Raw genomic sequence first — 40,545 nt, 5'->3', positions numbered from 1 at the left:
ATGCTCTCCCAGCTGAGCTAATCACCCAAACTCGAAAGACTTAAGAAAAGCCAATCGGGATGCGCATTATACAAAAAACAAAGCGCTTTACCAGATCACCCTTTCAGCGGATGATCCAGCTAATCCTCACAACCAACACTTATTTATCACTGAAGAAAAACAGCATAATAAATGGCGGACCGGACGGGACTCGAACCCGCGACCTCCGGCGTGACAGGCCGGCATTCTAACCAACTGAACTACCGGTCCGCATATTCGCAATTTCACGTATTTGCTTAACAAGCCTGTAAAATCGCTAAAATTGGTGGGTGATGACGGGATCGAACCGCCGACCCTCTGCTTGTAAGGCAGATGCTCTCCCAGCTGAGCTAATCACCCTTGTCGTTTCAGCAGAGCCGCTTATTTGCGTGATCTGCCGTGTGAAGACGGCGCGCATTATAAGCAGCATTCTGCATGATGTGCAATAGGAATACCCCTGTTATTTCCGCAACTTATATAGGGTATGCATGTCAGACGGTGCTTTGCCGCTGTCGTCTGACTTAGAGAAACGGTGGTGCTTGGAACGCGACCCTGCCAAACTGGGCAACAACAATGTCATAGCATTCACGAAACACTTTCTGCAGGAGCACCTTTATGTGGTTTAAAAACCTGGTTCTTTACCGTTTCAGCCAAGACACCGACATCACTGCAGAGCTGCTGGAAGAAGGACTGAGTCATCAGCCTTTCCGCCCCTGCGGTAAAACTGAGTTGTCCTCCTACGGCTGGATATCCCCCGTACCTGGTGGCGATACACTGGTTCATCAGAGCGGCAGTTTCCTGAGTCTGTCAGCAAAAAAGGAAGAGCGCATTCTTCCCGCCAGTGTTGTCAAAGATGCCGTGAATCAAAAGGTAGAACACATTGAAGCTGAGCAGGGCCGAAAAGTTTTCAAAAAGGAAAAAGACCAGATTAAAGACGAAACCACCCTCGATCTGCTGCCTCGGGCATTTACCCGCTCCAACATCACCCGTGCTTATATAGATACACGGGGTGGATGGCTGATTGTGGATGCCAGCAGCTTCCGCAAAGCCGAAGAACTCACCAGCACTCTGCGCAGCTCTCTGGGCTCCCTGCCCGTTGTACCACCCGCCCTGAAACAGTCCCCCGCAGCTACTATGACCCAATGGCTGGAACAGCACGCCGCCACCCTGCCCAGTTCCATGACACTGGGAGACGAGTGCGAACTGAAAGACCTGGGAGAAGATGGCGGAACCATTCGCTGCAAGCACCATGATGTGCTGGCGGATGAAATAATTAACCACCTGAACACCGGCATGCAGGTGAGCAAGCTCGCTATCCACTGGAATGAAGCACTGTCCTGTATCGTAGGTGACGACTTCCTGATTCGTCGAGTGAAGTTCACCGACACCCTGCAGGAACAATCAGAAGCTCTGAATGCTGAAGATGAGGCCAGCCGCTACGATGCGGACTTTACCCTGATGGCAGGCACTCTGGGTGAATTTCTAAAAGAGCTGATCACGGTGATGGGGGGGGAAGAAGAGAAAGAAGCCGCTGGTTGGGAAACCAAAGCCACAGTGACCGTTGAAGAAGGCGTCGAGGAAGACGCGCCCTTTTAATTATTTCCATTACTGAGCCCTCCCCCGAATAAACAAGAGGGAGGACGTTACACCTCCAGCACTACAAAAGCCTGCGCATAATCAGTCTCATCGGAGAGACTGATATGCACGCGGGTGATACCCTTCTGTTTTTGCAGTTCAAGAGCCGGCCCTTTCAAAGCAAGTACCGGAGCACCGGACTCCAGATTACTCACTTCCAGATCCTGGAATGAGACTTTCCCAATACCCGTTCCCAAAGCCTTGGAGGCAGCCTCTTTTGCAGCAAAGCGGCTGGCGAGGTAGAGCGCAGATCGATTTCTGCGCTCAAAGATCAGATATTCGCTCTCTGTCAGAATGCGGCGGGCAAAACGCTCACCGGAGCGAGCCAGCGCCTTTTCGATTCTGGCAACAGAGGTAATATCTGTTCCGATACCCGCAATCACTGGGCAACCTGCTGATTACGGGCGGCATCCAGCATCAGAGTGCGCATTTCACGGACAGCCTCTGGCAGGCCAGTAAACATCGCACGCCCCATAATGGCATGACCAATATTCAACTCGCGGATGCCGGGAATGGCAGCAACAGGCTCTACGTTCTGGTAGTTCAGGCCATGACCGGCATTCACAATCAGACCTTCCTCAATACCCAGCGCTACGCCGTCACGGATACGCTGCAGTTCGGCGTTGCGCTCTTCATCGCTTTCCGCATCCGCATAACCACCGGTGTGCAGCTCAACAAAAGGTGCACCACAGCGAGCGGAGGCTTTGATCTGCTCCGGGTCCGCATCAATAAACAGGGACACTTTCACACCCACAGCCGCCATTCGCTCGCAGGCCGCACGGATGCGGCCTTCCTGACCAGCTACATCCAGCCCACCTTCCGTAGTCAACTCTTCTCGTTTCTCTGGTACCAGGCAAACGTGAGAAGGCTTCACCTCTTCGGCGATAGCGAGCATTTCCTCAGTCACCGCCATTTCCAGATTCATGCGGGTTTGCAGCAGATCTTTCAGGCGATACACATCGTGATCCTGAATATGGCGGCGATCTTCGCGCAGGTGCAGAGTAATACCGTCGGCGCCCGCCTCTTCTGCATCAAGTGCAGCTTTTACAGGGTCGGGATAGTTGGTGCCTCGTGCCTGGCGCAGGGTGGCAATGTGATCAATATTTACGCCGAGGAGGATTCTGTTAATGGGGATCATGGTTTACTCGTCTTTAATTCGTACTACAGACACACAAAATATCGTATTAACCCCCACCGTACACGCAAAGCATCGGTAAGGCGCAAGCTATTTAAACTGCCGAAACAGCTCACGGCTCTGTAACGGCTTCTCCCCCAGCAAGGGTTGGATTGCCATTCGCATCAAACGTTTCAATTCCGGCAAGGATTCTTCGGAAACCTGCCCATCCGCCAGCTCAAGCAGTGTTTTTCCAGAAAAGCAGTTAAATACCGGGCCAGCCGGAGGTTTTCCCAACGGCCAGAAACCATTTTCAGGATCATAACGGTAGCTGGCATCAGGACTCATAACGCCACCAGAGCCTGCCGCAAAACCCAGTGGCAAACCATAACCCAGACAATCCAGAAGCTGCTTTTCAAACAGACGCAGAACAGATTCAAGGGAGGTATCGCTGGCAAGATGCTCCAGAAGCCACTGATATAGCTCAGGAACGCCATCCACGGGCTGCCATGGCTGCAGCAGCCGCTGGAGCAACTCGTTGGCATAGAGGCCGCTGAACAGCCTCTGGCCGGTCAGTGCATGCACCCGCTGCTGTTCAAGGGCTTTCAAGTTTTTTAATTCGGTTTTTCCAGACCACCCCACAAGCAGTTCCGCAAAAGGCTGCAGAAGTTGCCCTCGGCGGGGTTTGCCACGTTTGCTGGCCGAACCTCTGGCACCGTTGGCAACCACAGAGACTTTGCCATGATCCCAGGTGAGCAGGTCTACCAGCAGGCTGGTTTCTTTAAAAGGGCGGGTATGCAGAACCCAGACAGGTTGAAGATCAACGGAACGCGCCAGCACGTTTCACTCCCTGTGTGAGTTCTGCCATAGATAGGACCAATCAGGCGAGGTCGTTGTAGCCAAGGCTGGCCAGTGCACGCTCGTCGTCAGACCAGCCGCTGCGCACCTTAACCCACAGGTTCAGCATCACCTTGCTGTCGAACAGCTTTTCCATGTCCAGGCGAGCATCCCGGCCAATAGTCTTGAGGCGGGAGCCTTTATCACCGATCACGATTTTCTTCTGCCCTTGACGTTCGACCAACAGCAGGGCTCCGATATGGAGAACACCTTCTACATCCTTGAACTCTTCGATCTCAACGGTGATCTGGTATGGCAGCTCATCACCCAGCTGACGCATCACCTTCTCACGCACCAGCTCAGCGGCGAGGAAGCGGGAGCTGCGGTCAGTGATCTGGTCATCGCCAAAGAAGTGCACACTTTCAGGCAGGAAGCCGTGAACCAGACGCTCCAGACGATCTACGTTATGACCGTTCTTGGCAGCCATTGGTACAATGTGGGCGAAGTCCATCTTACGAGACAGGCTATCCAGCCAGGGGATCAAGTCTTCCTTCTCGTTCAGACGATCAACCTTGTTGACCACCAGAATCACCGGTGCACGGGCGTTCTTGATCTTCTCAAGAACCATTTCGTCTTCTTCTGTCCAACGCAGGCGATCAACCAGAAAAACAATGACATCCACATCAGCCAGAGACGATGTAGCAGCTCGGTTCATGTAGCGGTTAATAGCTTTTTCTGCACCCAGGTGCATACCTGGGGTATCCACATAAATTGCCTGCACATCCCCTTCGGTTTTGATGCCGTGGATCTGGTGGCGGGTGGTTTGCGGCTTACGAGAGGTAATGCTCAGCTTCTGGCCGAGAATACGGTTCAGCAGAGTGGACTTTCCAACATTAGGGCGACCGATGATGGCCACATAACCACAACGTCCCTGAGAAACTGCCTGTTCAATCATGCTTCCACCTCTACACCCAGAGAGATCAGTGCTTTCAGGGCTGATTGCTGTTCCGCAATACGACGACTGCTTCCTTTACCTTCACTATCGGCAAGGCCTTCGACATGGCAGCACACCCTGAAGGTTTGCGCATGGGCCTTGCCTTCAATGCTGAGAAGCTCGTAGTCGGGCAGCTTTTGCTGACGGGACTGAAGGTGTTCCTGCAGACGTGTTTTTGGATCCTTATTGTGCTGATCCGTAACTGAGAGAGTACTCAGACGAGAGGCGTACCAAGTCTGAACCCGTTCACGGCAGGCATCCATACCAGAATCCAGGTAAATGGCTCCCAGCAGCGCCTCAACAACATCAGCAAGAATGGATTCACGACGGAAACCGCCGCTCTTCAGTTCACCGGAACCGAGTAAAAGAAAATCGCCCAAGCCAAACTCACGGGCCAGTTCGGCCAGTGTCTGACCACGCACCATGCGTGCACGCAGACGACTTAGCTGCCCTTCGCGAGCCTCAGGAAAACGCTGAAACAGGTCTTCAGCAATCAGAAAGTTAACGATGGAGTCTCCAAGGAACTCCAGACGCTCATTATTACGGCCGCCATAGCTGCGGTGAGTTAACGCCAGAACAGCAAGCTCGGGGTCTTTGAAACTATAACCGAGTTTACGTTCCAGCTTGTCTAACGAAGATTTCACTGCTGTTTGATTTTCCAGCTGTTCTCAAAAGTGATGACAATGTCAATGTTGGATATAAGATCAACACGACGTTCGTAGTTTACATCGGCCACAAGAAAGTCTCCTTTCTTGCGCACCTTTATGGCATCCTCGGGAATATCCCGAATACCATTGATAAGAAACCCTTTATTGATCCAGCCTCGGACATCCCTTACACGGGCATCATGAATATCTGACCGATCATCCAGTGAGCTAATAATGGACTTAACGGAATAGTTCTCCAGATAAGCGGGCAAAATTTTGTAAAGCACCATTATTGTGAACACCCCTGCCAGTGTATAGCACAGGAACCCGAAAGCCGAAGCGCCACACTGTGACTGTTTTCCTTTCATAAAACCCTCGTTGTCAGCTGTTTACCTGAACATACAATGATTCCTGCAGAGATGTCACTGGATCAAGACGTACCCAAACCATTGGTCCGGGTACTTAGGGTCAGTTTATTGTACAGGGCCATTGTTACGGAAGTTCGGAATATCCGTCCAGCTGGGCCAGTGCATCCAGATATACACCGCTTTGCCTACAACATTTTCGTCGGGTACAAAGCCCCAGAAGCGGCTGTCGTTACTGCGATCCCGGTTGTCTCCCATCACGAAGTATTTTCCTTCAGGAACAACCCACTCACCTTCTGCACGGCGATTGGGAATCATCATATCTTTGCGGATTTCATGGGTAACACCGCCAATGGTTTCATCATAAATACGATAAACCGGACGACCGCCAAAGCGAGGGTCATAATCGTCCAGGCGTTCTGCTACAAAGCTCTCAGGTACTCGTTCGCCATTCACAGTAAGAGTTTTATTCATGTAGCGAATGGTGTCACCGGGCAAACCAATCACACGCTTAATGAAATTGATATTCGGATTTGCAGGCTCCTTGAATACCATCACATCGCCGCGCTGCGGATCATTTACAGAGAAGATTTTGGTGCCCACAACCGGCAAACGCAGACCATAGGAATGCTTGTTCACCAGGATAAAGTCACCCACCTCCAGGGTTGGCAACATAGAGCCCGATGGGATCTGGAAGGGCTCGTAGAGAAAAGAGCGCAAAACCAGAACCAATAACAGAACAGGAAATACAGATTTGGATGATTCCACCCAGACCGGCTCCCGTTTCAGATCATCGATAGTGGACGTATCCGGTTCGTCCACGCGGCTGCGGTACTGAGACACCGCCAGCCGACGGCGTGGAGCCAGCACCAGCCGATCGGCTAAAGCCACCAGACCAGTGGCAAAAACCAGCACCACCAGGATCAAAGGAAAGTTTAAATCCATCACGTTTCGTTATGCCCTTTTTCTCATACTGACCTGTATTTTCAACAATAACGATACAGGCCAGCAGGATCAGTGTTATTTATCCACTTTCAAAACGGCAAGGAAGGCATCCTGTGGAATCTCCACACGGCCAACCTGCTTCATACGCTTCTTACCAGCTTTCTGCTTTTCCAGCAGTTTACGTTTACGGGAAACGTCACCACCGTAGCATTTCGCGGTTACATTCTTACGCAGCGCCTTGACCGTGGTTCTGGCAACAACCTGACCACCCAGAGCGGCCTGAATCGCTACGTCGAACATTTGGCGAGGAATGATTTCCTTCATCTTTGCAGTCAGGTCTCTACCACGACTGTGGGAGTTGTCCTTGTGAAGGATGAGCGCCAGAGCATCTACCTTCTCACCGTTGATCAGGATATCCATACGCACCATACGTGCGGCTTCGAAGCGATCAAAACTATAGTCCAAAGATGCAAAACCGCGGCTTACAGATTTCAGGCGATCGAAGAAATCCAGTACCACTTCGCTCATAGGCAAGTCGTAAGTCAGGGATACCTGACCACCGGTGAACTGCATATCCTTCTGAATGCCGCGCTTGTCCACACACAGGGTGATCACGTTACCCAGATAATCCTGTGGTACCAGAATATTCGCCCGCACAATAGGCTCACGAATTTCATCAATACCAGCAGGGTCCGGCAAACGTGACGGGTTATCAACCTCAACCAGATCACCATTTTTCATCAGCACCTGATAAATAACTGTTGGCGCAGTGGTGATCAGATCCAGATCATATTCTCGCTCCAGACGTTCCTGAATAATCTCCATGTGGAGCATGCCCAGGAAGCCACAACGGAAGCCGAAGCCCAGTGCATCACTGGATTCTGGCTCGTAGAACAGAGAGGCATCATTCAGGCTGAGTTTTTCCAGCGCTTCGCGGAAGTTCTCAAAGTCATCTGAGCTGACAGGGAACAGACCGGCGTATACCTGAGGTTTCACAGTCTGGAAACCGGGCAGCGCATCCACATCCTGAGTTTTGGCATGAGTCAGGGTGTCGCCCACCGGTGCACCGTGAATGTCCTTGATGCCAGCGACGACATAACCGACTTCACCCGCCTGCAAAATGCCTGTGGATTCACGCTTAGGTGTGAAGATACCGATATCATCCACCTGATGAACTTCCCTGGTGGACTTCACAAACATCTTGTCACCCTTCTTCAGTACGCCGTTCATTACGCGTACCAGAGAGACAATGCCGAGGTAGTTATCAAACCAGGAGTCGATAATCAGCGCCTGCAGTTCGCCATCGCGATTACCTTCTGGCGCAGGAACAGTGTTGATCAAACGCTCCAGGACATCTTTCACACCCAGACCACTTTTGGCAGAGCACTGAACAGCATCCATGGCATCAATACCAATGATCTCTTCAATCTCCTGAGCAACACGGTCTGGTTCTGCCTGAGGCAGGTCCATCTTGTTCAGAACCGGCATAACTTCCAGGCCCTGTTCAATGGCGGTATAGCAGTTGGCTACGGACTGAGCTTCTACGCCCTGAGCCGCGTCAACCACCAGCAGCGCGCCTTCGCAGGCAGCCAGAGAGCGGGAGACTTCATAGGAAAAGTCCACGTGTCCTGGGGTGTCGATAAAATTCAGCTGATAGGTTTCACCATCATTGGCTTTGTATTCCAGAGTCACACTCTGGGCTTTGATGGTGATACCACGCTCACGCTCAAGCTCCATGGAGTCCAGAACCTGAGCCTGCATTTCACGATCACTGAGACCACCACAATCTTGAATAAAGCGGTCTGCCAGGGTCGATTTACCATGATCGATGTGGGCAATAATGGAAAAGTTACGAATATTTTTCAGGTCACTCACCGTCAGTCACTCAGCGCTTGCTCCATTCGGGCAAGGCAATCTCCGGTTTATTTTCGGGGCGCCAGAGCATAGATAACGGCTCTCCCCTTAACAGACCAACCCGCAGCAAAGCTGCGGGTTGGGTAATGTAAACAGTAATATGATCTGAAGTTTACCGTATTTGCCGGAATGCCGCTATCGGGAGCGCTCGTGACCAGCGCCCCATTGATAGTGTTACTCAGACAAACGGAAGGTAATGAAGCCCGGCACTCCCCTGCGCACCAGGCGCATGGAAATGGTTTTATTCACCGGCAGTTCACGGGTGATGTTCTGATAAGCCTCAGCAGTCACGATTTCCTCATGATTGATATGGGTAATCACATCACCGGCACGCAGACCGTAAGCGCGACCTACTCCATTGCCTACCTCTGTTACCACAACTCCTTTTACAGAGTCTTCCAGACCAAGGCGGGAGCGAACACTGTCGTCCAGATTACTCACAGAGACACCCAGGCGGTTATCCATGCGCACAGCACCTGTGGATGTACGACCTTTCTCATCAGGCAGCTCACCCACTGTGACACTGATAGTCTTTTCCTTGCCACGTCGCATCAGCACGACATCAACCTTTTCACCTACAGGAGCGCGGCCAACGGCAATAGGCAGATCACTGGAGAACTTGATTTCACGTCCATTGAAACGAGTGATAATGTCTCCCGCTTCCAAGCCGGCTTTAGCAGCAGGGCCGTCTTTCAGCACCTGACTCAGCAGAGCACCGTGGGGACGTTTCAGGCCAAAGGACTCTGCCAGATTGCGGTCAATGTCTTGAATCATCACGCCCAGCCAGCCACGACTTACCTGTCCGTTTTTCTTCAGCTGATTGGCAACATCCATCGCGTCATCAATGGGGATCGCAAAAGATAGCCCCATAAAGCCACCAGAACGGGTATAAATCTGTGAGTTAATGCCAATGACCTCACCGTCCATATTCAACAGCGGACCACCGGAATTACCAGGGTTAATAGGCACATCGGTCTGAATGAAGGGTACGTAGCTTTCTGTTGGCAGGCTGCGGTTCAAAGCACTGATAATCCCCTTGGTCACGGAATAGTCAAAGCCGAACGGAGAACCAATGGCAAACACCCACTGGCCAGGTTTGAGTATGTCAGAATCACCGACTTTGACCGCAGGAAGATTCTTTCCTTCCACTTTAAGCAGAGCAAGGTCGGACTTTTTATCCGCACCCACCAGCTTGGCTTTGTATTCGCTGCGGTCGTTCAGACGCACAATAATCTCATCAGCGCCATCTACTACATGATTATTGGTCAGCACATAACCGTCTTTGGAGATGATAAAGCCAGAACCCAGAGACTGTGGCTGAGCTTCACTGCGAGATGGTGGACCACCATTTCCACCACGGTCATCCGGAATCTGAAAACCAAAGTAGCGGCGCAGGATTTCCGGCAGTTCGTCACCGTAAGGGCCGTACATCTGCCCGCGCTCACGGCGGGGTTTGGTCATGGTACTGATATTTACAACAGCCGGAGAGGCCTTCTCCGCCAGTGTCGAGAAATCAGGAAGAGAACTTGCCGCGGCTGGTTTTGCTGCCAGCAACAACATACCAAACAATGCCAGAGCTATAGGGAACAATAATGTTCTGGCTTGTTTTTGCATCAGGTGAAATCCATTTTGAGTCATGAATGTCATTTCCCGTAAGTAAAACGCTATGAGGATTTTTAGAAATTAAGGGTTATGTCTTTCAGCGCTGCGAATCAGGGGTTTTCCGAAGCAGCCAACGGCACATGCCAACGCAATACCTGCGGCTGATATTGCCCTTCGGTTTTTTCGCGAGCTGTCCACCAACGCACGAGACCAAACCCCGACAACAGACCTGTCAGACTGAGCACTATGACGAGAGGTTCTGCCAATTCCAGACCGGCACCAATAACAGCACCAGACAGAAGCAGCAAGAGAGGAAAAAGGTAAACAAGAAGTGAAGCGGAGACTACAGCCTCTTCCGGCAGCGCGATGGTCACTTCATCACCCTCAGCAACCGGATAGCGGTTACTGGCCCGGATATAGGCATGATTGCGGAAAGGTTTGAGACGATTGAGAATTCCCTCACCACAGCTGTTTTTTGCCTGACAGCTGCCGCAGGTGCTTTTTCGAAGAGTTTCTACCCAGACAAAGCCATCATCAACTTTGACTATACGACCACGTTCTTCAATCATGATGTAAAATCTACCAACCCACTCGGTCTTTTATTATTCAGCCGTGCCTTGAGGTTTGACTGATACAGCCACGCGCTCAGCAGTCCCCAGGGGCACTTCACCAATAACTGTGACATTATAATAGGTTTCCCCTCGGCGAAAGATACGGGAAACAGCGGACGTCGCGCCTATCTGCTCAGACGCAGGCCCCAGCACTTTGGATTCATCTTCTTCTACAAAAACAGAGAAAGCAGACAAACCATCACTGTAAAGTACGCTATCCACTTTTTTCTTAGAGACAGGACTGTCAATACGGTTGAACCCCGCAACTTCAAAGCCAGATGGAATCCAGCCTGCATCCCAGACTGTGGGAGCGTCGTCCGCAGGACGCCTGGCATTAGCCGGTGCCTCTTTCTTCACCCAGTTAACGGCACGGGAAGGTGCCAGTTTACCCTTGGGCAACTCTTTCACCAACTCAAAATCAGCATACTGCAGGCGCTCAAGAACAATACCTTTTTCGCCCATCATCTCTGAACGCAGCATAAAGCCGGTTTCCTGGTCCAGCCAGAGGGCGTAAGCGTAACGGTGATGATCCCGCGGCTGAACATCGATGCGCAAAGCTTTTCGCCCAGCCACCCTATCCTCGCCACCAAACAGCAAACGATAAGAGCCGCGAAGATCATTCTGGAAGTTAGCAATACGCTCCACAAGGCCACTCATGCCTTCGGAGTAAAAGCGGTTAATGGCACCGTCAGCACGGATAAAGGCGACCTGATCCCCTTTACGGATTATCTCCTGATAAGGACCATCCTGATAGATTAATCGCTCGTGTTGCACTTTATCAATCGGGCTATGGGCAACCTGAAAGGTCATCAGACCAGCAGCATTCTCATAAATAAAAATACCCTGATAGGTAAGCCTGTCAGGGGCAGATACCATTTTCATTAACCAGTCAGCGGGAGTGGCCAGTGCAGGAACAGTGCGAGTAACGGTCGCCTCATTCTTGGAGTCCGCATGGCTTACCGGAGAAACAAAGAGAAGACTGACACTGAGAGCCGCTACAGCCACCATTACGAAAAGGGGTGAGCATCCAGTCCAGCCGAGTTGTCCTTTACCCATACTCTTACCCATAAACGTCTCTATTCAGCCCATTCACAGTTTATGTGATGGTAATTGCAATTCTTTAAACGCCCGAGAGCTTCTTATTCAGAAGCTCTCGGGGTGATTTCAAAGCTGGCAGCTCGCACGAAAGGCATGATACCACGCCCTTCACTGCCTGTTGTCTGCTCAGCATGCTCCAGCATATAGGCCCGGAACCGGCTCTGGGCGATACGATCTGCGTATACCCGCGCCTGATTCATTTGCTCTGGCGTCATACCGGGCTGGCTGGTACCAAAGCCGGCCTGCAGGCCACGGGCACCAAACATATCAGCCGATGGCAGATTACCGGAAGGTACATTGTGAGCCACCTGCACAGAGTCCTGCACTGTTGCTGGTGCCGTAATCGCTGCCAGCTGGGCAGAACCTGCATCAGCATCATTACGATTGGCCACATTCCAGGTTTGAACCCCTACCACGGTTGCCGCAGCAACGGAGGCTGCCACAGCCAAACGCCCAAGGTTGGCAAACCACCCATGGCGCTGATTATTCGCCGGAGAAGGCATTGCCGGAGCCGCTTCCACTTCTGGAGTTGGTTCATCCGCAATCGCTGCACTGATAGAAGCAGACAGATCTATGCCGGAAAATTGATTCGTTTCGTTGCGAATAGTTTCGCCGATACGCTGATAGCCTAAAGCCGCGTCCTTGAGGTCCCGATCCTCGCCAAGCTGCTCGAGCACACGGTGCATTTCGAGTTCATTGGCTTCACCATCCATCAGCGCGGAGAGAGATTCACGCAGATGCTGTTGGGTCTTTTTGCTGGTATCACTCATAGGACACCTCACTGGTTATTGTCAGTTTCACTCATCCCCCAGCAGCCCCTAAAAAAGGCCAGACAAAATCGTTAGGCGGTGCGGTTGAGCAGAGGTTTAATGACCCTGTCTATCGCTTCCCGCGCCCGGAATATTCGAGAACGCACTGTTCCAACCGGGCAATCCATAACCTGAGCAATCTCTTCATAGCTCAGGCCTTCAAATTCCCTCAGGGTGACTGCCGTTCTTAATTCATCCGGCAGGGTTTTGATCACCCCGAAAATGGCTTTTTCTACCTGATTTTTCTGAAGGTTGTTCTCGGGTGTTTCGAGATCCTTCAGGGGGTATGTATTGTCGTAAGACTCTGCGTCGTAAACATCTACATCCGTATCCGGGGGTCTTCTGCCCTTGGACACCAGGTGATTTTTCGCCGTATTGATTGCGATTCTGTACAGCCATGTATAGAACGCGCTATCGCCACGAAACTGCCCCATAGCCCGGTAAGCCTTGATGAAAGCTTCCTGAGTCACGTCCTGAACTTCTTGAAAGTCGTGGACGTAACTGCCTACAAGACCAAGTATCTTGTGCTGGTATTTAATAACAAGAAGGTCGAATGCACGTTTGTCCCCCTTGCGAACCCGTTCAACCAGCTGCTGATCGGTTTCAGGTGCATCTGCCATATGCTGCTGCCCTCAACGTTTTTGGCCAGTTATCAAGCCTAAGCCAAAAACTATTCTCCCCGATCTAACACAGTAGACAGTAGAGCTAACAAAAAGTTCCATGGTTTGATTCATTTTTTTCAAATTTGTGAAATTCCGGTGGCAGGCATCTGGTTTCTGTGCGCCTGTGGTGAAGCTATCCCGACAAAATGTCATGCATAAAATACAAAATTACGATGATTTACTAACCGTAGTCATTTCTTCTTATACATCTCTGCCTTAAGATTCACTCTAGCAAAAACATTATGCATCCCTGCACAACTTTTCGATAGCACATCTATCTATGCCACCACACACGATGCGACCTCATTCCAAGCCGTCCAACCGGCAGCAGGAACTTCATTACGACGCCCTGATTATTGGCAGCGGCGCAGCGGGATTAACATTGGCCCTGCATCTGGCAGAAAACGCCAGAGTTGCCGTTATCAGTAAACGTACCATGGAAACCGGCGCCACCTGGCGAGCACAGGGTGGTGTTGCCGCAGTACTTACTGGTCAGGACTCTGTTGATCAACATGTGAGCGACACATTAAATGCTGGCGCCGGTTTATGTCAGGAGCCAGCCGTTCGCTTCACAGTTCAAAACGGCCCGGCGGCCATTCAATGGATGATTGATAAGGGTGTCCCCTTCACCCGAAATGGCGACAATGAGGACTACCATCTCACCCGAGAAGGGGGCCACAGTCAGCGGCGCATTATTCATGCTGCCGATACCACGGGCCTGGCCATCGGCAATACCCTGCTACAAAGCACCAAAGATCATCCATCGATTGATTTGTATGAAGGTCATCTTGCCATCGACCTTGTGACCACCCGTAAACTGGGCATACCAGGCCTTAACAAGTGCCTTGGGGCTTACGTACTGGATATTGACCGCGATACCGTCAATCTGTTCCGGGCAAAATCTGTAATTCTTGCAACGGGCGGTTCCAGCAAAGCTTACCTGTATACCAGCAATGAAGACAGTGCATCAGGTGATGGCATTGCCATGGGCTGGCGTGCGGGTTGCCGCGTGGCCAATATGGAATTCAATCAGTTCCACCCAACCTGCCTGTATCATCCGAATGACCGTTCTTTCCTGATTTCTGAATCCGTGCGCGGGGAAGGTGGTCGCCTGCTATTACCCGATGGTACGCGGTTTATGCATCACTTTGACGAGCGTGCTGAACTGGCACCGCGAGACATTGTTGCCCGGGCTATCGACCATGAGATGAAGCGCCTGGGGATAGACTGTGTGTATCTGGATATCAGTCACAAACCAGCATTATTTATTAAGGAGCACTTCCCGGCCATCTACAATCGCTGCAAAGAGATTGGTATCGACATCACCAAAGAGCCGATCCCCGTTGTACCCGCTGCCCACTACACCTGTGGTGGATTGCTGGTCAATCACGAAGGTCGCACGGATGTGGATCAACTCTACGCCATTGGGGAAACCAGCCACACCGGACTGCATGGTGCAAACCGTTTAGCCAGCAACTCTCTTCTGGAGTGCCTGGTGTATGCCCGTTCGGCAGCAAGTTATATTGAATCCCGTCTTGGGGAGCCTCTGGAAGATGTCTCTATCCCAGCCTGGGATGCCAGCCGGGTGACCGATTCCGACGAAGATGTGGTCATCAGCCACAACTGGGACGAACTACGCCGCTTCATGTGGGATTACGTAGGCATTGTGCGCACAAGTAAACGTCTGCTTCGGGCAAAACACCGTATCACCCTGTTACAAAAGGAGATTGATGAGTTCTACAGCAACCACCAAATCAGCAACGACTTTGTGGAGCTTAGAAACCTTGCCCAAGTGGCCGAACTCATTATTGAAAGTGCTTTGACGCGCAAAGAATCCCGAGGCCTGCATTACACTCTCGATTACCCCGAGAAGTTGCCTGCTGTATCCGATACGGTTCTCACACCTGACGCTTAAGAGCCCCCAAGAAGCAGGTGCACCCGGAGCCTTCGAAAAGGCTCCGGGGCAACAGCATCACGAAAAATAACCACCCGTCTGTACCGTTTCTTCCCATCAATCTGAACCTGAAATGAGAGAACAGTAAGAAAAGGCGTTATTAGCCGCTCTCCTGTCAGTTCTGCCTCCAGCCACTGTCCAGAGCACTCTTCTGAAGACCCCTGCAGCGTCCATTCACCTTCAGAAAAACGCAGAGATCGGACAGACGAAGAAGCATTTCGCACATAATCACGGCGCCACAAATAGAAAAAGGAAAAACCAATTGCTGGCCATAAGGCAATAGTCAGCAGGCCAACCGAAGAAAAGAGAGGAATAAAAGCTGCAAAGAGGTGAACACACGAGGCCAGCCTCAGCCAGACGGCAGACCGGCCCAGTTGTATATCCAGAGTTCCGCCCTTCAATGAACAGGAGACAGAGAGCGGGCACGCTCAAGAATCATGGAAACCATTGCGGCCAGCTCAGGCTGTTCAGGGGTTTCCTTTTCCATAAACCAGACAAATAAATCTGCATCTTCACAAGACAGCAGGGTATTGTAGGTGATCTTCTCATCAGCACTCAGCTCGGGATACACCTCGCGAGAGAAGGGAACCAGCAAGACATCCAGCTCCAGCATGCCACGACGGCTGTGCCAGAACAGACGATTCATCTCCTCCTGAGAAGGGCGATTGTGTTGTGTTGTGTGTTCTGTTGAATGTGTCATCTGCAATTCCTGTAGCAGGATTTTATTATGTGGCCTCATTATAGGAGGGGGGCCTTCGACCTCAAGGGCTTCTCAACTTCTATTTAAGTACCCGGACCATTGCTTTCGCATAATGGTGGCGAGTGAATTTTTTCGCTCTTCAAGGAACAACGTCGGGAGCGTAGCCCGCAACGTGACCAGAGCTGTGACGCAGCAAGGGCGGAAAAAGACGCCGTCAGACTATGCGAAAGCAATGGTCCGGGTACTTACAGTTAGCAAAATCCTCTATCATGGCTCTATCATTCCTCAGAATCATTGACGTTGAAAAAATGAGCAGCGGATCACAACCCTATCTGACCAGGCTGGATCACCAGCATCTTTTATCCTTCTCCGGCCAGGAGAGCAAAAAATTTCTTCAGGGGCAGCTGACATGCGATGTCGTTAAACTGGAAAATAACCAGACCGTTTACGGGGCCTGTTGCACCCCTAAGGGGCGCATGGTGGCGAACTTTCGTACCATCGCCCATAACGATGATCTGATTCTGAGCCTGCCTGCAGACCAAAGCGAAGTTCTGCACCAGCATCTGAAAAAGTACGCCATGTTCTTCCGTACAGTATCTATTGAGAACGTGAGTGAAAGCTGGGTGCGTATGGGGCTTGGCGGTAAAGGTGCTGCCCCCCTGATTGCCAGTGTTTTTGGTGAGCAACCGACCGACTCTGCGGTCATTGAAGGGGACGCAGGATTGGCTTTTGTCGCCTCAGACCACAGCCAGCGTTTTGAACTGTGGATCAAGCCTGAACAGGCCGAGGCCGTTTGGGAAAAGCTTTCAGAAAAGGCTACTGCGGTTCCAACAACCCACTGGCAGCTGGCTGATATTAAAGATGGCATCGCCTGGGTGACTGAAGCCTCTCGGGAAGAGTGGATTCCTCAGCACCTCAACTGGCAGGCTGTAAACGGTGTTTCCTTCAATAAAGGTTGCTACACCGGTCAGGAAATCGTGGCCCGTATGAAGTATCTGGGCAAGCTGAAAAGCCGGCTCTATCGTTTCACTCTTGAGGGGCAGAACGTACCTGCCATTGGCTCAGTGATCAATAACGAAGCAGGGAACAAAAGCGGAAATCTTGTATCGGCTCTCGCATCCCCGGCCTCAAACACGGTTGAGTTAATGGCTGTGGTTCGCAAGGATGATATTGAATCCGCTATGACACTGGCCGAAACCAACACTCCACTGTACCTGCAAAGCCTTCCCTACGACGTCGAAGATTAAGTGTGCAGGCAAAACCGGTTACGCCGGTTCTGCCTGAGAACCCTCCAGCTCTTCAACCGCCCTGGCGGCAGCGTCATAGTCGAACCGTTCAATATGCTCCTGAATGCTCTTCAGGTGTGTTTTGTAGGCCTGATCCGTCAAAACCTGTTTTAAAGAAGTAAATGTTTCCGAAGCTTCAAAGTCACCTTCCAGAAGCTGGCTTTGAAGCTGTTTGAGAAGAGCGATCTTGTCAGCACTTGACCCTGCACTCCCTTCCCCATTGTTATTGCCATCTGAATATGAGTCGTCGTCAGGATCAGAAAGCGCCTGAAGGCCAGATAGAATGTCCCCAAGAGTGCCCACCAGTTTTTCAACGGGTTCACCCAGCTCATCCTTACGTTCCTGGCTGGCTAAACGCTCTACTGTTGAGGCAATAGACTCCAGCACCTCCATGCCCAGATTACCTGCAACACCTTTCACGGTATGGGCGAGGAAACGTAGTTCATGGAGATCGCCCATAACCAGTGCTTTACGAACAGAATCTCCCATCTCCTGATTATCCTGCCTGAACCGGAATAACAACTGACGATAAAGCTTCTCATCACCCATCAAGTGTTTCAGCCCTTTTCTTATGCTGACACCCGAAATCTCAGGCAAACCACTGGCAACGGCTTTTGCCTGTTTGGCAGGAGCGGGAGCAACCACGTCATTCGTGACGACAGGAAGATATTTGGCCAGCACACTGTGCAAATGTTCAACAACAAGGGGCTTGGAGATGTGGTCGTTCATACCGGCTGCGATACAACGATTGCGATCCTCTGCCATGGCGTGAGCAGTCATAGCAACGACTGGCAAGTGCAATCTATCTGGTAATTGACGTACAGCTCGAGCCGCACGGTAACCATCCATCTCCGGCATCTGGATATCCATAAACACCAGATCAAACTCTTCCTCGGAGATTTTTTCCACCGCCAGACGGCCATTATCAACCACCGAAACATCAGCACCAATTTTGCCAAGAAGCGCCAGAGCAACCTGCTGGTTCACCACATTATCTTCTGCCAGAAGAATCCGGTTATGACCCTCCACCAGCTTTATGGACCCCAGTCTCTGGGGTTTCTCAATAACTGCTGGTGCCTCCGTTTTTTTCAGCAACACATCAAAAAGGAAGCAGCTACCCTGCCCCAGCGTGGATTCAACGCGAATGGTTCCGCCCATCAGCGCCACCAGACGCTTACAGATAGTCAGCCCTAACCCTGTTCCCCCAAAGCGGCGGGTTGTAGAGCTATCCACCTGAGAGAAAGAGTCAAACAGGGCAGGTAGTTTGTCAGGAGAGATCCCAATACCGGTATCCCGTACAGCGAAGTAGAGGGCAACACCGTCAGGTTCCGGCCTGCCATCCTCTGTCATGTTACAGGTGGGAATAACCTTAATATCAACATGAACGGCCCCCGCAAAGGTGAACTTGATACCGTTAAAAATCAGGTTCAACAGAATCTGCCCTAAACGCAGGGAGTCCCCTTCCAACCACTGCGGTACGTTGTCATCACAGTGGATATAGAATCCGACCCCTTTGTTACGAGCCTGGATGGACACCATATCCTCAATATTTTCCAATACCTTGGGCAGGTAAAACGGTGCTTTCTCCAGTTCCAGTTTCCCGGCTTCAATTTTGGAAAAATCGAGAATATCGTTAATGATACCCAACAGAATTTCAGCGGCATTGGAGACTTTGGAAACATAATCTTTCTGAACAGGGTCAAGTTCCGTTTCCAGAGTGAGCTGGCTCATGCCAATAATCGCATTCATGGGCGTGCGGATTTCATGGCTCATATTGGCCAGAAACTCACTCTTGGCATGGCTGGCCTTGTCCGCCTCATCTTTGGCGTTGCGCAGGGCTTCTTCCTGGGCTTTACGTTCCGATATGTTACGCCCGGTGGCGAACATAAAGCCTTCGCCCTCATACTCCATATAGTTCGCAGTTATCTCTACTGGAAAAACAGAACCATCATGGGTTTTTCTGTAGGTTTCGTAAGTGCAGATGCCCATATCTTTGAGCTGCCCCCAAAACTCTTTCCAGCTATCAGCACTCATATCCGGATTGATATCCAGAATAGTCTTACCCAAAAGTTCCTGGCGGGAATAGCCCAGAGCCAGAGCCGCAGAGCCATTGGCATATTTGTGGCTGCCATCCTCACGTAACCAGTGAATATGGTCACCACAGCGATCCAGAGAGAAACGAGCCATCGCTAACTCCCTTTCCCACTCCCGCTGTTCAGTAATGTCGATGATGGTGCCAATAGCGCGTACCGGAACTTCATTTTCATCCCGTCCAATCACCTTACCCTTCATGCGAACAGTGGCGTAGCTGCCATTTTTGCAACGCAGACGAAACACTATCTGGAAGGGCAGATCACTGGAACGAAAAACCCGTTCAATATACTGGATCGTGGCTGACTTATCGGAAGGATGAATCATCCGTCGCCAGGCTGATTCCGTATCCTGAATATCCCCGGCTTTATAACCCAGCATCTCCATATAGCGGGCACTGTAGTAGATGCGGTTTTTCGACAAGTCCCAGTCCCACAAACCATCGGTTGCCGCCTCCATAGCCAGCTGATAACGCTCTTCACTGGAGCGCAAAGCCTCTTCTGCCTGCTTACGGGAATAGTTAATGGCCACCAACTCACCCACACGCCGCATAAGCATGGTTTCATCAGTGCCCCATACTCGATCATAGGTACAGACCTGCCCCAAAAAGCCAACCACTTTACCAGCCTGCAACATGGGAACATGGATAACCGATTGTGCACCCAATCCCTGCATCACTTGAGAAAAGACGGGGTATTCATCTTCCAGTTGCGATAGCTTGACCTGTATCACACTGCCAAGCAGTGGCGTGTTATACAGGTCGTGATAGTCAGAACTGGTCAGCGCCTGTAACAGGCCAATGTTCTCCATGCCAGACGCCTGAAAGCCTCCGACCCAGGGCACAGATGGCTTCGGCCCATCGGCGTTAGCTATAACCACCCAGCTATAGAGTGAGTTTTGGAACGCGGTCAATGTTTCCAAAGATTCGTAAACCGCCTCATCAAGAGAGCAATCCATAAACTGACGTGTAATAGAGCTGAGAATGCGGTCATTTTCTGCTCTGGTACGGAGCATGGCTTCCACTCGCTGGCGCTCGGCAATCTCACGGAACAGCTTTCTGTTCCAGTACACAAACATAATCAGGATTGCGAGAACAAAAGTGATAGCAGCCAACGCACCAGGCGGCAACGTCAGTGTAGGGTTGTTAAGATTGATCCAGTGCTCTTCTATCTCAAGGGCCTTTTCCCGGGATATACTGGCCAGTGCCTTATTCATAACCAGATTCAGCAGAGTATTATCGGCGCGGGATGCTATTTTCAGGTTATGCCGTATACCAGCTTCATCGATCACCATCAGGTTGGTAAGATCCAGGCGATCAATCAGGTATTTTGCTGTAGCAAGATTGGTCACAAAAGCGTCCAGAGTTCCTTCTGCAACCTGGGTCATACCCTGTTCAGCTGTATCCATTTCTTCCAGCGTCAAATCAGGATAAACACTGGAAAAGTAATCCTTCGTTCCAAAGCCTTTCATAAAGCCCATACTTGCCCCCCTGAAGCCGTCTCCTATAGAGGATGGCTGATAGGTCTTGCGAGTAACCACAACCGTTGGGATATTTTGCAAAGGCCCTGAGTAACGAATGTTTTCAGGAGGTGGTGCTGTTGTTTCCACTTTCAGAATGGGAGCAATAGCAACGCTCTCCTGCATCAGCTGCTTCTTGCTACTCTCCCAGTCATCAATGACCTGAAACGAGAAGCGCACGCCTAAACGCTGCTCAATAATATTCAGGTAATCAATGGCAATACCTTCCATCTGCCCGTCATCCCCGATAAAAGCCAGAGGAGGAAGGTTGGCACTCAGCATAACCGGAATAACGGGATTCTGAGCCAGCCAACGTTTCTCTTGATCCGTCAGTTTCAACGTTGTATCGGACTCTCTGAAATAGCGGTACTGGTATTCCTTAATCCAGCGAGATTCAAGGCCCATCAGCTCATCATAAGTAAACTGCTGAAGCCCCTTTATAACCAGAGGGTCAAGCTCCTCACGATCTTTTCGAATAGCCGGGCTGATTACTTCACGAAGCTGGTTGTTATCAACCGGAACAATCGTTCTATTGAGGGATGATTGTTTCAGAAGGTGCGCAATCGCTACCTCTTCTGCCACAAATGTACGAATGGAACCACTGGACAGTGCCCGAATCATATCCAGATTCGACCCAAACAGAATAACCTGAGATTCCTTGAAATAGCTTTTTACATAATCCTCTTGAGCGCTACCTCGAACAACGCCCACCCTTTGATTTTTGAGGGTTGCAATATTACCAATAGGACCAGCGTCTTTACGGTAATAGAAGGTTGAGGAAACCAGATAATTGGAATCGAGCAGTTTCAGGTTTCCCCATTTTCCCTTGGCTCTGGACATGGTGCCATAGATATCAATCGTACCGTTTTCCAGTGCCTGTAAATTGTCATAGGGGGCTGCGCTCTTCAGGATAATGGGGATACCCGTTTTTACTGACCAGTTTCGCCAAATCTCAACAAAGAGACCACTGGGCTCCCCCAGCGTATTTGAAAACGACAGTGGGGGCATATCATTATCAACAGCAATAATCAGGGGTGTTTTTTTCTGCTGGGGCGTCAGTGTTGTTTTTGCTTTGGTAGCAGCAATATTATCTCCCCAGTTCAGAAGTGAGTGACTGGAAAAGAGTCTCAAAGTGTCAACTAAATCCAACTTTTGCTCAGGGATATAGGCCGCGTAGTAAACGACCGGATGCTCAAGATCGATTTTTTCAAACTCGGATGCCATGCCCAGAACATCCAGATAATCCTGCACTGGAGTCTCAAAGGCGAACAGCCAGCGTATATCTTTTTTCTGGATTTTGCGGCTCAGACCATTGGTATCGGTAATCTCTTCCAGCTGCCACTCGGGATGATGCTTCTTCGCCCATAAAGCTGCCAGAGTACCTTTCCACACAGCCACGGGTTCTCCCGGCATGGGCTGGTCACTTTTAATACCTTTTCCACGAAACAGCCCAAGAGGAATGTTTGCCAGTGGCGTCAGCCCTTCGCAGGAGTCCCCCTCACAGAAACTGGTTTGAATATCACTGTGCCCTGAGATAACCGCTGCTCTTGCTTCAGCAGAGCTACTGAACCCCTGAAGAGTAACAGCCTGCCCATACTTGCTGCTCCACGCGCTCCAGAAGCTGCGCATATTGGCCAGCGAAGCTCCCTGATCTGCAACATATTCGTTTTCGAAACCATTGAAGTACGCTACCTTAAGAGGCCTGTCAGACTCAGGGGCTCTGAGAAAAACAACCAGCAAAAGAGCGGATAAAATAACGAAAAAGCGGAACCAAATAGACCTTCCGGGCACTATCGCTTTGATCTGTCCTAACATCGACACCACGGGCAGAGTTGTGGGGAAATAGGCATATTGTATAAGAAGCCACTTCCCCGCAAAGAGATAAAGGTCAAAAAATATGTAGTTGGATCACAAAAAAGTGCTCCCCTTACAAATTCACAAGGGGGTGCTCCTCATCACTCCAGAGAGAGTGGAAATAAGGCCGCAAGTCAGCATCATTAACCTGTTCAAGGCTGGCCGGTCTCCAGGACGGCTGACTCCCCCGCTCTAACAGCAGTGCCCGAACACCTTCTGCAAAGTTCGGTCCACGCAGGCAGTTCACCGCCATATTCAGCTCCATGCGGAACACATCAGCGAGAGACAAGTGCCGGGAGCGAGCCAACTGCTCAAACACCAGACCGGCTGTTAATGGACACCCTTTCTCAAGGGAGTCTCCTGCCCTCTGCCACCATTCACCGTTCTGACGTCGGATACCGGCCAATACTTCTTGTGGTGTGTCTGCATCCGTGACTTGCTGAATGGCAGAGAAGTTTTTTTGCAGAGAAGATTCTGGAAGCTCAAGCGCCTGATCCTCCTCCAGGGAACGCAACAAGCCCGACAGCCGTATATGGTTGCCTCTGTCATCATGGCTCCAGTGTGCGCCCTGCAGAGCCTCCAGAACCTGCGGCAGGGACGTACTGTCGAGGTAGCGGTCAGCCATCCCACAGAACAACGCATCAGCTGCATTTATCCGTGTACCTGTTAACCCCAGAAACAGCCCAATGCGCCCAGGCATTCGCCCAAGAATCCAGCTTCCACCCACATCGGGGAATAACCCGATGGAGACTTCCGGCATAGCCAGTTTGGAGGACGGTGTGACCACACGGTGAGAAGCACCGGCCATCAAACCTATCCCCCCTCCCATCACTATGCCACTCCCCCAGCACAGCACGGGTTTAGGGTAGGTGTGAATCAGATAGTCCAACTGATACTCACGGGAGAAGAAAGCTTCGCCATAAGGGTTGACACCAAAATCATTCTCAATCACAGACCTGTGTAACTGACGAATATCGCCACCGGCACAGAACGCCTTCTCCCCTGCCCCGTCGAGCAGGAGTACAGCAATGCTTTTATCGCTCTTCCACTGCAGCAGCTGTTCATACAAGGTATCAATCATATCCAGAGTCAGAGCATTCAGACTGCTCTGGGCATCCAGAGTCACATGGGCAATTTTATGCTCTGACGCTGTTGTGTATTCCTGAAAGCGAATCTGACATTTTTCTGTCATTTCTCTTACCCTCCCCCCGTTATCAAAGTCATGTGCCATTAGGCCAGCCACTTTACTGCCTTTCAAGGCTATGAGCATAACTGTGGTTAAAGAGCCGAACACGACACACGATAACCTATTTAGAATCCAAGACTGGAGTTGTTGGACAATGCCTGTTTCCTGCGAAATGAACCGTAAAAAAGTCAAATCAAAGTCAGAGCTTCTCTGCGACAAAATTGATGGCATCATCAAGCAGGCTCAGAAGCAGATAACAGCGTTCACCAAAACCAAGAACGAGCTGGAGTTTGAATCAGGCCTGTTGAAAAAAGCCATGAGCATGAAGCTTGGTTCTGAAGAAGATATCAGGCAAGTGGCTGCAGATATGAAGACCTGGAAAACTGAGGTTAAGTCTGATGTGAAGTCAGCAGTTAATGCCAAAAAGCAGGAGCTTCGTTTTGAGCGTAAAGAGCGCCGCAAGATGCTCAAATTGCCTGAGACCGAGAAGAAGACCACAGCCAAACGCACCAGAAAGAAGCGTGGCGGTTTCATTTAAGACAGCAGCTTCAGAAAAGCCGACTTTTAAGGAGAACATGCCATGAGCGGCATTCATGCAGGTGGTAATATTGGAGGCATTAACCAACAGGCCGGAGTGCAAGGGGTTAATGTTGATGCCACTGACAAAAGCCTGAGTATTGGTGACCTTAACCTGCTGGTGACTCTGGAACGGGCAGAAATTCTTGACAGCCAGATCCGTGATCAGATCAACGTGGTCGACAAGAAGAACAAGCAGATCCGCGCCCTCAATCAGCTACAGTCCAAGCTTCTCAATCACAAGAACACAACCGCAGCGGTGAGTGAAAACACCTGGACTGTCAACCACGATTCCAGCCCCAAGGAAATTGCCCTTGATAACGGCTATAAGGTCCAGATTCATGGTGAGCAGGAAAGCTTCTCCATCGTTGATGCCAATGGCAACGCCACCAAGATATGGGGCGATCCTCATGTAAGTGAAAGTGACCGCGGCGGTGACATGCAGTGGGATTTCCAGCAAGACGCCACCTTTATGCTGGATGACGGCACCAAGATTACAGTAAAAACAAAAGATCTTGGCCGAAGTGGCCAACTTGACAAAAGCGTATTTGCCGACCAGCTGGTTATCACTAAGGGCAACCAATCCGTTCATGTTACCGATATTGCGGCTAACAATCCTCAAATTGGAGCGCCTGAACTGAATGGTGGCCAACTGGATGCCGACACTAACGACGGTTACATCTTCAAAATGGGTGACCAGGCGGATGACTGGTTATTCGAAGGTGAAGAGATCACCGGTGAGTGGAAAAACGTAACCGCAGGCAAAAGCGAACTGGTTCACGAAGAAATTGTTGAAGCCAACCAGACTATCCAACAGTTACTGACTCCAGAAGAACATGCTCTACTGGAAGAGCTGGGTATTACTGTCTACGACGCCAGTGGCTCAGGCATGCTCACGCCGGAAGAGATCACCAACCTGTCGAACCAGATAGGCAGCGCGAAAGAGTCTCTGACCAGCACCTCACAGCTGGACATGGTGATGCTGCAATCATTAACCAATAAACATCAGCAGGCGACGTCTCTCGCATCCCAGATCGAGAAGAAAGTACACGACGAAGCCAAGAGCATTATTAACAAAATCTAATGACAACAGAAAACAACAAACTCCACGAAACCATTGCCGACAGCGACAAGCTGATCAAAACTGGCGAAAACAGTCTCAAGCGAATGGAAAAAATTCGCAAGGAGCTGGGCTTGAGCGCGGGAGCCAGCAAAGAGTTTCTGGAGCATATTCCCGACAGCGCCGAGAAAACCCAAAAAGCTCAAAAGGAGCTGAAGCAGTTTATGGATAGTGTCGACGCTGACGAGCAAGCGGAAGACTCAAAGAGCAAAAAGAAAAACAAAAAGCGCAGCCGTCTGGCCAAAGCCATGAACAAAAAGCTGCGCATCTAGCAGGCAGATTAAACCAACTCAGTCTGCCTGTTACCCTCAGCAGCAACCATCTCATCTAACTGCCAGTTCACCGGCTGATAACCATTGTTAGCCAGATACTCATTGGCCCGTGAAAATGGTCGGCTGCCAAAAAAGCCACGATAGGATGACAGTGGCGATGGATGTGGCGACTTGATCACACAGTGGCGATTTGTGTCAATAAAACTCCCTTTACGCTGGGCGTAGCTTCCCCAGAGAATAAAAACCAGATGCTCCCGGCTGTCGTTCAACTCCCGAATGACCCGATCAGTAAACTCTTCCCAGCCCTGCCCTTGATGGGACGCCGCCTGTTTATGCTGAACGGAGAGCACGGCGTTAAGCAGCAGAACCCCTTCTTTCGCCCACTGTTCCAAAAAACCATGGTGAACGGGGGGAATGCCTAAATCACTTTCCAGCTCTTTATAGATATTCACCAGAGAGGGTGGCGGCTGAACACCAGGGCGTACAGAAAAGCTCAAACCATGGGCCTGTCCCGGGCCGTGGTAAGGGTCTTGCCCAAGAATCACAACCTTTACATCCTCAAAGGCCGTTAAATCCATAGCCCGAAAAAACTCCGAGCCCTTGGGATAAATCGCCTTTCCTGCCTCCTTCTCACTCACGAGAAACGAGCGCAGCCGTTGCATATAATCTTTTGAAAACTCATCAGCGATGCGATTTTTCCAGCTGTCTGCCAGTTTGATCTTAGAGATAGCAGTCTCAGGCACAAGATTGCTCCTTATTGAGAAACATACGTCTTATTGAGAAACACACGTCACAGGCCTTTTTTTCTGATCAACCAGCAACCCATTTGCTGCTTTCGACGCTTTTGCAGAATCCATTACCAGATAACCGTCTGCACAGCGCGCCACGAACTCAGCAGGTTTTGCAGAAACAGTCTGGCTCAGGCCCGGAGTATTAGCGAGCAGGGAAAATTCGGAGATATACAAAGCATCCACTTCCGAGGAATGCCTCACATAACCATGAGTGTGCAGAGCCGCAACAGTTCCCAGAATAGAAGCGACAGCTACAAGAATAAGCTGCGTTGTGTGATTAAATGTCATAAACCCCGCCTCAGCACCTTTTCAAATATACGCTATGCGGGGTTATTCTATAGAGGATACTCACCTCGTGGAAACTCAGTGGGACAATGGCTCCTCAAAAACGCCATGAAGCATATGCTGCAGACCACGGCTAACCAAACTGCGACTTCCCTGCTCATCAAACACGCCTGACGGCAACATGAGTCCTTTGTATTCTGCTGCAAAAATCAGCTCTGTCATCAGCACCGCATCCATATCCGGCGCTTTGGAACCAACCTCAGAGAACAAACGCTTTAAATCCGTATGAAGATATGCTGCGTGCTTACTGGCTATGGTTTTAAGATTATCGTTGCGCAAACACTCAAGGCGAAACGCCTGTTCTGCCAGCAGATAGTCGCGGTGTTCAAGAAGCTGCTTACGCAGGTATCGAACAACCAGATCGATCAGGAAGGCCATCATGACTGGACGCTTTTCCGGCACATCCCGTATCTGATGCAGGGCATCAGATAAAACCTCTTCTGACTCATCCCAAAAGGAACGGTATTTATCGGTACCCACTTCCACAAAGAGAGTAAAAGTGTCGGTAATAAGATCGGAAATATCTTTGAAGTAATAGGTAGTGGCGGACAGAGGAACGTCGGCCTCTTTGGCAACAGCCCGGTGGCGCACTCCCCTTACACCTTCTCGGACAACGATACGCAAAGCGGCTTCAAGAATCGCTTTACGGCGCTGTTCGCTACCCGCTCTGCTTGTTTTACGACCCTGATATTTCAGGGAAGGTGCTTTATCAGATGCTTCTTTGATTGCTTCCATCGGAAAAGCCTTTGTTATGTTGAGGTGGCTACCCCCACATCTGGTCACCCGACTTTGCTCGAGCCAGCCCTTCTCGTGAAAGGCTGGCCCAATTGACTCTATCAGCTCATATTACGCTTCTGGGCGCATATGAGGGAACAGAATCACGTCACGAATAGACGGAGAATCTGTAAACAGCATGGCCAGACGATCAATACCGATACCTTCACCGGCAGTCGGTGGCAGACCGTATTCCAGAGCGCGCACGTAGTCTGCATCGTAGTGCATGGCTTCGTCGTCACCAGAATCCTTCTCGACCACCTGCTGCATAAAGCGCTCGTGCTGATCTTCAGGATCGTTCAACTCAGAGAAACCATTCGCCAGCTCACGACCACCTACAAAGAACTCAAAGCGATCAGTAACGTGAGGGTTGTCGTCGTTCCGACGAGCCAGCGGAGAGACTTCAGCAGGATACTCAGTGATAAAGGTTGGCTGCATCAGGCGGTGCTCGGCCACTTCCTCAAAGATTTCTGTCTGAAGCTTGCCCAGGCCCCAGGTTGGCTTCACTTCAATGCCAAGCTCTTTAGCAATAGCTTTCGCCTGCTCGAAGTCAGTCACCTGCTCTTCAGTAAATCTGGAATCGTAGTGCAAGATAGACTCTACCATCGTCATGCGCACGAATGGCTTACCAAAATCGTATTCCAGGGTCTCGGTCACTTCACCTTCAGTGTTGCGGATAGTGTTGGTGATAACGGTGGTACCCAGAATGTTCTGTGCACAAGTGCGCAGCATGTCTTCTGTCAGATCCATCAGATCCTTGTAGTCCGCGTAAGACTGGTAGAACTCCAGCATAGTGAACTCAGGGTTGTGACGAACGGACAGACCTTCGTTACGGAAGTTGCGATTGATTTCAAATACACGTTCAAAGCCGCCTACAACCAGACGCTTCAGGTACAGCTCTGGCGCGATACGCATGTACATATCGATATCCAGGCTGTTGTGGTGAGTCACGAATGGGCGCGCAGACGCACCACCTGGAATCACCTGCAGCATAGGCGTTTCAACTTCCATGAAATCACGCTCAACCAGATAACGACGGATGCCTTCTACCAGCTGGGAGCGCACACGAAAGACTTCACGGGACTTCTCGCTGGTGATCAGATCAACATAACGCTGGCGGTAGCGCATTTCGATATCCGCCAGACCTTTATGCTTCTCTGGCAGTGGGCGCAGAGCCTTGGTCAGCAGTTCGAACTCTTCAATTTCAACGAACAGGTCGCCTTTACCGGAGCGCTGCAGGTTACCGGAAATACCAATAATATCACCCAGATCCAGCGTCTTGATCTCGGCCAGCACAGCCTTGTCCAGGGTCTTGCGGTTGACATAAGCCTGAATGCGACCAGTCATGTCCTGCAGCACCATGAACGCGCCGCGGTTCAGAACAATACGACCTGCGACGCTGGCACGTTTACCGGCAGCTTCCAGGTCTGGTTTGCTCATATCCTTGCACTCTTCCTGCAGGCGGGCAGCGTAGCTATCGCGGCGGAAGGTGTTTGGATAAGCGTTACGCTCTTTACGAATGGCACCCAGCTTTTCACGACGCAGAGCAATCAGTTTGTTCTCGTCCTGCTGTTCACTGGTGGCATCTGTTACTTTTTCGTTAGACATTGTCTCAGACCTGAAAATCACAAAGCGGGGCTGCAATGATGCCCCGCTTCAGTGGATAAATTTTTTGATGGACTCAATAGTATGACGACTTGGCATTCTCTGCCACAAAGCCGCTAAAGCACAACGATTAGAGCCCCTGCTTGAGGCTGGCCTCAATAAAGCGATCAAGGTTGCCGTCCAGAACCTGCTGTGTATTGCGACTCTCAACACCGGTACGCAGATCCTTGATGCGGGAATCATCCAGAACGTAGGAACGAATCTGGCTACCCCAGCCGATGTCAGCCTTGCTGTCTTCCAGCGCCTGAGCTTCGGCGGTACGCTTCTGCATCTCGTGCTCATACAGCTTGGCTTTCAGCTGCTGCATGGCTTTGTCTTTGTTCTGGTGCTGGGAACGCTGGTTCTGACACGCGCACACAATACCGGTAGGCAGGTGAGTGATACGCACAGCAGAATCGGTGGTGTTTACGTGCTGACCACCTGCACCACTGGAGCGGTAGGTGTCGATACGCAGATCGGATGGGTTGATCTCAATCTCGATATTGTCATCAATTTCAGGAGAGACAAACACAGATGTAAACGACGTATGGCGCCGACCACTGGAATCAAAAGGAGACTTTCGTACCAGGCGGTGAACGCCGGTTTCCGTACGCAGCCAGCCAAAGGCGTATTCACCGGTAAACTGAACAGTCGCAGACTTCAGACCTGCCACCTCACCGGCAGAGGCCTCAATAATTTCGCACTTAAAGCCCTTGTCTTCACCCCAGCGCAGGTACATGCGCAACAGCATGTTAGCCCAATCCTGAGCTTCCGTACCACCGGAGCCGGACTGGATATCCAGATAGGCGTTGTTAGGGTCCATCTCGCCGGAGAACATGCGGCGGAACTCCAGCGTTTCCAGCTGTTCTTTCAGATGGTCCAGCTCGGAAACGACTTCGGTAACACCGTCTTCATCGTCTTCTTCAACAGCCATATCCAGCAGCTCACGGGCATCCTCCAGCCCCTGATCCATGGAATCGATGGTTTTTACAATGCCTTCCAGCATCGAGCGTTCACGGCCCAGCGCCTGAGCATTGTCAGGGTCGTTCCATACCGCAGGATCTTCGAGTTCCCGCTCAACTTCTACCAGCCGCTCTTGCTTCGTGGCATAGTCAAAGATACCCCCTAAGAACGTCAGTACGCTCCGTCATATCCTTGATATCATTCAGGATTGGATTAATTTCCATGGCTGCTTCCAGAAAACTGCTGAGTATTCTTGCGAATACCCTGTAAATAAAAATTAAGAGCGTAAATCTAACAGATTATAATTCTTGAAAAAATAGCCGTTTTCGAGGAAAAACTTTTGCATTGAAGTATGGCTACCTGCCATCTACCTTGAACCTTATTGTGTCCGTGTCTGCGGCCTGCCCCAGCCCAAATAGCAATATCTGACATTCAAAAACACTTGAGAAACTCTTCCACTACGAGATTTGGAGCATATGGATACTCTTATAGTTCCTTTTAGCTCAGAATACCCACCCTCTGAAAAAAACCAAGGAGCCAAGGAGAATTCTACAGTGAAATACTGTTTGACTTATCAGAGGTTTCGTAGGCAAACAGCTCGTTGCAAAAAGACTGTTATTAAGTACCCGGACCATTGCTTTCGCATAATGGTGGCGAGTGGATTTTTTCGCTCTTCAAGGAACAACGTCGGGAGCGTAGCCCGCAACGTGACCAGAGCTGTGACGCAGCAAGGGCGGAAAAAGACGCCGCCAGACTATGCGAAAGCAATGATCCGGGTACTTATAATTTTACTCATTCTCCAATCTTCTACAGCTCTGCCCAGCTCGGAAGAATTTGCCATCAATTTACATGTAATACGGCGGGATCATTTAAATGGCCTTATTTATGGGCAATTAACAGCCGTAACAGAGTCACAGGCTTCCCGTATGAACGTAAAGTTCAGCACACTGGTCAGTGAAGAGAAATGTCAGGAAACTTACTCTTTGGATCAGTGCCTTCCTAAGGGCGAAAGACCGACAAAAGAGGAGCTGGAAGTATCCTTCAGAAAATTTACTAAGATGCCCTGCTGGCAGACTTGTCGAGGTAGCCGCCCTGCCACCTCCAACCTAAAAAAAACAATAAAATTACTCCTCAATGACGACCCATACATGCATATTGTCCAACATTCCGATTCCAAAAAAATGTTAACTCATGACGGCAACTTCAAGTTTCATCAGGAGGTAAAGTCTGGCAGTATCAAAAAGTTAAAATGCAACAAAACTTTTTTCCCCAGCTCCACTCACCGCATGACTTTTGCCTATCAACTGAACCGCTGGCTCAAACATGCTCAAAAAAGTGATTATGGACAGCCCTCCCCTCTCCCCAGATATCTCAGACCATTTAGTAATGAGGGCTATCAAGACTTTTTATTTGGAACCAACTGTTGTACAGGAATCATGGAGGTTAAGGTCAATAGCCAAAGCAGGGGTCCCCACCCGGGGTTGGCCTTTTTTGACTATTCCCATAATTATGCCCTTGTACTGGAGGTATTACCCTCACAAGCACACCAACCGTCAGCCTCTCAATGCTCAGGCTATGGGGAGCTAACAGATATAAAAAGTCCACAAAAAAAACGCGAACACCTTCAAAAAAGCTCAAGCCTACCCAGACTGGCAGGAGAAGTAATAAGGCCGATAACTACGGGAATCTGGCCAAGAGGTGTTGAGTATCTACACCCCGATGGCAGCATACCTGTTGTTTCAAACCCCTTTGGACGTCATCAAAAACCTCGGCAATTTTAGCGTAAGCACCCATTCTGCCAGATAGCGATAGACCATAAGACATTCAGGCAGCCTGAGACGAACGGAGTCTCACACTCCCAAGGGCTCCATGTGTTCAACCATCAACTGAACACTGCGCCGTCCACGGAACTCATTGATATCCAACCTATACACCAGCCGCACCCGTCGGACAGACGCATCTGGCCACACATGGGTATCCACATTAAAGCAGATACCATCTACCCACTCATCACTACCTTCCGCTACAACTACGATTTTGAGATGCTTCCCCCCCAGAAGGCGCTGATCTTTCAGAAAAAACACCCCGTCAAAAACAGGCTCAGGGAAGTTCTGCCCCCAGGGGCCAGCCTCCCGTAAAGCCTCTGCCGTAGCAAGGTTCAGCTCAGACTGCGATAGCGCACCATCAGTATAAAGAGACGATTCCAGTTGCTCAGACGTCAGCAACCGACGTGCCTCCTGATCAAAAGCCTCGGAGAATCGGCCATAATTCTCTTCCCGAATAGTTAAACCCGCCGCCATGGCATGGCCGCCGAATTTCAAAACCAAACCGGGGTAGCGGGTAGACACTGCATCCAGGGCATCCCGCACATGAAAGCCGGGGATAGAGCGGGCAGAGCCTTTAATTTCGCCTTCATCACCGGGAGCAAAAGCAATTACAGGGCGGTGGAGCTTCTCTTTTACTCGCGACGCCAGAATCCCGATCACCCCTTGATGCCAGTCACCCTGAAACAGGCAAACGCCCCAGGGCAGAGCACGCCCCTCGACTTCAGCCTTCTCATCCAGTTCGAGCCTGGCCAAGTCCCGCAGCGCCTCTTCCTTCATGCTGCCTTCAATCTCACGGCGCTCACGGTTCAATCCATCCAGCTGGCTGGCCAGGTGGCGGGCATGGAGAGGGTCGTCAGTGATCAGCAGTTCAATACCGAGGGACATATCGTCCAGCCGCCCAGCTGCATTCAGGCGAGGAGCCAGAGCAAAGCCCATATCGGAAGCCACCAGACGGGAAGGTTCGCGCTTCGCCACTTCTGCCAAAGCCAGAATGCCCGGCTGGGCACGCCCCGCACGGATACGTCCAATACCCTGATGCACAAGAATGCGGTTATTGGTATCCAGCCCCACCACATCGGCTACAGTACCCAGTGCCACCAGATCAAGAAAAGACGCCATATTCGGCTTAGGATGAGAAGTAAACCAGCCACGGCGATCCAGCTCACTACGGACAGCACACAGCACATAGAAAATCACACCCACACCCGCTGTGCTTTTGCAGGGGAACGGGCAGCCCGGCTGGTTAGGGTTAACGATAGCGTCCGCTTCAGGAAGTTCATCACCGGCGAGGTGATGATCCGTCACCAGGACTTTCATGCCTGCGGCTTTAGCCGCTTTCACACCTTCGATGCTGGAAATACCATTGTCCACCGTTACCAGTAAATCTGGTTGCCGCTGCCTGGCTACGTCCACAATAGCGGGAGAGAGGCCATAACCGTACTCAAAACGGTTAGGCACAAGAAAATCAACAGACGCTGCTCCCATGGCCCGCAGAGCCAGTATACCCAGGGCTGAACTGGTCGCCCCGTCAGCATCGAAATCACCGACGATCAAAACGCGCTGTCCCGTTTCGACAGCGTCCGCCAGAAGCATGGCTGCCTTATCAATACCCTTCAGACTTGCGCCACTTTCAAGACTGGTCAGGTTTCGCTGCAATGCCTGGGGGCCACACACACCGCGGGCTCGATAGATGCGCTGAAGAAGCGGGGAAACAGTATTAGGAAAGGGCGTCGAAACAGCCTGCGGCTCAGCCTCGCGCCGGATGATAGTCACCGACATGCTCTTTAGAAATCTCACTCATAGTGTGAACAACATGGTAACACGCCCGATCAGCACAAGCGCCATCTCTGTCTTTGCCCTCATAACACACCTGTTAGGAAAAAAGAGAACTTTGAGAGCCAAGAATTATCCAACCAGTAACGGAGTAAGTTCGCAGGCATTAATGGAATATATGCCTGCTAAGTACCCGGGCCACTGCTTTCGCATAATGATGGCGAGTGGATTTTTCCGATCTTCAAAGAACAACGCCGGGAGCGTAGCCCGCTACGAGACCAGAATTGTGACGCAGCAAGAACGGAAAAATGCGCCACCGGACTATCTGAAAGCAATAGCCTGGGTACTTATAGGCATGGAGGAGTCTAACAATGCAAGTAACAAGTACGCCTGGCGCAGAAAGCACAGAAATAAATATTGGTAATGGATTAACCCTGTATCCAAACTATCCCGTACATGAATGTCCGTTATGCTTTGAGGGTATAGCCATCAAGGTAGTGTGCGCCACACCAGAGCACGCTCTTTGTCTGCCGTGCTATGATCGTTGGTATTCCTCCTCAAGACAAAACAGAGAGTGCACTGTCTGCCGTGTAACAGTCCCCCCCATAGTAAATCAAGTTGTGGAGAAGAATCTGCAAAGAGCCCTCGACAATTCAACAATAAAATGTCAATCATGTCACTGGACAGGACAGTACAGCGCCCGAGGGTCTCATATACTCTGCCTCGATCCAACCGCAGAAATAACAGCAGATACAAGTGTTGCAGCACACCACTCGGCGACAGTGGACGTAGAGATGGGAAGTGGATTAATTCTGTATCCAAACTATCCCGTGCGCAAATGTCCAGAATGTTTTAATGGTTTAGCCACCAAGCTAATATGCTCCACACCAGAGCACGCTCTTTGCCTGCCATGCCATAATCGTCTGCATTCCTCAATACAAAACAGAGGGTGCACTTACTGCCATGAAACAGCCCTCCCCTTGTTAAGGCAATCTGCGGAGGATAATCTGAAAAGAGCCCTCAACAATTCAAAAATGGAATGTCAAACATGTCACTGGACAGGACAGTATGACACCCGAGAGAGTCATACATCCTGTCCCGAGTCAACCAATCCAACGGAAAAAATAACAGTAGCCACAAGTATTCCAGCACACCTTTCGGCGACAACGGCTATAGAGACGGAAGATGGATTAACTCTGCATCCAAACTATCCCGTGCGCGAATGTCCGATATGTTTTAGTGGTTTAGCCATCAAGATAACATGCTCCATACCAGAGCACGCTATTTGTCTGCCGTGCCATGACCGTTGGCATTCCTCAAGACGAGACAAAGGGTGCACTGTCTGCCGTGTAACAGCCCTTCCCTTGTTAAGTCAATCTGCGGAGAGGAATCTGAAAAGAGCCCTCAAAAATTCAAAAATAGAATGTCAAACATGTCACTGGACAGGACAGTACGGCACCCGGGAGACTCATACATGCTGTCCCGAGTCAACCGATGCAACAACAGAAATGGCAGCAGCCACAAGTGTTCCAGCACACCACTCGCAGGTTCGCCCACTTGATATAGAAGAAGATTTCCGCCTTCTGGAAATGGAAAGCAACCCTCAAAGACTATTAACGGGGACACCGGCCTTTAGTAATGAGATGAGATAATGGGAGGTATGGAAAACACACCTGTTAGGAAAAAAGAGAACTCTGAGAGCTAAGAATTATCCAACCAGTAGCAAGATAAATTTGCAATGGCATTAAAGGAAGTATGTGCCTGATACAGGCATGAAATCAACGAATGGAGTCTAACAATGCAAGTAGCAAGTACACCAACACCTGGCACAGAAAGCACGCAAATAGATATTGGTAATGGATTAACTCTGTATCCAAACTACCCCGTGCGCAAGTGTCCGGCATGTTTTAGTGGTTTAGCCACCAGAGTAATATGTACCACACCAGACCACGCTCTTTGCCAGCCGTGTCATGACCGTTGGAATACCCCCCCACTCATAGACAGAGGATGCTTTTTCTGCCTCTCAACAACCCCCGTACTCAGTCAACTTGTGGAGTGGGATATAGAAAGAACCCTCAACAGTTCAACAATAGAATGCCGAAGATGTCACTGGACAGGACATTACGAGGCCCGAGAAACTCATACCTCCTGCCATGGATCAAACAGTACAACGACAGAAATAGAAGCAGGGGCGGATAGCACTGCAACTGATGGTCTGCAGGCCAGCCCGCTCCAGCAGCCAGACCACGACATAGATGAAGGCTTCCGCCTTCTGGAAACCAACCTTCAAGGAGCATTAGCTAAGGCCGAGGCATTATTAACAAAAGACTCAGGGGACTATTCCCGTGCTGCAGAATTAAAAGCCCGGGCTTTACTGGCGATAGACCATAACATTAAAGCTATAACACATTTCCAGCCCCTTTATACAAACTCAGTGACTTTCAATGATCAAAAAAACAATGGACTGGCTCTGGGCAAACACCTTCAGCTCATGGGCGGCATGGATAATCTGAAAACTGCTCTGGACATCTATGCCCGGCTGCGCTGTCAGGCGGCCAGAGGGATGGCAAACACACCCTGCGATGACGTAGACATCGAACTGGCTCTGGCCAGGGTCTACGTGTTCATGGGCTACACAGATAAATCTGAGGGCATCTTTACCCGACTGTACGGAGGAGGGCGAATAGGCTTGAGATTCTGATTGCAAGTCTGGAGGTCAGTCTGCTCCGGCAGGCGCCTCCAGATTATGGGCAGCATCCAACCAGTAACATAACAAATTCGCAATGACATTAAGGAAATATGTGCCTGCTATAGGCATGAAAACTATGAAGGAGTCTAACAATGCAAGTAACCAGTACACAAATAGACCTTGGTAATGGATTAACCCTGTATCCAAAATATCCCGCATGCGGATGTTCGCTATGTTTTAGCCGTTTAGCCACCAAAGTAACATGCGCCGTACCAGAGCACGCTCTTTGCCAGCCGTGCCATGACAGTTGGCATACCCCCAAACTCAAAGACAGAGGATGCGTTTTCTGCGGTATAACAGACGCCATACGCAGTCAAACTGCCGAGGCGGATATTGAAAGAGCCCTCAACAATTCAAAAATAGAATGTCAAATATGTCACTGGACAGGACATTACGACGCTCGAGAGACTCATACCCCCTGCCCCGGGCCAACCGATACAACAACAGAAATGGCAGCAGCCACAAGTGTTCCAGCGCACCATTCGGCAGGTTCGTCCAGGCAGCCAGATCTCGATATAGATGAAGGTTTCCGCCTTCTGGAAGCCAACCCTCAAAGAGTATTAACGGCGACAGCTGCGTTATTAACAAAACACTTGGGAGACCCCCGTGACTATGCCCGTGTTGTTGAATTAAAAGCCCAGGCTTTATTTCTTCTTAACGATTTTGATGGGTGTGTTGAGTACGTCAATTCTCTTTCACAGGATTTGCAAAATACCCAAGAGATGATGATGATTAAAGCCCGGGCTTTACAGGCGAAAGGCCATCTTGTTGAAGCTTTATCACTTTTTCAATTCCTCTATGTAAGATACACAGCATCTTTCGAAGATAGAAAAACCTATGGGTTGGCTATGAGCAAACACCTTCAGCTCATGGGCGGCATGGATAATCTGAAAGCAGCTCTGGACATCTATACCCGGCTGCGCACCGAGGCCGCAGGACGGATGAACACTCCCTCTCAGGACCAAGAGATCGAGCAGGCTATGAGCGTACACCTCCGGATAATGGGCGGCAGGGATAATCTGAGAAAGGCTCTGGGCATCTCTACCCGACTGATGGATATTCCGGCATCAAACGCACGGCTCCAGTAACTCTTGAACACCTTCTCACGATTTCCAGAATCGCTGTTCAAGTGAGCAGAATCTCACTTGAACACGTCTGCAAAACAACTCTTAAGTACCGCTGGATTAATGCAATAAGCGCCATCTCTGTCTTTGCCCTCATAACACACCAGTCAGGACAAAAGAGAACTCTGAAAGCTAAGAGTTGTCCAAATACCCAAGCTATTGCTTCCGCATAATGATAGCGAGTGAGTGGATTATTTCGCTCTTCAAAAGAACAAAGCCGGGAGCGTAGCCCGCTACGAGACCAGAGCTGTGATGCAGCAATAATGAAAAAATACACCGGCAGGCTATGGAAAAATAATGGTTGGAATATTACCAAGCATGAAAGCAATGAAGGAGTCTAGCAATGCAAGTAACAAGTACACCAGCACCCAGGGTAGAAAGCACGCCAATAAATATAGGTAATGGATTAACCCTGTATCCCAACTATCCCGTGCGCGAATGTCCGATATGCTTTACTGGTTTAGCCACCAGGATAACATGCGATGCACCAGAACACGCTATTTGCCAGTCATGCCATGTTCGTTGGCACCGATTACAAAACAGAGGATGCACGGAATGCCGTGAAATAGCTCTCCCCATCTTAAGTCAATGTGCAGAGAGGAATCTGAAAAGAGCCCTCAACAATTCAACAATAGAATGTCAAACATGTCACTGGACAGGAACGTACGACGTCCGAGAGACTCATATACCCTGTCCCGAGTCAACCAGTACAACGACAGAAACAGGGGCAGAGGCAGAGGCAGAAACAGAGGCAGAGGCAGATTCGCTCAGGCAGCCAGATCCCGACGTACATACAGATGGAGGTTTCCAGCTTCAGGAAACCGATCCTCAAAGAGTATTTACGGCGGTAGCGGCCGGGGGAATGGCAAACACACCCAGTGATGACAGGGGCATCGAACTGAGTCTAGCCAGACACCTCCGGTTCATGGGGGAAGCGGATAACCTGAGCTCGGCCTTGGAGATCTTTACCCGGCGTAACAGTTTTCATTGATAGCCTGCAGGAACAAGAGAACGGGTAGCCCGGCTGCCATCTCTGTCTTTGCCCCCTAACACACCTGTTAAGACAAAGAGAACTTTGAGAGCGTAAGATTTATACAAGCAGTAACAGGATAAATTTGCAATGGTATTAATCGAATATGTGCCTGCTACAGGTATGCCAACTATGAAGGAGTCTAACAATGCAATTAACAAGTACACCAATATCTGTTGCAGAATGCAGGCAAATCGATATTGGTAATGGATTAACCCTGTATCCAAGCCATCCCTTGCACGCATGTCCGTTATGTTCTAATGGCTTAGCCACCAAAATAACATGCTCCACACCAGAGCACGCTCTTTGCCGGCCGTGCCATGACAGTTGGAATTCCTCCTCAATACAAAACAGAGGGTGCATGTACTGCTGTGAAACAGCCCTCCCTTTGTTAAGCCAATCTATGGAGAGTAATCTGGTAAGAGCCCTCAACAATTCAACAATAGAATGTCGAGCATGTCACTGGACAGGACATTACGACGCCCGAGAGAGTCATACCTCCTGTCTAGGGTCAAGCAGTACAACGACAGACATTGGGGAAGGGGCGGATAACACAGCATCTGATGGTCTGCAGGCTAACCTGCTTCAGCAGCCAGATCCCGACATAGATGAAGGTTTCCGCCTTTTGGAAACCAACCCTCAAAGAGTATTAACGGCGACAGCGGCGTTATTAACAAAACACTTAGAAGACCCGCGTCAGTATACCCTTGTTGTTGAATTAAAAGCCCAGGCTCTATTCCATCTTGAGGATTTTGATGGGTGCATCAGATACGTCAACTCTCTTCCACAGGATTTGCAAAATATCCAGGGAGTGATGATGGTAAAAGCCAAGGCTTTAAAGGCAAACGGTCATTTCATTGAAGCTTTATCTCTTTTCCAGGCCCTTTATGAAAGGGACCCAGTACATTTCAATGATAAAAAAACCACTGCACTGGCTCTGGCCGAACACCTCCAGTCAATGGGCGGTGTGGCCGATCGGAGAGCAGCTCAGAATATCTATACCCGGCTGCGCACCCAAGCGGCCGGAGGGCAGGAAAACGTACCCTGTAATGACGAGGACATCGAACTGGCCCTGGCCGAACTGGCCCTGATTAAACATCTCAACACCATAGCCGGTGTGGATAATAAGAGAGCCTCTCTGGAGATCTATACCCGGCGGCTGCGCGCTAATGAGACCGAAGATCTGGAGGGTGTCATTGCAGGTCTGAGTGGTATTGGGTTCCAGCCTATCGGCGGCACGGATCATGAGAGAGCCTCTCTGGAGGCCTCTACCCGACTGCGTGATCTGACGGCCAGAGGGGTGATGAGCACCCATCAGGCCAAAGAGATTGAACTGGGTATAGCAAACATTCTCATTGATATGGGTGAATGGAGGCTGTTTGATGAACTGCAACTCGATGCACAGCCGTTTCCAGAATTCGAAACCTGCCTGTGTATCAGCCGCCGGAACCTTCAGGAGTTAACGGAAACAGAGGGCTTCGGACCCGAGCGTTTGGCCCTTCTTGGGAAGGCGTTACATTGGGCATCTCTTGCAGTGGAGCAAACCGGAGGGACAAATGCCCTCTGCCTTCGTCAGCTGGGCCATTGCTTATGTCTCGTATCCTCCTGGCCGAAATCCGGATTGCAAACTTTAGGTATCGAAGAGAAAAAGGAGCATGAGTTCAGTGAGCGATCGGCTCTACTCTTTGCCAAAGCCAATGAACTTATCTCCCATTTGC

33 protein-coding genes and 2 tRNA genes are annotated in these 40,545 nt (G+C 50.4%); 10 read left to right on the top strand and 25 right to left on the bottom strand.

Going from position 1 to position 40,545, the window contains the following annotated elements; translation table 11 throughout:
* Positions 1-172 precede the first annotated feature (172 nt).
* Positions 173-249 (bottom strand) — tRNA-Asp (locus E1189_RS14195).
* A gap of 53 nt (positions 250-302) precedes the next feature.
* Positions 303-378, bottom strand: a tRNA-Val gene (locus E1189_RS14190).
* Positions 379-633: 255 nt separating this feature from the next.
* Here E1189_RS14190 and rdgC point away from each other — a divergent pair.
* Positions 634-1,614, top strand: coding sequence for a recombination-associated protein RdgC (gene rdgC / locus E1189_RS14185; RefSeq protein WP_155160983.1), 981 nt, complete (start codon positions 634-636; stop codon positions 1,612-1,614).
* 47 nt (positions 1,615-1,661) lie between these two features.
* Here the strand turns inward: rdgC and acpS are convergent, their stop codons facing one another.
* The 13 genes from acpS to rpoE form a co-directional block, all read right to left on the bottom strand.
* Positions 1,662-2,036: a holo-ACP synthase gene (gene acpS, locus E1189_RS14180; RefSeq protein WP_329602046.1), complete on the bottom strand. Its 375-nt coding sequence runs from the start codon at positions 2,034-2,036 to the stop codon at positions 1,662-1,664.
* Positions 2,033-2,791: a pyridoxine 5'-phosphate synthase gene (gene pdxJ / locus E1189_RS14175; protein ID WP_155160982.1), complete on the bottom strand. Its 759-nt coding sequence runs from the start codon at positions 2,789-2,791 to the stop codon at positions 2,033-2,035. The genes acpS and pdxJ overlap by 4 nt, the downstream gene beginning before the upstream one ends.
* An 87-nt stretch (positions 2,792-2,878) precedes the next feature.
* Positions 2,879-3,607, bottom strand: a complete 729-nt coding sequence (gene recO, locus E1189_RS14170) for a DNA repair protein RecO (protein WP_155160981.1) — start codon at positions 3,605-3,607, stop codon at positions 2,879-2,881.
* A 40-nt stretch (positions 3,608-3,647) separates the two neighbouring features.
* A complete protein-coding gene (gene era, locus E1189_RS14165; RefSeq protein WP_155160980.1) occupies positions 3,648-4,559 on the bottom strand; it encodes a GTPase Era in 912 nt (303 codons plus the stop codon).
* The gene (gene rnc / locus E1189_RS14160; protein WP_329602045.1) at positions 4,556-5,242 is read right to left on the bottom strand and encodes a ribonuclease III; all 687 of its coding nucleotides are present in this window, start codon (positions 5,240-5,242) and stop codon (positions 4,556-4,558) included. Before rnc ends, era begins: the two co-directional genes overlap by 4 nt.
* Positions 5,239-5,613 (bottom strand): DUF4845 domain-containing protein, encoded by a 375-nt coding sequence (locus E1189_RS14155; protein WP_155160978.1) that lies wholly within the window; start codon positions 5,611-5,613, stop codon positions 5,239-5,241. Before E1189_RS14155 ends, rnc begins: the two co-directional genes overlap by 4 nt.
* 105 nt (positions 5,614-5,718) lie before the next feature.
* Positions 5,719-6,555 (bottom strand): signal peptidase I, encoded by an 837-nt coding sequence (gene lepB, locus E1189_RS14150; RefSeq protein ID WP_155160977.1) that lies wholly within the window; start codon positions 6,553-6,555, stop codon positions 5,719-5,721.
* A 75-nt stretch (positions 6,556-6,630) separates the two neighbouring features.
* Positions 6,631-8,430, bottom strand: a complete 1,800-nt coding sequence (gene lepA / locus E1189_RS14145) for a translation elongation factor 4 (RefSeq protein ID WP_329602044.1) — start codon at positions 8,428-8,430, stop codon at positions 6,631-6,633.
* A gap of 213 nt (positions 8,431-8,643) precedes the next feature.
* A complete protein-coding gene (locus tag E1189_RS14140) occupies positions 8,644-10,107 on the bottom strand; it encodes a DegQ family serine endoprotease (protein WP_329602043.1) in 1,464 nt (487 codons plus the stop codon).
* Between the two features lie 74 nt (positions 10,108-10,181).
* Entirely contained in the window at positions 10,182-10,640 is a 459-nt protein-coding gene (locus tag E1189_RS14135; RefSeq protein WP_155160975.1) for a SoxR reducing system RseC family protein, read from the bottom strand.
* A gap of 33 nt (positions 10,641-10,673) precedes the next feature.
* On the bottom strand, positions 10,674-11,750 hold the full coding sequence (locus E1189_RS14130) for a MucB/RseB C-terminal domain-containing protein (RefSeq protein WP_155160974.1): 1,077 nt from the start codon (positions 11,748-11,750) through the stop codon (positions 10,674-10,676).
* A gap of 71 nt (positions 11,751-11,821) precedes the next feature.
* Positions 11,822-12,550: a sigma-E factor negative regulatory protein gene (locus tag E1189_RS14125; protein WP_155160973.1), complete on the bottom strand. Its 729-nt coding sequence runs from the start codon at positions 12,548-12,550 to the stop codon at positions 11,822-11,824.
* Between the two features lie 71 nt (positions 12,551-12,621).
* Entirely contained in the window at positions 12,622-13,209 is a 588-nt protein-coding gene (rpoE, locus tag E1189_RS14120; RefSeq protein WP_155160972.1) for an RNA polymerase sigma factor RpoE, read from the bottom strand.
* A 322-nt stretch (positions 13,210-13,531) separates the two neighbouring features.
* On the opposite strand from rpoE, the gene nadB reads away from it, so the two are divergent.
* Positions 13,532-15,166 carry an L-aspartate oxidase gene (nadB, locus tag E1189_RS14115; protein ID WP_230460401.1) on the top strand — a complete coding sequence of 545 codons (1,635 nt, stop codon included), beginning with the start codon at positions 13,532-13,534 and terminating at the stop codon, positions 15,164-15,166.
* Here the strand turns inward: nadB and E1189_RS26275 are convergent.
* A complete protein-coding gene (locus E1189_RS26275) occupies positions 15,163-15,606 on the bottom strand; it encodes a protein YgfX (RefSeq protein WP_408014740.1) in 444 nt (147 codons plus the stop codon). The two genes, nadB and E1189_RS26275, sit on opposite strands and share 4 nt — an antisense overlap.
* Complete coding sequence (locus E1189_RS14110) at positions 15,603-15,905, bottom strand: FAD assembly factor SdhE (RefSeq protein WP_155160971.1); 303 nt, start codon at positions 15,903-15,905, stop codon at positions 15,603-15,605. The genes E1189_RS26275 and E1189_RS14110 overlap by 4 nt, the downstream gene beginning before the upstream one ends.
* Before the next feature lie 308 nt (positions 15,906-16,213).
* On the opposite strand from E1189_RS14110, the gene ygfZ reads away from it, so the two are divergent.
* Positions 16,214-17,152 (top strand): CAF17-like 4Fe-4S cluster assembly/insertion protein YgfZ, encoded by a 939-nt coding sequence (ygfZ, locus tag E1189_RS14105; RefSeq protein ID WP_196221437.1) that lies wholly within the window; start codon positions 16,214-16,216, stop codon positions 17,150-17,152.
* A gap of 18 nt (positions 17,153-17,170) precedes the next feature.
* On the opposite strand, the gene E1189_RS14100 is transcribed toward ygfZ, so the two are convergent.
* Both E1189_RS14100 and E1189_RS14095 read right to left on the bottom strand, forming a co-directional pair.
* Positions 17,171-22,615: a PAS domain S-box protein gene (locus tag E1189_RS14100; RefSeq protein WP_155160969.1), complete on the bottom strand. Its 5,445-nt coding sequence runs from the start codon at positions 22,613-22,615 to the stop codon at positions 17,171-17,173.
* Positions 22,616-22,727: 112 nt separating this feature from the next.
* The gene (locus E1189_RS14095; protein WP_155160968.1) at positions 22,728-23,846 is read right to left on the bottom strand and encodes an enoyl-CoA hydratase/isomerase family protein; all 1,119 of its coding nucleotides are present in this window, start codon (positions 23,844-23,846) and stop codon (positions 22,728-22,730) included.
* Positions 23,847-23,994: 148 nt separating this feature from the next.
* On the opposite strand from E1189_RS14095, the gene E1189_RS14090 reads away from it, so the two are divergent.
* Genes E1189_RS14090 through E1189_RS14080 form a run of 3 tightly spaced genes read left to right on the top strand, consistent with a single transcriptional unit; the run spans position 23,995 to position 25,808 of the window.
* On the top strand, positions 23,995-24,378 hold the full coding sequence (locus E1189_RS14090) for a hypothetical protein (RefSeq protein WP_155160967.1): 384 nt from the start codon (positions 23,995-23,997) through the stop codon (positions 24,376-24,378).
* Between the two features lie 42 nt (positions 24,379-24,420).
* Positions 24,421-25,500: a DUF1521 domain-containing protein gene (locus E1189_RS14085; RefSeq protein WP_155160966.1), complete on the top strand. Its 1,080-nt coding sequence runs from the start codon at positions 24,421-24,423 to the stop codon at positions 25,498-25,500.
* Entirely contained in the window at positions 25,500-25,808 is a 309-nt protein-coding gene (locus E1189_RS14080; protein WP_155160965.1) for a hypothetical protein, read from the top strand. The genes E1189_RS14085 and E1189_RS14080 overlap by 1 nt, the downstream gene beginning before the upstream one ends.
* Positions 25,809-25,816: 8 nt before the next feature.
* Here E1189_RS14080 and ung read toward each other — a convergent pair whose 3' ends face one another.
* The 5 genes from ung to prfB form a co-directional block, all read right to left on the bottom strand.
* Complete coding sequence (ung, locus tag E1189_RS14075; RefSeq protein ID WP_329602042.1) at positions 25,817-26,551, bottom strand: uracil-DNA glycosylase; 735 nt, start codon at positions 26,549-26,551, stop codon at positions 25,817-25,819.
* A 30-nt stretch (positions 26,552-26,581) separates the two neighbouring features.
* Positions 26,582-26,887 carry a PA3694 family proteiin gene (locus E1189_RS14070; protein ID WP_155160964.1) on the bottom strand — a complete coding sequence of 102 codons (306 nt, stop codon included), beginning with the start codon at positions 26,885-26,887 and terminating at the stop codon, positions 26,582-26,584.
* A gap of 75 nt (positions 26,888-26,962) precedes the next feature.
* Entirely contained in the window at positions 26,963-27,679 is a 717-nt protein-coding gene (locus E1189_RS14065; RefSeq protein WP_155160963.1) for a TetR/AcrR family transcriptional regulator, read from the bottom strand.
* Between the two features lie 111 nt (positions 27,680-27,790).
* The gene (gene lysS, locus E1189_RS14060; protein WP_155160962.1) at positions 27,791-29,326 is read right to left on the bottom strand and encodes a lysine--tRNA ligase; all 1,536 of its coding nucleotides are present in this window, start codon (positions 29,324-29,326) and stop codon (positions 27,791-27,793) included.
* A gap of 127 nt (positions 29,327-29,453) precedes the next feature.
* Positions 29,454-30,549, bottom strand: a protein-coding gene (gene prfB, locus E1189_RS14055; RefSeq protein WP_155160961.1) for a peptide chain release factor 2 whose coding sequence is annotated in 2 segments (ribosomal slippage) — positions 29,454-30,476 and positions 30,478-30,549 — 1,095 coding nt in all. Because the reading frame shifts where the segments join, the coding sequence is not laid out codon by codon here.
* 483 nt (positions 30,550-31,032) lie between these two features.
* Between prfB and E1189_RS14050 the strand changes: the two genes are divergently transcribed.
* On the top strand, positions 31,033-32,106 hold the full coding sequence (locus E1189_RS14050) for a hypothetical protein (protein WP_155160960.1): 1,074 nt from the start codon (positions 31,033-31,035) through the stop codon (positions 32,104-32,106).
* Positions 32,107-32,175: 69 nt separating this feature from the next.
* Here the strand turns inward: E1189_RS14050 and recJ are convergent, their stop codons facing one another.
* Entirely contained in the window at positions 32,176-33,930 is a 1,755-nt protein-coding gene (gene recJ / locus E1189_RS14045) for a single-stranded-DNA-specific exonuclease RecJ (protein WP_155160959.1), read from the bottom strand.
* A 2,044-nt stretch (positions 33,931-35,974) separates the two neighbouring features.
* Here recJ and E1189_RS14040 point away from each other — a divergent pair.
* The 3 genes from E1189_RS14040 to E1189_RS23950 all read left to right on the top strand — a co-directional run.
* Positions 35,975-36,625: a hypothetical protein gene (locus E1189_RS14040; protein ID WP_155160958.1), complete on the top strand. Its 651-nt coding sequence runs from the start codon at positions 35,975-35,977 to the stop codon at positions 36,623-36,625.
* Positions 36,626-37,122: 497 nt separating this feature from the next.
* Positions 37,123-37,761 carry a hypothetical protein gene (locus E1189_RS14035; RefSeq protein WP_155160957.1) on the top strand — a complete coding sequence of 213 codons (639 nt, stop codon included), beginning with the start codon at positions 37,123-37,125 and terminating at the stop codon, positions 37,759-37,761.
* 1,691 nt (positions 37,762-39,452) lie between these two features.
* Positions 39,453-40,545 (top strand): hypothetical protein (locus E1189_RS23950; protein WP_196221436.1); only part of this gene is annotated, 1,093 nt, incomplete at its 3' end.

It is taken from the genome of Parendozoicomonas verongulae, from assembly GCF_009711465.1.
In the GTDB taxonomy this organism is placed as follows: domain Bacteria; phylum Pseudomonadota; class Gammaproteobacteria; order Pseudomonadales; family Endozoicomonadaceae; genus Sansalvadorimonas; species Sansalvadorimonas verongulae.
Note: the sequence above shows the minus strand (reverse complement) of the source record. Positions and strands in the feature narration are given on the sequence as shown.

Bases quoted from the DNA above. Each gene is read 5' to 3' on its own strand.
- rdgC (WP_155160983.1), top strand. From the start codon at position 634: ATGTGGTTTAAAAACCTGGTTCTTTACCGTTTCAGCCAAGACACCGAC.
- pdxJ (WP_155160982.1), bottom strand. From the start codon at position 2,791: ATGATCCCCATTAACAGAATCCTCCTCGGCGTAAATATTGATCACATT.
- era (WP_155160980.1), bottom strand. From the start codon at position 4,559: ATGATTGAACAGGCAGTTTCTCAGGGACGTTGTGGTTATGTGGCCATC.
- E1189_RS14155 (WP_155160978.1), bottom strand. From the start codon at position 5,613: ATGAAAGGAAAACAGTCACAGTGTGGCGCTTCGGCTTTCGGGTTCCTG.
- lepB (WP_155160977.1), bottom strand. From the start codon at position 6,555: ATGGATTTAAACTTTCCTTTGATCCTGGTGGTGCTGGTTTTTGCCACT.
- E1189_RS14140 (WP_329602043.1), bottom strand. From the start codon at position 10,107: ATGACTCAAAATGGATTTCACCTGATGCAAAAACAAGCCAGAACATTA.
- E1189_RS14135 (WP_155160975.1), bottom strand. From the start codon at position 10,640: ATGATTGAAGAACGTGGTCGTATAGTCAAAGTTGATGATGGCTTTGTC.
- E1189_RS14130 (WP_155160974.1), bottom strand. From the start codon at position 11,750: ATGGGTAAGAGTATGGGTAAAGGACAACTCGGCTGGACTGGATGCTCA.
- E1189_RS14125 (WP_155160973.1), bottom strand. From the start codon at position 12,550: ATGAGTGATACCAGCAAAAAGACCCAACAGCATCTGCGTGAATCTCTC.
- rpoE (WP_155160972.1), bottom strand. From the start codon at position 13,209: ATGGCAGATGCACCTGAAACCGATCAGCAGCTGGTTGAACGGGTTCGC.
- nadB (WP_230460401.1), top strand. From the start codon at position 13,532: ATGCCACCACACACGATGCGACCTCATTCCAAGCCGTCCAACCGGCAG.
- E1189_RS14110 (WP_155160971.1), bottom strand. From the start codon at position 15,905: ATGACACATTCAACAGAACACACAACACAACACAATCGCCCTTCTCAG.
- ygfZ (WP_196221437.1), top strand. From the start codon at position 16,214: ATGAGCAGCGGATCACAACCCTATCTGACCAGGCTGGATCACCAGCAT.
- E1189_RS14100 (WP_155160969.1), bottom strand. From the start codon at position 22,615: ATGTTAGGACAGATCAAAGCGATAGTGCCCGGAAGGTCTATTTGGTTC.
- E1189_RS14095 (WP_155160968.1), bottom strand. From the start codon at position 23,846: ATGACAGAAAAATGTCAGATTCGCTTTCAGGAATACACAACAGCGTCA.
- E1189_RS14090 (WP_155160967.1), top strand. From the start codon at position 23,995: ATGCCTGTTTCCTGCGAAATGAACCGTAAAAAAGTCAAATCAAAGTCA.
- E1189_RS14085 (WP_155160966.1), top strand. From the start codon at position 24,421: ATGAGCGGCATTCATGCAGGTGGTAATATTGGAGGCATTAACCAACAG.
- E1189_RS14080 (WP_155160965.1), top strand. From the start codon at position 25,500: ATGACAACAGAAAACAACAAACTCCACGAAACCATTGCCGACAGCGAC.
- E1189_RS14070 (WP_155160964.1), bottom strand. From the start codon at position 26,887: ATGACATTTAATCACACAACGCAGCTTATTCTTGTAGCTGTCGCTTCT.
- E1189_RS14065 (WP_155160963.1), bottom strand. From the start codon at position 27,679: ATGGAAGCAATCAAAGAAGCATCTGATAAAGCACCTTCCCTGAAATAT.
- lysS (WP_155160962.1), bottom strand. From the start codon at position 29,326: ATGTCTAACGAAAAAGTAACAGATGCCACCAGTGAACAGCAGGACGAG.
- recJ (WP_155160959.1), bottom strand. From the start codon at position 33,930: ATGTCGGTGACTATCATCCGGCGCGAGGCTGAGCCGCAGGCTGTTTCG.
- E1189_RS14035 (WP_155160957.1), top strand. From the start codon at position 37,123: ATGGCAGCAGCCACAAGTGTTCCAGCGCACCATTCGGCAGGTTCGTCC.